Origin of the sequence: Modicisalibacter ilicicola DSM 19980, assembly GCF_900128925.1 — a bacterium.
In the GTDB taxonomy this organism is placed as follows: Bacteria; Pseudomonadota; Gammaproteobacteria; order Pseudomonadales; family Halomonadaceae; genus Modicisalibacter; species Modicisalibacter ilicicola.
On the sequence record NZ_FQUJ01000010.1, the window covers coordinates 1 to 56,434 of the forward strand.

The following is a 56,434-nucleotide window of genomic DNA, read 5'->3' on the forward strand; positions in this document are numbered from 1 at the left end:
GGCCATCCGTTACAACCCTGATATCAGCGACCAGTACGCGCGCTTGAAGGCGCGGGGCAAGCCGTCGCTGTCGGCGCTGGGGGCGGCCATGCGCAAGCTGGTGCATATCGCCTATGGCGTGTTGAAGTCGCAGAGCGAATATCGGCCACAAGGGGTATAAGCCTCCTTGCAGCCGGTATCGAGAGACGGTATCTACAGGACGTGCTCATCATCGGAAGAGAAATAGAGTCAGACCTTCCAGTGCCAATGTAACCGACAGCACGAGGTAGGAGCCTGGTTTACCGGGCGATGGCGACAGGCACCGATCGCTCGATGAATCGAGCTCCTACAGGACGTACTCATCATCAGGAGATGCAGAAGATGCTGAACTGGGACGATTTCCACGACGACGACACCGTCACCGCCCCGGCCCCTGGCCAAGCCAAGCCGGCCGCTCCGACGCCCCAGGCGGCGCCGAAGGCCGATGCCGAGGTCAAGGAAAACGCCGGTAGCTACGAGATTGCCGATACCGACCGCATCTCACGGGCCGAAAAGGCCCTGGACGAACTCGATATCGCCGCGGGCCTGGAAGAGCTGGAAATGGGTGCCGGCCGCGTCGAGGTCGACGACAAGCGCATGATCAATGCCCGGGCCGACGTCAACCAGCTCGTGCCCTTCAAGTACGACTGGGCCTGGCAGAAGTATCTCGACGGGAGTGCCAACCACTGGATGCCCCAGGAGATCAACATGAACGCCGACATCGCCCTGTGGAAGAGCGCTGACGGCCTGACCGAGGACGAGCGGCTGATCGTGATGCGCTCGCTGGGCTACTTCTCCACCGCGGATTCGCTGGTGGCCAACAACCTGGTACTGGCGGTCTACAAGCAGATCACCAACCCGGAATGCCGCCAGTACCTGCTGCGCCAGGCCTTTGAAGAAGCCATCCACACCCACGCCTACCAGTACTGCGTGGAGTCGCTGAGCATGGATGAAGGCGAGGTCTTCAACATGTATCGCGAAGTCGACTCCGTGGCACGCAAGTCCGCCTGGAGCTTGAAGCACACCCAGGCCTTGGGGCGTCCCAACTTCCAGACCGGCACCCCGGAGACCGACCAGGAGTTTTTGCGCAACCTGATCGGCTTCTACGTGGTCACCGAAGGCATCTTCTTCTACTGCGGCTTCAGCCAGATCCTCTCCATGGGCCGGCGCAACAAGATGACCGGTGTTGCCGAGCAATTCCAGTACATCCTGCGCGACGAGTCCATGCACCTGAACTTCGGCATCGACATGATCAACCAGATCAAGATCGAGAATCCGCACCTGTGGACGCCGCAGTTCCAGGACGAGGTCACCCAGATGATCCTCGAAGGCACCCAGCTCGAGATCGAATACGCCCGGGACACCATGCCCCGGGGTGTGCTGGGCATGAACGCCGCAATCATGGAGGAGTACCTGCACTTCATCTGCAATCGCCGCCTGGCCCAGATCGGCTTGAAGGAGCAGTTCCCCGGGGCGAGCAACCCCTTCCCGTGGATGAGCGAGATCATCGACCTGCGCAAGGAGAAGAACTTCTTCGAGACCCGGGTCACCGAGTATCAGGTGGGCGGTGCCTTGAGCTGGGATTGATCGACAGGCCGACAGTCGGCGCACCGGGTCAACCAGGATCGGGCAGGCCATGGGCCTGCCCGATTGCATTTGCATTCATGCAGCGGTGTGATGCGCTACCCCTTGGGGCCGAACAGCAGCCAGAGAATCAACCCGATCAACGGGAAGAAGATGAGCACGATTATCCAGATGACCTTGGCCAGGGTGCTGGCACCACTTTTGGCCACCTTGACGATGGCCCAGATGACGATGATCAACCAGATCAGGCTTAGCAGACCACCAAGGGCGTTCCCCAGGCTGCTGAACAAACTATCCATATCCTCTTCTCCTTGATGAATCGTTGCGTGTTTCCCTTCTCGAAGCGTACGGACCTGCGCCATCGTCACCTTATCACATCGGCCGTACCACTGAGCTTCGCGCCAGGCAACGGCAGGGCTTGGCGGTCTAGCTGTTGGCTTGCCCCCGCACGTTGTACTGCCAGGCCCGATCTTCGTCCATCATCTTCTTCGCCGCATAGATCAAGACGAACTGGATGACAATGACGGGCAGCCCCATCAGTCCCGACACGACTTCGAGTGGGGGCAGACCACCGATGCGCATGAGGATCAGCGCCACCGCGGTGATGATCGCCGCGATGATGATACGCAGCATCTTGGGCGGCTCGTACTTGCTCATGTCCTCCGTGCTGGTGTAGGCCGCGACGGTGTACGTCGTCGAATCCAGTGTCGTCGTCAGGAAGATCATCGCCACGACGATGAAAATGGCAATGGCAATGTCGCCAAAGGGCAAGGTGGAGAGTATTTCCGGTATCGCCGCCATGCGCTCCTGGTTTTCGACCAGCTGAAGAACGCCCAGATCGCCTTGAAGGTACTGGTAGACTCCCAGCCCCCCCAGCACGGCGGTTGCCACCCAGGCAATCAGCGTGGGGGCCAGCAGGTAAGTCAGGATCAGTTCCTTGATGGTACGGCCCTGGGAAATCTTGGCCGCAAACACGCTGTGCAGCAGCGCCCAGGTGGCACTATAGGCAAACCAGAAAACCGTATTGCTCTGCACGTGCGAGGCTCCTCCATCGTGCACGGCGTCCGTGCCCAGCGACATCCGAACATAATTCGACAGCAAAAAGGCCACGCTATCCGAGAAGTAACTCATGATGAACACGCCGGGCCCGGCGAGCACGACGAACAGGGCAAAGCCCCCGGCGATGTACATGTTCCAGGTACTGAGCCGCTTGATCCCCTTCTCGATACCCAGGTAGGCACTGACCGAGAAGAGCAGCACCCAGACGATCGTCACCACGATGGTCATGGTGAAACTCACCTCGGTCCCCATCAGTTCCGCCAGGTTATAGGTGATGATGGGCGCACCGAGACCCAGGGTGACCGCTGCCCCGGTCAGGATGCTGACGAGGAAGAGTATGTCGAGAAGCTTGCCCCCCAGGCCATCGACCACCCTGTCGCCGAAAAGTACCCGGGACGCCTCCGAAATCCTCATCAAGGGACGCTTGCGAACGTGCAGTATGTATCCCATCGCGGGAGCGATCATCACGAAGATCGCGAATACCTGAAACCCCCACAGGAACATGCTGTAGGCATTGCCCCACAGCAATGCCTCCGGCGAGCCTGGGGCCACGCCCCCCGGCGGGTCGTTGGCCACCGAGGTCCACTGCAGCATGGCGGTACGCATGATCGTCGAGCCGATGCCCATCGCGATCAGGATGGAGGAGTATTCGAACAGGGTGAAACGGGGCTTCTCCCGGGGGTCCCCCAATACGACCCGGCCGTATCTGGAAAACGAGAGATAAAGACCCGCCACCACCAGCGCCACGCCGTACCAGAGGTATCCCCAACTGAACACATCGACGATGGTGTCGAATATTGCATTCAACAGCGTCAGGGATTCCTGTTCATACAGGACGAACGGAACACTGATCGCAATCACGATCAGCAGCGACGGCACGAACACCTTGTAATCAATCAGGCTCTTCTTCATCCAGCTTCCCTGCCACGGCATGTACGAGGCGCTCATCTTACGCCCTGCATCCGCCAATACCTTAATCTATACAAAAGGCGGGCAGGTCGATTGTGACCCGCCCGCTCCGTGCCCGACGTGGAATCGCTAGCCCTTGGGGCCGAACAGCAGCCAGATGATCAGACCAACCAGGGGGAAGATGAGCAGTACCAGAATCCAGATCACCTTGGCGGCGGTGCTGGCCGCGCTCTTGGCGACCTTGACGATGGCCCAGATGAGGATGATCAGCCAGATCAGGCCCAACAGGCCGCCTACTTCGATACCCATAAGCACACTCCTTATGCAACTGAGGGGTTCAACCTATTCATAAGTAGCATAACGTGTTGAATCGGCACAACCTCGGCCAGTGACCGGCTGTCATCGACATGGAGTGTGAACCGGTCAACCCTGGCTTGCCGGGCTCAATACCATGGTGGCGCCACGAATCTCGATGTCGAAGCGCCTCAGAAAGCTCATCCCCAGCAGCGCGGTCTCTCCCCCGAGTCCCGGGTTGATCGAACCGCGCACGTCTTTCGCGCTGAGCCCACCCAGGGTGATCTCGTCGATGGTCGTCAGGTGCCCGCGAACGCGGCCGTTGGCGGTATTGAACTCGGCGCTGGCACCACGCTGCAGACCGAGGCGATCGGCGAGGTTGGTGGGCACCGCGACCAGGCTTGCCCCGGTATCCAGCAGGAACTCCACGGGTTGATCGTTGATGCGCCCGGTCGCGACGAAGTGCCCCGAGGCGTTGCGCTCCAGGGTGATGGGCTCGTTGCCCTCCCCGACCCACTGGACGAGATCGGCATTGGGGTTGCGTCGCTCGTCGAGCAGCCCCTGGAACCACCAGGCCCCCATGCCCAGCACGATCAGCCAGAATAGCAGCAGCATGCCGATCCCGGTGCGCCGCAGTGTCTTGTCGTCGTCTTTCACGCTGAATTCGACCACCTCTCGAGTGGAATGGTGTTGCTTACCGGCAATGTCCACCCCGCTAGATGGCATTACCCGATTGAGCATCGTTACCCTTGTCGAGCCGATGGATGGCCTCGTCGCCCTGGCGTGCCAGGGTCTGCAGCCGATCGATCTGCTCGTCGAGCCGCGGCAGCGCATCGCGGCGATAGCGCGAGACGTCGTCGATTGCCGCCAGCACGTCGCCGAAGGCCTGTTCGAGCTTCTCCATGTCGAGCATCGCCGTGGCGGAGCGGTTCTGGATCTCCACCCCCTGGCTGCGCAGGGACTGGGCGGTGCCGGCGATCATGTCCGAGGTGGTGGCATTGAGCGCCTCGACCCGGTCGAGCACCAGGCGCTGGTTGGCCAGGGCCAGGGCCACGGTGACGGCGACGGTCAGCGCCGAGACGGTGACGTTGATGGCGCGATCCACCCCGCGAATGAGTTCGCGGTTGTTGCGGATGACCACCTCCAGCGCCAGTACTCCCTGCTGGCTGACGGCCAACTGCTGCTGCAGGTCGACGATACGCTGGCGCAGCGGGAAGAGCAGTTCCTCCTCGATGAAGGCGCGCTGCGGGTCGTCATCGTTCAACGCCGCCACTCGGGCTTCCAGGCGCTCGTCGATCAGTCGGCCCAGGGCGATCTGCTGCTGCAACTGCCCGAGGATGTCGCGCAGCGCCGTCTGGTCGTCGCTCAGGGTCAGGTTGTCGCGACGCAGCATGTCGCGTCCGTCCTCCAGGTCGCGGATGATCGCATCCAGCGCCTCCTGGGCGCTTTCATACTTGCGAAAGTAGCGCTGCATGTTGTTGCCCACGCCGGGAATACGCCCCAGCAGCCGATCGAGCCCGCCCCGGGTCAGCTTGTGGCGGTTGGGATCGAGCGCTGTCATGCGCTCGCGCAGGCTGGTCAGCGCCTGGGCCACCGGGCCGCCGTCGTCGCCGTGGTGGGCAAGCTTGCGGATGGGCGTCTGCAGCATCTCGCTGCGATAGGCGGCCTGGCGCTGTATCTCGCCGCCCATCTCGTCCACGGCACGACGCTGGCGCTCCGCGCTCTCCTCGGCACTCAACAGCTCATCGACGAAGGCATCGGCTCGGGCGGCCAGGGTAGCGTCGTCGTCCTGCTCCTCCCGGGATTCGAACTCCCCCCGCAGATGCGTTGCGATCTCGTCCACCGGCGGCAAACGCAGCTGCCTTTCCGCGTTGCCTGTCGTGCGCTCACCACTCATAGGCTCTTAATCCTCCAGGATCTGGAAATACCATAGCGCATCAGCGCTGCCGCCCGTAACGTTCCGCCCGTTCGACGAAGTGGCTCAGGTCGCGCAACGCCTGATCCGCGTCGACCGACGCCTGGGGCCTCCCCGTCTCGATACGCGCCATGGCCACGGCGGCATCGTCCAGGGCGGTCAGCGCCGCCTCATTGCGGGCGCTGAGTTCGTCCAACTGCTGCTGGGTTTCGGTGAGCAGGGTGAGACGGCGTTCCAGGGTGGCACGTTCGGTCAGGGTCAGCCGGTTGCGCTCCCGGGACAGGCGGCGGCGCACGAAGTCACCATCCACGCCGGCAATGCCACTGGCCTGGGAGGCCATGCGGGTCAGGTTGTCCACGGCGGCGAAGCAGACCTCCGCGATCAGGCTGCGTGAGCGCTCGAAGGCCAGCTCGCTCCTGTCGAAGCGCTCGAGCAGGACATTCGTGACACGACGGTAGCGGCTGTAGAGACGATCGGCCTGGACGGCGAGCTGCGGCTGGCGTACCTCGATCAGGCGCTGCTTGGCGGTGCACAGCGCCCGGACGACATCGTCGGCATCCGCCGGAGGATGCTGGGGATCGAGGGTAACACTGCCCGCTTCGCTCGCCTCCCGGGCCTCCTGTTGCTGGCGTCGCGCGGCCTCGGCAGCAAGCTGTGCCTCGAGCCGGCGCTGCTTGCGCCGCCTCAGCCAACCGCGAATGCGCCGCTCGACCGGCAAGCCCACCGCCACCGCGCCCAGCCCGGCGAGCCAGCCCAGCAGGCTGGGGCCGAACCCGCCCCACAGGGAAGTCAGCCACAGCAGCATGGCGATGAACGGCACCGTGAGCCAGTAGCGAATCACCACCTGCAGGCGGTCCGGCATCGACGTAGCGAGAGCATGCCGCGGGCTGACCATGCCGACCAGGAACCACGGCAGACAGGTGATGAACAGCCCGTAGGCAAATCCTTGGAGGAATCCGAGCATGTATGAAAGGCCTGTCGACTCAGGAGAGACTAGATTACCGCGACAACTTGCGGTGCGTACGGTTTAGAGAGGAGATATGGGCTCAACGTTCGTTTTTCCACCAGTTCGGCAACAGGCGCTGTACCCGGGGCCGGGCGAAACGATCGTCGATGAGATGGATCACGCCGCGATCCTCTTGGGTGCGAATCACCCGCCCGGCGGCCTGAACCACCTTCTGCAGGCCGGGATAGAGATAGGCATAGTCGTAACCGTCGCCGAACAGCACGCCCAGACGCTGGCGGAACTGCTCGTTGACCGGATTCACCTGCGGCAGGCCCAGGGTGGCAATGAAGGCACCGATCAGGCGTTCCCCGGGCAGGTCGATGCCCTCGCCGAAGACGCCGCCCAGCACCGCGAAGCCGATACCCTGGCCACCTTCCCTGAAACCCGCGAGAAACCCCTGGCGCGACGGCTCGTCCATGCGCCGCGATTGTGCCCAGAGAGGAACCGCCGGGCAGCGCTCGCGGAACAGGGCGGCGACCTGCTCGAGATATTCGAAGCTGCTGAAGAACGCCAGGTAATTGCCCGGCCGCGCCGCGAACTGCTCGGCCATCAGCTCGACGATGGGGGCAAGGGACGCCGCGCGGTGATGAAAGCGTGTCGAGACCTTGTCGACGACCCGGACCGACAACTGCTCGGCACTGAAAGGCGACTCCACCTCGAGCCAGGGCGTGTCCGCCGGCAGGCCCAGCAGGTCGCCGTAGTAGCGGCTGGGGCTCAGGGTCGCCGAGAACAGCACCGTGGCCCGGGTCGCCTCGAAGCGCGGGGTCAAAAATCCCGCCGGCACGACGTTTCTCAGGCACAGCGTCGAGAGCGTGGCACCGCGCCGGCCGGCCTTGAAGGTCATGTCGAACAGCGAATGTTCATCGAACAGCTCGGCGACACGGCAAAAGTGCATCGCCTCGAAGTAGAAGGTCTGCAGCGCAGCGTCGAGGCCGGCCGGCTGCTCGGTGAGGTAGTCGGTGATCGCGGCGACGGCGTTGTGCAGGGCGCCCAGCAGCTTCGTCGGGAGCGAGTCGAGCACGCGATAGTCCGAAGACACCCCCGCCGCTTCGACGCTCTTGTCGAGAGCCCGCCATTGCCGAGCGAGGCGATCCAGCGGCTTCTTGAGCGGGCCCGGCGCCGTCCGGCGTACCGCCTTGAAGGCCGCCTGGTCCAGTTCGGCGCTGTACATGCGCCGCGCCCGCTCGACCAGGTTGTGGGCCTCGTCCACCAGTACGCCGACTCGCCACCGATTGGCGACGGTAAGGCCGAAGAGCATGGCGTTGAGATCGAAGTAGTAGTTGTAGTCCCCCACCACCACGTCGCTCCAGCGCGCCAGCTCCTGACCCAGGTAGTAGGGGCAGATGCCATGGGCCAGGGCCACGTCGCGCAGCGCTGCCTGATCGAGCATGGCGTGCGAAACGGCGGCCTGGCGGGCTTCGGGCAGGCGATCGTAGAAGCCGCTGGCCAGCGGGCAGGCCTCGCCGTGACACGCCTTGTCCGGGTGCTCGCAGGCCTTGTCCCGGGCCACCAGCTCGAGTACCCGCAGCGGCGCCGGCTCATCCGCCTCCTCGGGCACAAGCGTCGCCAAGGCTTCGAGCGCCAGCCGGCGCCCGGGGGTCTTGGCGGCCAGGAAGAACAGCTTGTCCAGGTGCTGCCGGGGCAACGCCTTGAGCATGGGAAACAGCGTGCCCAGGGTCTTGCCGATGCCGGTGGGCGCCTGAAGCATCAGGCAGCGGCCGGTGCCCACCGCCTTGTAGACCGCCTCGGCCAGGGGGCGCTGGCCGGTACGGAAGCCCGCATGCGGGAAACCCAGCGCATTCAGGGCGCTGTCCCGTGCCGCGCGATGGGCCATTTCCTGGTCGGCCCAGGCAATGAAGCGTTCGCACTGCTCATGAAAGAACTCCTCGAGGGTCTGCGCGGAGAACGTATCGCGCAGCAGGGTCTCGCGCTGGCTGACGATGTCGAAGTAGACCAGGGCCAGACATACCTCCGAAAGGCCTCGGCTGTGGCACAACAGGTGGCCGTATATCTTCACCTGGGCCCAGTGCAGCGCTCGATGGTTGGCCGGCATCCACGCCAGATCGCCGCGAAAGGTCTTCACCTCCTCGAGTTGATTGCGGGCGGGATCGTATCCATCGGCCCGGCCCCGCACCTCGAGATGCCGATACTCGCCGCCGAGCGGGATTTCACGCTCGTAGCCCTCGTCGCGCCGCGAGGCCACCAGCCCATGGCCGGCGATGCCCTGCTGGGCAGAGGGTGACGGCGTGAAGCGCAGGTCGAGATCGCCGGCCTTGGCGGTGAACTCGCAGAGGGTGCGAACGGCAATGCTGTAGTTCATGGGGCCGTGCCATCTTGCTGCCATTGCACATAACACACCGTGACCGGCATCCCATGCTCGGCGCAGAAGTCCAGCCAGCGCAGCTGATTGTCCTGCAGGCGATCCCCCGGCCCTTTCACCTCGATCATACGGTAGCGTGGCTGCGCCTGATCTCCGCCGGCATCTCGGTCGGGCCAGAACTGGATCAGGTCCGGCAGGCCGGCGCGGTTGGCCTTGATGTCCCGCAGCAGGCGTTCGAACCAGAGTCGCAGATGAGTCGCGGGGAAGCAGGCCAGGGCCCGCTCGAGCAGCGCTTCGTCGAGGATGCCCCAATGCACGAACGGCGACTGCAAGCCCTGCTTGGCGACGAAGTTCTTGCGAATCGTGGCCCGGTAGGCATTCGAATCGAGTTGCGCCAGGCAGGCGTCGAACCATGCCTGGCGGCGAGCCTGGAAATCCGGTCGCAGCAGGTCCGCCGGGCCGCCGTGGAACGGGTGAAAGAAGGCCCCGGGTAGCGGCGCGAAGATCGCCTCCCAGCAGAGCAGGCCGAACAGCGAATTGACCAGGGCGTTCTCGACGTAATGCACCGGCCCCGTGGCCTCGTCGAGATGCTCGCGCACCACGCTCTCCACGCGGCGCGTGTCTTCGGGTCTTGGCAACACAAGATCGATTCGCTCGACCGGCGCCGGGTCGCGACGTACCGGCCTGGCCAGCCCCAGCTTGCGCCGCAGGCGGGGCACGACACGGCCGAGATGCTGGATTTCGGCCTCGCTTTCCGGAGTCAGTTCCATCTCGCCCGCCAATTCCAGGGCGGTCTCGAAACGCTCGCTGCGCTCCAGCACGCGCAGGCGACGCAGGCGTGCGCCTGGGTGGCTGCAGTCCTCGTAAAGCCTCAACGCAATGTGCAGCAGCGCATGGCGCTCGCAGTGCTGCCCCAACTGATACAGCAGCTTGGCGCGCCGGGATTCGAGCCAGGGGTTGTCGACGAAGGCCGGTGGCACCTCGGCGAGCACGGCTTCCAGAGCGTCGCCGGCCTCGAAACGCTCCCGGCAGCGGTGCAGATGCAGGTAGGCATCCACGTCGCCGCGATCCTGGAAGGCACGGGAAGCCTGGCTGAAGGCGACACGCTCGTAGCGAAAGATCCCCAGATCGGCGAGCACGAACTCCGAGAAATCCTGGCGCAGGTTGCCGAAGAACATCAGCCGCAGGCGGTCGCACAGCGCCATGAGCGGCAGTGCATAGACGCGGTCATCGCTGGCCGGGCACCAGACAGCGAAACGTCGGGCACCGGGAAAGGAGGGCCGCAGCGCCTCCAGCAACGCGGGTTTCCGTGCCTTGGCATTGCCAAGGTGATCCTTGAAGGCGGCGACGAGTTCAGCCTTGGTCAGCAGGCCGAAGAGCGCGTCCAGGGTCAGTTCAGGTGCCGCGTCGATCAGGCCCTGGGTAATCAGCGGCTCTGCCGCCTCGCGGGTGGCGCCTATCTCGGGGTAGGCGAGCTTGCTGGCCCGGAACAGCGTCCCCTTGCGCATGATCATGCGCACCAGCAGGGCCTGGGAAGCCTGGGGCAAGCCGTGGAAAGCGGCGATGACCTCGAGTTCCCGAGCATCCAGCAGATCGCCATAGCGCTCGCCGACCCAGTCGAGCACGAAGCGAAAGTTGATCAGGTAATAGAACGGGTCATCCACCGAGGCGGCGAAGGAGTGAGAGTCCAGGGCACTGTTCATTCATCCATGATAGCAAGCTTGAACACGGCCCGGAACACGCCAGGACCCGGGTCGCCATTAGCGAACCTCTCTCGATTGATTCATATCAAGCGACATCCGCCTGCCAAGCCTTAGACTGATAACCAATCCACATCGGCGACTGCCTAACAGAGCATTGCGTCCAGCAGACACCGTTCGTGAACACGAACAAGGGAATCCCATCCTGGCTCATGGCCCCGTCGACAGCTACGCGGCCTTCAAGAGGAGCTTTCATGGATAGTGACGATGACTACTCCCATTTCTCCACCTCTGGCGATTACGTTCATCGGCTAGTCGATAGTCTCAGCGAGTTGCGCCAGCTGCATAGGCATCACTTGCTCGACAGCCTGCAGGAGCACCAGCAGGACATCTTGGCGCCCCTTGACCTATCAAGTCGGCAAGGGACGAAGCTCGACGAGCTATACCAGCGGCTTGCTGGGTGATACCGGGAAACTATGGCGACACCTGCAAGCGCTGTTCGAGCAGCCGTCAGACCAGCGACTCCAGGCCGGCACGCCGAAAGAAAACATATCGAAAGGCGGATCATCGAGAGGGAAGGTATCGAAAAGCCAATGAGTTCGGGCGTGGACAACGCCGGTCGCCTCGTCCCTCGGCTTGACAGTTTGAGTGTCACCGGCGACTGGACCCTGGTCCACTACGCGACGTTGCAAGATCAGGTCGAGGCTGCCAGGGCGCGAATCGGTAACGCCGAGGTCTCAAGCCTCGACCTGAGTGAAGTGGTCACTCTGGATACTGCCGGCGCCGCTCTGCTGGTCGAGCTGCTGGGCGCCGAGAACATGACCGAGTTGACAAAGGATGCGCCGGATCTGCCGCCGGCCCGTCGAGCGCTGTTGCATACCGTGGCTCAAGCCATGGCGAAGCCGCTAACGCCGCAATACCAGGCGACATCACCGCTTATCGATTTTCTGGCCCGTACCGGCGAGGGGCTCGAGAGGTTCTGGCGGCAACAGCGTTTATTGCTTGGTTTTATCGGTCTGATCCTGAGCTCGCTGATTGCCACGCTCTGGCGTCCCGGCCGCTGGCGGATAACCGCACTGGTGGCGCAAATCCAGCAGACCGGCCTCTACGCCATCGGGATCGTCGCCCTGCTGACCTTTCTTGTCGGTGCGGTGGTCGCGTTCCTTGGCGCCACGGTATTGCAGAATTTCGGCGCGACGATCTACACCGTAGACCTTATCGCCTTTTCGTTCCTGCGAGAGTTCGGGGTTCTGCTGGCCGCGATTCTGCTGGCCGGTCGCACCGCCAGCGCCTTCACCGCCCAGATCGGTTCGATGAAGGCCAACGAGGAGATCGACGCCCTGCGCGCCCTGGGGTTGAACACCGTCGAACTGCTGGTGCTTCCTCGGGTGCTGGCGCTCCTGATGACCTTGCCGATTCTGACCTTTATCGGCATGCTCAGCGGCATTATCGGCGGCGCGCTGGTATGTCTTCTGGTGCTGGATATTTCCGCATTGCAGTTTGTCATTATTCTACAGGGGGTGCCCCTCAAGCACTTTCTCGTGGGTCTGGCCAAGGCGCCGATCTTCGCCTTTTTCATCGCGGCCATCGGCTGCCTGGAAGGCTTCAAGGTGAGCGGCAGCGCCCAATCCGTGGGGGAACACACCACCTCAAGCGTGGTGCAGTCGATCTTCATGGTGATTCTGCTGGACGCCATCGCTGCCCTATTCTTCATGGAGATGGGCTGGTGAACCGCGACTGCCCCCTGATTCGCATCCGCGACCTGGCCAACCGTTTCGGCGATCATGTGGTTCACGAGCATCTCGACCTGGATCTGTATTCCGGCGAGATTCTCGGGGTGGTGGGCGGCTCCGGCAGCGGCAAGTCCGTCCTGCTGCGCAGTATCGTCGGGCTGCGCCGACCCGATGAGGGCAGCATCGAGGTGTTCGGCGAGGACCTGCAGTCTCTGTCGGAGCGCCGCCGCTCGAAGCTTGAGCGGCGCTTCGGCGTGCTGTTCCAGCGCGGCGCGCTGTTTTCCTCTCTTAACCTGCAGGAGAACGTGGCCTTTCCGATGATCGAGCATATCGGGCTCGCGCGTTCCGAGGCGGAGTTTCTGGCTCGGGTCAAGCTGGCGCTGGTCGGGCTGCCGGTGAACGCGGCCTTGCAGACGCCCGCGGAACTGTCAGGGGGCATGATCAAGCGCGCCGCCCTGGCCCGCGCCCTGGCGCTGGACCCGGAAGTGCTGTTTCTCGACGAGCCCACTGCGGGCCTGGACCCCATTGGCGCGGCGGACTTCGACCAACTGCTGCTGACCCTGAGAAACGCCCTGGGTCTGAGCGTGTTTCTGGTCACCCATGACCTGGATACCCTGTACCGCACCTGCGACCGGGTCGCGGTGCTGGCAAAGCGGCGGGTGCTGGTGGCGGGCCGCCTGGAGGCGGTAGAAAACGTCGATGATCCCTGGGTGCGCGACTACTTCCACGGTCCACGCGCCCGGGCCGCGCGACAATCGCCCCCTTCCTCGGAGAAAAGCTGACATGGAACCTCGCGCCCACCACGTGCTGATCGGCCTGTTCGCCCTCATTACCCTTGGCGGTTGCCTGCTGTTCGCCCTATGGTTGGGCAAGTCCAGCGTCGAGCGTGACTACAGCTACTATGAAGTTCGCTTCGAGCAGGCGGTCAGCGGCCTGGCCATCGGCAATACGGTGCAATACAACGGTATCAAGGTAGGGGATGTGGTGGATTTGTCTCTGGACCCTGAGGACCCTAGTCAAGTGCGGGCGCTGGTGCGGATCTATAGCGACATACCCATCAAGCGCGATACCCGGGCCAGCCTGAGGTTGGCCAATATCACCGGCAGCATGAGCATTCAGCTGCGTGGCGGCACACCACAAAGCCCGACGCTTGCCAGCGACCGCGACGACCCGGCGGTGATCACTGCCCAGCCCTCGCCGCTGCACTCGTTTCTGGCGGACGGGGAGACCCTGATCGAAAGCCTCGATCAACTGCTGGAGAGCGCCAACCGGCTACTTTCACCGAAGAATACCCAGCGTATCGAACGTATACTCGTGGATGTCGAGCAGCTCACCACCACCTTGGCGGAGCAGCGCGGCGAACTCGCTCAGGCGGCGACGAACGTCAACCAGGCCAGCCAGAAGGTCAACTCTCTATTGGAGAATCAGGGAAGCATGGCTTTCGACGATGCGCAACGCGCGATGGCAGCGCTGGTGCGCTTGAGCACTCGACTCGAATCGCTACTGGCGAATAACGAAGCCTCGCTCCATCAGGGGCTGGGCGATTTCGGGCCGGCGATGAACGAGTTGAACAGCGTGCTGAACAATGTGAATCGTATCACCCGACGCTTCGAGGAAAATCCCTCCGGCTATCTGTTCAAGGGTGACACCCTGCAGGAGTTTTCCCCATGAGCTCGAGTAACGTGGGCCTCGGTCCACGTGCCGCTTCCTGGAGGCTACTCGCTCTGACGATCCTATTGAGCTCGCTTGCTGCCTGTACGCTGCTGCCGGCGACGAAGCCCTTGCAAACCTTCGTCCTTCCCGCCGGATCCAGCACGCCCTCGGATGATGCACCGCTGAACGCCACGCTGCGCCTGGCAACTCCTCGCTCCAATGAGATTCTGAAGAATCGGCGCATCCTGGTCATGCCAGCACCGAATCAGCTGAACGTATATCAAGGCGCTCGCTGGAGCACGGACGCTCCGAGTCTGTTACGCGATCGCCTGACCGAAGCTTTTCGCCAGAACGGCCGCCTGTCCGGGGTGATTGGCGGCAGCAACCAGATCAAAAGCGACTTTGTATTGCTGAGCGAGCTGGATGCCTTTCATAGCGAATATGCGGCGGGTGCGCCTTGGGCGGTCATTCGCCTTGAGGCTCAACTGGTGGATAGCGCCAGCCGCAATCTATTGGCCAGCCAGTATTTTACGATCCGCGTCAAAAGCGAGGACGAGCGTCTTGAGTCCGTTGTCGAGGCGTTCGGCCGGGCGGCGGATGAACTCAGCCAACGGCTGGTCGGGTGGAGCCTCGCCTACCTCGGCGATCACATCGAAAGCTGATTTATATCAAGCAGCATCAACCCGTCATGCCTTAGACTTATGGCTAATACCTATCGATGCGGTGCCATCACCCCCTGAGTCGAGGAGCGACATGAACAAGCTCGCAAGCAGGAAGCTCATTGTCCGGCTGTTAATCGCCATTGCCCTGGTGGGATTGGCTGCGCTTCTCGCTTGGCAAATGCTCAAGCCTCAGGGCTTGCCAGAGGGTTTTTCCAGCGGCAATGGCCGCATCGAGGCCACGGAGATCGACGTGGCGACCAAGCTGCCCGGCCGGCTGATGGAAGTGCTGGTGGACGAGGGCGCCTTCGTCGAGCCGGGCCAGGTGATCGCCCGCATGAACACCGATGCCCTGGAAGCGGAACTGGCCCAGGCCAAGGCTCAGGTGCGCCAGGCGGAAAATGCCTTGATCACCGCACGCAGCGTGGTCGTCCAGCGGGAGAGCGAGCATGCCACTGCCAAGGCGGTGGTGCTCCAGCGCCAGGCGGAGCTCGATGCCGCGGACAAGCGCTATCGGCGGTCCGCCACCCTGGTGCAGCGCGATGCGATCTCTCGCCAACAGCTCGACGATGACCGGGCTGCCCGGCAGAGTGCCGAGGCCGCCCTGGCGGCGGCACGCTCCCAGGTGCTGTCTGCCGAGGCGGGCGTAGAATCTGCTCGCTCCCAGGCCGTCGAGGCCGAGTCCGCCATCGAGGCCGCCAAGGCGGCGGTAAGACGCGTCCAGGCGGATATCGACGACAGCGAGCTCAGGGCGGATCGCCTCGCTCGGGTGCAGTACCGCATCGCCCAGCCCGGCGAGGTATTGGGCTCCGGCGCCAAGATCCTCAACCTGGTGGACCTCACCGATGTCTACATGACCTTCTTCCTGCCCACTCGAGACGTTGGCCGCGTGGCCCTCGGCGAGCCGGCTCACATCGTGCTCGATGCCGCGCCGCAATACGTCATTCCCGCCCGGGTCAGCTACGTCGCAAGCGTCGCCCAGTTCACACCCAAGACCGTGGAAACCGAGAGCGAGCGGGAGAAGCTGATGTTCCGTGTCAGGGCGCGCCTCGATCCCGAACTCCTGATGCAGCACGTGGAACAGGTCAAGACCGGCCTGCCCGGGGTGGCCTACCTGAAGCTCGATGACGAGGCCACCTGGCCCGATGAACTCCAGATCAACGTGAAATCATGATGACGCCCGGGGAGAGCATCGCCAGCCTGAAGAACGTCACCCTGGAGTATGGCAACTCGCGCAAGGGCAAGACTCGGGCCCTGGACGACTTGAGCCTCGAGATTCCCCCGGGCCGGATGGTCGGACTGATCGGCCCGGACGGCGTCGGCAAGTCGAGTCTGATGGCGCTGGTGTCCGGCGCGCGGCGCATCCAGCAGGGCAGCGTTCGGGTGCTGGGCGGCGACATGGCGGACGCGGCGCATCGCCGACGCTTCTGTCCGCGCATCGCCTACATGCCCCAGGGCCTGGGCAAGAACCTCTATCCCACCCTGAGCGTGCGGGAGAACCTCGAGTTCTTCGGCCGACTATTCGGCCAGGACAAGGCAGAGCGCGACCGGCGCATCGAGGACCTGGCCCGCAGCACGGGCCTGAACGAATTCACCGAGCGCCCGGCAGGCAAGCTGTCCGGCGGCATGAAGCAGAAGCTCGGCCTTTGCTGCGCGCTGATCCACGACCCGGACCTGTTGATCCTCGATGAGCCGACCACCGGGGTCGATCCCCTGGCGCGCAACCAGTTCTGGGAGCTGATCGCGCGTATTCGCCGACAACGTCCCCGGATGAGCGTGCTGGTGGCCACCGCCTACATGGACGAGGCGCAGCGCTTCGACTGGCTGGTGGCCATGGACACGGGCAGGATTCTCGATACCGGCACGCCGAACGAACTGCTCGAACGCACGCAAAGCGATACCCTCGAGCAGGCCTTTATTGCCCTGCTGCCGAAGGCCAAGCGCGCGCAGCATCGCGAGGTCAGGATCCCCCCGCGTCAACCCAGCGACGAGATCGCCATCGAGGCCCACGGCCTGACCAAGCGCTTCGGGAACTTCACCGCGGTGGATCATGTGAGCTTTCGTATCGAACGCGGCGAGATCTTCGGCTTCCTTGGCTCCAATGGCTGCGGCAAGTCCACTACCATGAAGATGCTGACCGGCCTGCTCCCCTTCAGCGAAGGCGAGGCCAAGCTGTTCGGTCAGCCGGTGGATCCGAACGATCTGGCGATACGCCAGCGGGTTGGCTACATGTCCCAGGCCTTCTCACTGTATGGCGAGCTGACGGTGCGCCAGAACCTCGAGCTGCATGCGCGGCTGTATCGGATCCCCGAGGAGGAGCGCGAACCACGCATTGAGCAAATGTTCGAACGGTTTTCTCTCGAATCCGTGGCGGACAGTCTGCCGATGAGCCTGCCCCTGGGGGTGCGACAGCGCCTGTCCCTGGCGGTGGCGGTGATCCACAAGCCGGAGATCCTGATTCTCGACGAACCCACCTCCGGGGTCGATCCGGTGGCCCGGGACAGCTTCTGGGAACTGTTGATTCAGATGTCCCGGGAAGAGCAGGTTACCATCTTCATTTCCACCCACTTCATGAACGAGGCCCTGCGCTGCGACCGCATGTCGATGATGCACGCGGGCAAGGTGCTGGACAGCGACACCCCTCAGGCGCTGCAGCAAAAGCGCGGTGCCCCGTCGCTGGAGGCCGCCTTCATCGCCTATCTCGAGGACGTTAGCGACGACGATACCGACGCGCCGGCAGCGGCCGAGGTGCCGCCAGCGGTCGCGGCATCACCGGCCGATGCAGAGGCACCGATGCGCTTCAGCGCCCGACGCCTGTTCAGCTACGCTCGCCGCGAGGCCATGGAACTGCGCCGGGACCCGGTACGCGGCATTCTCGCCCTGCTCGGCAGCGTGCTGCTGATGTTCATCATGGGCTACGGCATCAGCATGGACGTGGAAGATCTCTCCTATGCGGTGCTCGACTACGACCAGACCTCCACCAGCCAGGCCTATTCGCTGAACCTGGCGGGATCGCGCTACTTCGTCGAGAAACCGCCGCTGGCCAGCATCGATGAGCTCGACGAGCGCATGCGCAGCGGGGAGATCAGCCTGGGGGTGGTCATCCCGCCGGGCTTCGGGCGCAATCTCAAGCGCGGCGCCACCCCGCAGGTGGCCTTCTGGGTCGATGGCTCGATGCCCACCCGGGCGGACACGGTCAAGGGCTATGTCCAGGGCATTCACATGGACTATCTGAAAACTCTCGCCCGCCAGGCGCCGATCGGCGTCGATCCCGCTTCCGCCGGGGTCGCCCTGCGCTACCGCTACAATCCGGACGTGCAGAGCCTGCCGGCCATGGTGCCGGCGGTGATTCCCATGCTGCTGATGATGATTCCGGCGATGCTCACCGCCCTGGGCGTGGTGCGCGAAAAGGAAATGGGCTCGATCATCAACTTCTATGTCACCCCGGTGACCCGCACGGAATTCCTGCTGGGCAAGCAGCTGCCCTACGTGGTGCTGGGCATGGTGAACTTCCTGGTCATGGTGGTCCTGGCGATCTTCGTCTTCGACGTGCCGGTCAAGGGCAGCTTCCCGACCCTGACCGTCGCCGCGCTGCTCTACGTAGTTTGCGCCACCGGTCTCGGGCTTCTGATGTCCTCGGTGCTCAACAGCCAGATCGCCGCCATCTTCGGTACCATGATCGCCACCCTGATCCCCGCCATACAGTTCTCCGGGATGATCCATCCGGTGTCTGCCATGGAAGGCGTTGGTGCCTTCATCGGCCACATCTATCCGACCGCTCACTTCCTGATCATCAGCCGCGGGGTATTCGCCAAGGCGCTGGGCATGGCGGATCTTTACCCTTATCTCATCCCCTTGCTGCTGGCCATCCCCATCCTGCTGCTGATCAGCATCGCCGGGCTGAGACAGCAGGAGAAATGACATGCGCGCCCTGACCAACATTCTTCAGCTCGGCATCAAGGAGCTGCGCAGCCTGGCCCGGGACCCCGCCCTGGTGATACTGATCGTCTACGCATTCAGCCTGAGCATCTACTCCAGCGCCACGGCGATACCCGAGGCGCCCTATCGCGCCACCATCGGCGTGGTCAACGAGGACCCGTCGCCGCTTTCCTATCGCATCCTCGACGCCTTCCAGCTGCCCTACTTCCTGCCGCCCCAGGCCATCACCCATGCGCAGATGGACAGCGGCATGGACGAAGGTCGCTACACCTTCACCCTGAATATTCCGCCGGAATTCCAGCAGGATCTGCTGGCGGGCCGCCATCCCGCCATCCAGCTCAACGTCGACGCCACCCAGGTCAGCCAGGCCTTCACCGGCGCCGGGCACATCCAGCAGATCGTCAGCAGCGAGGTCACCACCTTCCTGCAGCGCTATCACGGCCAGGACGCGCTGCCGGTGGAGGCCGTGGTACGCATGAACTACAACCCCAACCTGGATCGCTCCTGGTTCGGCGCCGTGAATTCCGTGATCGACCAGATCACCATGTTGTCAATCATCCTCACCGGCGCGGCACTCATCAGAGAACGCGAGCACGGCACCATCGAACACTTGCTGGTGATGCCGATCACGCCGGTGGAGATCATGCTGGCCAAGGTCTGGTCCATGGGACTGGTGGTGCTGCTGGCCTCGTCCTTCGCCCTGCGTTTCGTGGTGCAGACCTGGCTGGCGATTCCCATCGGCGGTTCCCTGGGACTGTTCATGCTGGGTGCCGCCCTGCATCTCTTCGCCACCACCTCCATGGGCATCTTCTTCGGCACCGTGGCCCGCACGATGCCCCAGCTGGGACTTCTGATCATCCTGGCGTTGATGCCCTTGCAGATTCTTTCCGGCGGACAATCCCCTCGGGAAAGCATGCCGGAGGTCATCCAGGACATCATGCTGGCCGCTCCCACCACTCACTTCATCGAACTCGCCCAAGCGATCCTCTTTCGCGGCGCGGGATTCGCCATCGTCTGGCCGCAACTGCTGGCCCTCACGGCCATCGGCGGCGTGTTCTTCGTCATCGCCCTGTCTCGGCTGCGCAAGTCACTGAACTGATTCATGCCCCCGATCCATCGGTGAGCCAAAACATTTCGGTACAATGGATAATCGGCTCCAGGTGATGGCGGACTCCGTGTCCCAAGCGTAGTAATGATGGCCCGATGGCCGATGCTCCGGGGATGGTGAAATAGGCTGCCGACATCCCTCATCTTCATTGCTACGCTGATGATGTGATTCATTCAAACCATCGTGGCAAGGACGATCCCATGACCAGCACACCCTCACGCCAGGACCAGGCGCCCGGCGAAGAAACGATCCGAACACTTTCCTTTCGCCTGGGCGCCTGGGGGGCAGCGGTGCCGCTGGTCTTCTTCGTGATCTGGGCGATCACCACCAGCGTTCTCGGCCTCTCCTCGGAAATCGGCCTGGTCATGGGCGCGCTGTTCGGGGTGACCCTGGGGCTGTTCTTCTGCAAGAGCCAGTGGTCGGAATACGCCAGGGGGGTCTTCGATGGCCTGACCCAGCCGGTGGGCGTCGTGGCCATCGTGGCATGGTTCTATGCCGGCATGTTCGCCCAGGTACTGCAGGTCGGCGGCCTGGTGGAGGGCCTGGTGTGGCTGGGCGGCATCTCCGACATGACCGGGGGCTGGTTCGTCGCCCTGACCTTCCTGCTGGCCGCCATCTTCTCCACCGCCGTGGGCACCGGCTATGGCACCACCGTGGCCTTCTGCACCCTGATGTATCCGGCCGGCGTGGCGGTGGGCGCCGATCCGGTAATGCTCTTCGCGGCGATTCTCTCCGGCGCGATCTTCGGCGACAACCTGGCCCCGGTCTCGGACACCACCATCGTCTCCGCCACCACCCAGGACGCGGATGTCCCGGGGGTAGTGCGCAGCCGCTTCAAGTATTCGATCATGGCCGCCATTCCGGCAACGATCCTGTTCGCGCTGTTCGGCGGCGGCGGCGATACCAGCGGCGCCGACCCCGCCGCGCTGAACGCCATGATGGAGTCCACCGAACCCCTGGGGCTGGTCATGCTGGCGCCCTTCGCCCTGGTGCTGATCCTGGCGCTGTCCGGTCAGCACCTGATCACCTCGCTCACCTGGGGCATCCTCGCATCGATCCCGGTCATCGTCATTGTCGGTACCGGAACCTTCTCCGAGATCATCGCCTTCGAGGCGGATTCGGACACCATCGTCACCGGCGCCCTGGTCCAGGGCGTTCAGGGATACGTCAACATGGCGATCCTGATCCTGCTCATCGTCGCCGCCGCCCACTTGATGCGGCTCGGGGGCACCATGGAGACCATCACCGAGAAACTGATGTCCTGGATCAAGAATTCCGTGAAGCGCGCCGAGCTGTCGATCTGGAGCATCGTGGCCCTGCTCAACAGCGCCATCACCATCAACACGGCGGCGGAGATCGCCGCCGCGCCTTTTGTGCGAGAATTGGGCAGACGTTATCATATCCACCGCTACCGCCGAGCCAACATGCTCGACGCGGTCACCTCGGCGCTGGGCTATATCTTCCCCTGGGGGGCACCGGTGCTGCTCGGCTGGTCGACGATCCAGACCATGCAGGGCACCTATGAGTGGCTGCCCAGCGTCGCCCCAACCGCGGTCTTTCCCTTCGTCTTCCAGGGCTGGTTCCTGGTCTTCATCATGCTGTTTGCCGCCGCGACCAGCTGGGGGCTGAAGTTCGAAGGCCCCAACGGCGAGGAAACGAAGGAAAGACCCGCAGCGCTGAGCTGAGTCGCTCGGCACCCATTCTTTCAAGCCCGTTCTTTCAAGGGAGACCCGATCCATGTCCGAGATATTTCAGACCCATCTGAATCGACAGCTCGATGAGCTGCGAGAGGAAGGGCTCTACAAGCAGGAACGCGAACTGCTCTCGCCCCAGCGGGCCAAGGTCAAGGTGGCAAGCGGCGAGGTCCTCAATTTCTGCGCCAACAATTATCTGGGATTGGCGGATGACCCGGACCTGATCGCCGCCGCCAAGCGCGGCCTCGACGAAGAAGGCTTCGGCATGGCTTCGGTGCGCTTCATCTGTGGCACCCATGCCGAACACCGCCATCTGGAAAAGCGTCTCGCCGAGTTTCTGGGCATGGACGACGCCATCCTCTACTCCTCCTGTTTCGATGCCAACGGCGGGCTGTTCGAGACGCTGTTCGGGCCGGAGGACGCGATCATCTCGGATGCCTTGAACCACGCCTCGATCATCGACGGCGTGCGTCTCAGCAAGGCCAGGCGCTATCGTTACGCCAACAACGACATGGCGGAGCTGGAAGCACGCCTGCGGGAAGCCGAGGAAGCCGGTGCCCGCTTCAAGCTGATCGCCACCGATGGCGTGTTTTCCATGGACGGCGTGATCGCCGACCTCGAGGGTATCTGCGAGCTTGCCGAGCGTTTCGATGCCCTGGTGATGGTGGACGACTCCCACGCCACCGGCTTTCTCGGCAACGGCGGGCGCGGCACCCACGAATACCACCGGGTCATGGAGCGCGTGGATATCATCACCACCACCTTCGGCAAGGCGCTGGGCGGCGCCTCCGGCGGGGTCACCGCGGCGCGGGGAGCCATCGTCGAATGGCTGCGCCAGCGCTCCCGCCCCTACCTGTTCTCCAACTCCCTGGCGCCCCCCATCGTCGCCGCGACCCTCACGGCCCTGGACAAGGTCGAGCAAGGCGCGGCCATGCGCCAGCGGCTGTGGGACAATGTGACGCGCTTCCGCCGCGGGATGCAGGAAGCCGGCTTCACCCTGGCCGGGGCCGATCACCCGATCATCCCGGTGATGATCGGCGACGCCCGCCTGGCCGGTGAGTTTGCCGACCGGCTGCTCGAGGAAGGCATCTACGTCATCGGCTTCTCCTACCCGGTGGTGCCCAAGGGTCAGGCGCGCATCCGCACCCAGATGTCCGCGGCCCACTCGCCGGAACAGATCAATCGCGCCATCGACGCCTTCACCCGCATCGGCCGCGAACTCGAGGTGATCTCATGAAGGCCCTGTCCAAGCTCAAGTCGGAACCCGGCATCTGGATGGTCGATGCGCCGGTACCCGAGATCGGCCACAACGATGTGCTGATCAAGATTCATCGCACCGCCATCTGCGGCACCGACATGCACATCTACCAATGGGACGAGTGGTCCCGCAACACCGTCCCGGTGCCCATGATCACCGGCCATGAATACTCCGGCGAGATCGTCGCCATCGGCGAGGAGGTGCGCGGCTTCGACATCGGTGACCGGGTCTCCGGCGAGGGCCACGTGACCTGCGGGCACTGCCGCAACTGTCGCGCCGGTCGCCGGCACCTGTGCCGCAACAGTGTCGGCGTGGGGGTCAACCGCCCCGGCGCCTTCGCCGAGTACATGACGCTGCCGGCCTACAACCTGTTCAAGCTGCCGGACGAGATCACCGATGAACTGGCGGCGATCTTCGATCCCTTCGGCAACGCGGTGCATACGGCCCTGGCCTTCGACGTGGTCGGCGAGGACGTGCTGATCACCGGCGCCGGCCCCATCGGCATCATGGCCGCCGCGGTGGTCCGGCACATCGGCGCCCGCCATGTGGTGATCACCGACATCAACGACTACCGCCTGGAACTGGCGGCGAAGATGGGCGCGACCCGCACCGTCAACGTCTCCCGGGAGAAGCTCCAGGACGTGATGGCGGACCTACACATGCACGAAGGCTTCGACGTGGTGCTGGAGATGTCCGGCGTGCCGACGGCAGTCGACGAGATGCTCGACGTCATCAATCACGGCGGCAAGATTGCCATGCTCGGCATCCCGCCCAAGGAGATGGCCATCGACTGGACCAAGGTGATCTTCAAGGGCCTGACCATTAAGGGCATCTACGGCCGCGAGATGTTCGAGACCTGGTACAAGATGGCGAGCCTGATTCAGTCCGGCCTCGATCTGAGTCCGATCATCACTCACCGCTTTCCCATCGACGAGTTCGAGAAGGGCTTCGAGGTGATGGGATCGGGAAGATCCGGCAAGGTGGTGCTGGACTGGACGTGAAATAAATGGCGCTTCACAGATTGCCGTGACGCCGCTAATTTTCCGAACAAGGGTAGCGTAGGAGCGCAGATTTTCTGCGCGAAAGGCACCGGCAGGCGCCCGAGTCGCTCAGGCGCCGCTCCGCGGCGTTCGCCCGATGAATCGGGCTCCTACCAAACCCGAGGTCTGGGCTTTTGTAGGAGCTCGCTTCAGCGAGCGATGTGCCTTGCCACCTATGCCGGACGAATCTGCGCTCCTACGACAACCTTTGCGGCGGATTCACGGCGTCACGCTAATTTGCAATGAACCAAACAAGACGCCCCTCGCCTGTCTCCAAGCGAGGGGCTTGTCTTTCTACGCTTCGCACCAGGCTTAACGTAAATCGGAGTTGAGCGTATAGGTCCCGGTCACCGTGGCCTTGTCCAGCACGTGATCCTGGATGGCCTTTTCCGCTTCTATCCCGGTAAATTCGCCGTTGAGCCCCAACGTTTCCACGTCAAGCGCATAGACCGTGAAGTGGTAACGGTGAATGCGCTCGTCGTTCCAGGGCGGGCACGGACCGTCGTAGCCGCCGTAGGTGCCTTCCATGTCCGGGTCGCCGGCGAGGAAGTCGGTGAAGGAGTTGATGCCACGCAGCCCCAGGGCACTGGGACCCGGTTCCTTGCCGTGGGCGGTGACGCCATCGGAATCGGCGCCCTCCTCGATGGCGTTCACATCCGCGGGAATATCGACCAGCACCCAGTGATGGAAGTTCCGCCGCTTGATATCCGCCGCCAGCATCTTGCCGGGCTGATTGGCGTCGCTGGCATCCTCGGGCACGTCCGGGTCCACCACGACCACCGCGAAGCTGCGAGTTCCCTCGGGCACCTCGTCCCATGCCAGCGCCGGGTTACGATTTGGCCCCAAGGTCATCGGCTCGCCGTCGCCGGGAACGCCGAAGGCGAAGGTCTCGGGAATGGGCTGCTGGTCCTTGATGCCTTCTACGGTAAGCTTCATTGCCACCTCCTGTGTCGATGAATCATCTCGTTCAGCCAGGTTCAGGGTATCCAAACATTCCCGATCCCGATAGGGGCCGAATACGCCACCCCGACGCACCCGGGATTCTATACTTTCGCATGATCGTGCCCGTCCCTGCTTTGAACCCATCCTTCCATATTGCTATATATCTATAAGCAAATTACATATATTCCCCTTTGCGGCGATTGCCCCCTGGCCATCCGGGACCGCAACTCGGACAGGGCATCACACATGGAGGTGGCATGAATTTCACGATAGGCACCCTGCTGGCCTTCAGCTTTGCAGCGTCACTGATTGCGATCGCCGCCCTGATCTGGGCGATATCGACCCATCAGTTTCGCATCACCGAGAGTGATGCCAGAACCGTTTTCGGGGATGAGGAAGGCGGCAAGCTGGACGACCCGACCTCCCCGCATAGCGACAGCCACCCCTCGGCCGTGGACCCGGCCCTGTCTCCCGAGTGGCGCCGTCTGCTGATCGTCATGTTCGTCACGGCCACGGCCTGGCTAGTATTCGGCTCGATATTCGGCCTGATCGCCTCGCTGAAACTCCATCTCCCGGACTGGCTGACCGGCAGCGCCGCGTTGACCTTCGGACGCATGCGGACCATGCACCTGAACTCGGTCATCTACGGGTTTCTCTCCCTGGGCGGCGTGGGCGCGGCACTCTGGCTCGTACCCACCCTGTTCAAGACTCACCTGCACAAACCTCGGCTCGCCATGCTCGGGGCGGTGATCTGGAACCTGGCGGTCTTCGCCGGTGTAATCGTCATCGGCGCGGGCTGGAACGACGGCCTGGAATGGCTCGAAATCCCCTGGCAGATCGACATCTTCCTGGCCATCGGCGGCGCCTGTTTCGCCATTCCGTTGCTCTATACCGCCGCCGCCCGGCGGGTCAATCACATCTATGTGACCGGCTGGTACTACCTGGGGGGGCTGGTATGGTTCCCGGTGCTGTTCCTCCTGGCCAATCTCCCCGGGGTACACAGCGGCGCGCAACAGGCCACCACCAACTGGTGGTTCGCCCACAACGTGCTGGGGCTCTGGCTGACTCCGCTGGGGCTCGGCGCCGCCTACTATTTCATCCCCAAGATCATCGGCAAGCCGATCTACTCCTATCGCCTGTCGCTACTGGGATTCTGGGCCCTGGCGCTATTCTACAGCCAGGTGGGGATGCACCACCTGATCGGTGGCCCGGTACCTACCTGGGTGGTATCGCTGTCCGTGGTGCAGTCGGTGATGATGGTGGTGCCGGTGGTCGCGGTCGCCATCAACCAGCATACGCTGAGCCTGGGCAACCTCTGGGCCTGGCGCGAAAGCCTGCCGCTGCGCTTCGTGGCACTGGGGGCGATCCTGTATACCCTGGCCTCGCTGCAAGGGTCGCTGGAAGCGGTACGGGCGTTCAATACCGTCACCCACTTCACTCATTACACCGTGGCCCATGCCCACCTGGGGGCCTACGGTTTCGTGGCGCTGGTGCTGTTCGGTGGCATCTATTACATGCTGCCGCGGGTCACCGGTCGTGCCTGGCCGATGCCCTGGGCCATCAGTCTGCATTTCTGGCTGGTCGTGGCCGGCTTCGCCGTCTATTTCATTTCGCTGACCATCGGAGGCTGGCTGCAGGGGCTGGCCATGCTCGACGCCACCCGGGATTGGCTGGCAAGCATGGAAGTGACCCTCCCCTACCTGGCTGGCCGTTCCCTGGGTGGCGCCCTGATGACCCTTGGCCATCTGGTGTTCGCCGCCAACCTGGCCGTGCTGTTCTTTGGCCGCACGCGCCGATTCGAGGATGACTCGGACGACGTTGCCACCCCGGCGACTGCTACCAGTACAGGAGCCTGACGGAATGAATCGCGTATTGCCTCTGATCGTCGTCGCCCTGGCCATCCTGGCCTTCGCCACTCTCCTGCTGGTGGCGGGGCCCGCGGCACAGATCCGCAGCATCGACCCACCGGAAGGGCTCGCCCCCTATACCGCCGCCGAGCTGCGCGGGCGCAACGAATACATCAGCCTGGGCTGCGTCTATTGCCACTCTCAGCAGCCGCGTTCACCGGAACAGGCTCCCGACGTGCTGCGCGGCTGGGGGCGCCCTTCTACCGCGGCGGACTATGTCTATGACGAGCCGCACCTGCTCGGCACCATGCGGACCGGGCCGGATCTTCTCAACGCTGGGGCACGGCTGCCGTCTCGAGCCTGGCAACTGACCCATCTCTATCAACCCCGGGCCATCGTGCCCCAGAGCATCATGCCGGCCTTTCCCTTTCTGTTCGAGGCCAAGGAGCAGGCCGCCCAGGGCGACGTGGTCGTGAAGGTGCCGGCGCGTCACCGTCCCGAAGGCAAGGTCATCGTCGCCAGGCAGGAAGCGCTCGATCTGGTGGACTATCTGCTCAGCCTCGATCGCACCTATCCGGCCGAACGCACCGATCTCAGGGATAACGGCTTCATGGCCCAGGAGGAGGATTCGTGACGCAAAAGCGCAAAGCAGAACGGCGGATCAAGTCCGTGGCAGGCACCAGCAACAAGAACTTCGACCCGCACGAATCCTACAACCCCATCCCCTGGCAGGTCATCGCCATAGCGCTGGCACTGGCGGCGTGGGGGATCATCACCCTGGCCACCACCCGCGAAATGGCCGAGTCGGAACCGGAAGTCACCCAGGGCACCGGTGCCGATGAGCGGCTGTCGAAGGCGGTGGACGCCGAGATGTCCGACGGACGCCAGCTCTTCGTCACCAACTGTTCCACCTGTCACCAGAACAACGGCTCGGGTATCGAGGCTGCCGTTCCGCCCCTGGCCGGCTCCCGCTACGTGCTGGCCGAACCGGAAGTACCGGCCAGCATCGTGCTCTTCGGCATCCAGGGCGAGATCGAGGTGGCGGGTGACACCTATCGCGGTCGCATGCCGACCTTTGGAAACGAGCTGAATGACGAGCAGATCGCCTCCATCCTCAGTTACGTTCGCAATAGCTGGGGCAACCAGGCTTCGGCCATCGAGGCGGGCCTCGTCGCCGAGCAGCGTCGGCGCTTTGCAGAGCGCACCACGCCTTGGGCGGGCGGCGCGGCGCTCGCCGAGACCTTCGGCATTCCGGCCACGTCCCGGCCCACCGCCAGCGTGGCCACCAGCGAGGAGAGCCACTGATGCGATCATTCATGACGCGCGGCCGATTCGCCCTCCTGACGACCGTGATCATGGCCGGTGCCGGGCTGGTGCTCTCCCCGGGCCAGGCTCAGGAGAAGGCGTCTGGGGCACGCTCCGATGCCAAGTCCCTCGAAAAGCCGCTGGCGGCGGTCTATTACGGCCAGGCAGCGGCCCAGGCCGACACGCAGAGTGTAGAAGGCCTGATCGGCCAGGGCAGCGGCGATACCTGGGCTTGCGCCTCCTGCCATGGCGACCGGGGCCAGGGAGCCGAGAACGTACCGCGTCTGGCCGGTCTGCCGGCGGGTTATATCACCAAGCAGTTGCATGACTATGCCAACCGGCGGCGTCTCAACGACAACATGCAGTATGTCGTCGAGGGGCTGACGGACGATCAGATGGCGGCACTCGGCAGGTATTACGCCGAAATGGAATCTCCGAGCAGTGCCAGGCCTGGCCTGAGCGGCGATCTCGACCGTGGTCGGGAGCTCGCCTTGCAGGGCGACTGGAGCCTCGACGTCCCGGCCTGTTACAGCTGTCACGGCTCTTCCGGCTGGGGGGTCGGCCAGGCCTTTCCCGCCCTGGCGGGACAGCATCCCAGCTACACCTACAATCAGCTCGCCAGCTGGAAGAGCGGTCGCCGGGCCAACTCGCCGATCAACCTGATGCACAACGTCGCCATGGCGCTTTCCGAGCACGACATGCGTTCCGTGGCGGATTACCTGGCCTCGCTGCCCGCCGCCCCGGGCGGAAGACAGGCAGGGCTCGATACCCCCGCCCCCGGTCAACTCCCCCCTGTCGAACGGGCGGCCAGCAGTCAACAAGGGAGCGCCGATCATGAATGATCACAACCCCTCCAGGGCGAATCGCTCGGCCAGGCGTCGTTTCGCCTACGCAGGCGTGGGCGCGGTCGTGCTGTTCGTTGCGGGTACGCTGGTCGCCAATTACAAGCTGCTGCCCTACCTCACCGGCTCCCCTGCCGAGACGAGCCAGGCCGAGAAGAACAAGCAGATCGCCCAGCAGGCCCGACAGAAGCTGGGCGAAGAGCGCCAGGCCTGGCAGAACGATCCCAAGGCCGATCCCCCCAGGCCCCCGACCGGGCCAGAAGGCTATTTCCAGCCACCGCAGGAGCATGAGATCCCCGATGATGAGTTCGGGCAGGCCATTCGCCGGGGGCGGGAAATCTTCTTCAATACCGGCACCAACGCCCGGGAGTTCGCCGGCAATGAACTGGCCTGCGCCAATTGCCACCTGGATGGCGGTCGCAAGGAAAACTCGGCACCGATGTGGGCGGCAATCAACAACTACCCCGCCTATCGCGGCAAGAACAAGATGATCAACACCATGGAGGACCGCATCAACGGTTGCTTCACCTACTCCATGAACGCCCAGAGCTCGCCCAGCGGCGGGCCACCGCCGCCGGGGCACCAGGTCTACAAGGACCTGCAGAGCTATTTCTACTGGCTAGGGGATGGGGCGCCGCTCAACGAGGACATGCCCGGACGCGGTTATCCGACCATGCAGAAGACCGATCAGGGCTACGACTGGCAACGGGGCGAGGAGGTATTCGTCAACAACTGCGCGGTGTGTCACGGCCTGGACGGCCAGGGGCAGAAGGATATCAACGGCCGCTACATCTTTCCTCCCCTGTGGGGGCCTCATTCCTACAACTGGGGTGCCGGCATGCACCGGGTCAATACGGCCGCGGGCTTCATCAAGGCCAACATGCCGCTCGGCAAGCCCTTCAGCCTGTCCGATCAGCAGGCCTGGGATGTCGCCGCCTACATCAACAGCTTCCCGCGGCCGGCGGACCCGCGCCAGACCGATGAAGGCATCAGCCTGGAAGAGTCTCGGGAAAAGTACCACCAGCACATGGGCTACTATAACCACTCGCTGCATGGGGTCACCCTGGGCGAAGGGGCCACCCCGGAGCGCTGGGAACGCTTCGTCGAGTCCTGGCGTGCTGCCGGCATGTCCGCCATGAACCAGCCGTGAGACCATGGGACGCCGTCGGCCGCCAGACAATGACGAACTCGATGCCCTGCAGGAGAGCGGCCACGCCCTGCTTTCCGTCGAAGGGTTATGGTGCCCGAGTTGTGCCGCCGCCACGGAGCAGGTCATCCAGCGCACGCCGGGCGTGCTCGATGCCGGGGTAAGTTTCGCCACGTCGGCAGCCCTAGTGCGCTGGGATCCGCAGCGTCTGCACCTGCACGAACTGGCCCAACGGGTTCGTCGCCTCGGTTACCGGCTCGGGCCGCCGCTGAGCGCCGAACAGACCCTGGACCGCATCGACCGGGAAATCGAGCGACTGGGGGTACGCCTGGCGGTGGCTGCCCTCTTCGGCATGTGGACCATGCTGCTCTCGGTGCTGCTCTACCTAGACAACGGCGGCATCGCCTCTTCACCGGCGGGCTGGTGGCTCGCGCTCGGTGCCGGTGTAGCGGCACTGCCGGTGGTGATCGTCGTCGGTGGACCGATCCTGCTGGCCGGCTGGCGCACCTTGCGCCTCGGCCTGCCCGGCATGGACACCCTGGCAAGCATCGGCGTCAGCGCCGCTCTGGGGCTGTCGTTCTGGCAGCTGACCCAGGGGAGCAGCGAGGTCTATTTCGATACCGCGGTCATGCTGATCGTCCTGCTCACCCTCGGACGCTTCATCGAGACCCGTACCCTGCGCCATGCCGCCCAGGCCATCGATGCCCTGCAAGACACCCTGCCCGAGACCGCCGAGCGCCTGGACGAGTGTGGCAACCTCATGAAGGTGCCGGCGGCAAAGGTGCAGGCGGGTGCGACGATCCGTGTCGCCGCCGGTCAACGTGTTCCACTGGACGGCTACGTTCTGCAGGGCGACAGTCGGCTCGACCGCAGCGTGCTCAGCGGCGAATCCCTGCCTTGTCCGGTAACCGCCGGCGAGCATGTGGAAGCCGGCTGCATCAACCTGACGAGCGCCCTGCTTCTGGTCGTCGACAAGGTGGTCGGGGAGCGCCGCATCGACCGGATCGGCGCGCGCATCGCCGAAGCGGCCGGCGCCAAGGGTGATACCCAACGGCTGGCGGATCGGGTGGCGCGTTGGGTCGTGCCGGTGGCCCTGGGGCTGGCACTGCTGACACTGCTCCTCGCCAATCTCTTCGGCGTACCGTTTGAGGATGCCCTGCTGAGGGCGATCTCGGTGCTGGTCATCGCCTGCCCCTGTGCCGTGGGCATCGCGGTGCCGGTGGCCTACGTGGCTTCCGCCAGTCAGGCGGCGCGTCAGGGCATCCTCTTTCGCCACCCGGCTGCCCTGGAAGCCATGGCACGGGTGAATACGATGCTGTTCGACAAGACCGGCACCCTCACCGAGGGTCGATTGGCCGTGGGCAAGGTGATCCTTCGACACCGGGACACGGCCCTGCCGACGACCGCAAGCGCCATACTCGCCCTGGCGGCAAGGGCCGAGCAGGGCGTGGATCATGTCATTGCCAGGGCCCTGCGAGCGGAAGTCACGACGCCACCGGACAGCCTCGAGGTCATGCCCCAGCGCTTCGAGCGTGGCGTACGCCTCGAGGATGCCGACTACGGCACGATACTGGTCGGCAATCGGCAATTCCTCGGGGAACAAGACGTCGAATGCCCTTTCGACGACGATGAAGCGGATGCCAACGAGGCCCTGGGCGTGCGTGTCGAGGTCGCCGCAGCGGGGCACTGGCTGGCCTCGATCCTGCTTCAGGATCGTCTGCGCGACGATGCCGCCGACGCGCTGAAACGCCTGCAACACGCCGGGGTCGAATGCGCCATCGTCAGCGGTGATGCCGAGGCCCCGGTACGCGCCGTGGCAAGCCAGCTCGGCATCCCGGCCTCGCACCTGTTCGCCGCCTGCACCCCGGAAGCCAAGGCCGCGATCGTGCGCAATACTCACGGCTTCGTCGCCTTCGCCGGTGACGGCATCAACGACGGCCCCGCCCTGGCCCAGGCGGATGTCGGCCTGGCCGTCAGCGAGTCCACCAGCACCGCCACCGCGGCAGCCAGCATCGCCATCGCCGAAGGCGGTGTGACGCGCATCGCCGATGCCCTGGGCATGGCAAGGCGGGCCTATCGGGTGATGCGCCAGAACCTCGCCTTCGCCCTGCTTTACAATACCATCGGCCTGAGCCTGGCCGCCTTCGGTGCGATACCGCCCGTGGCAGCGGCCATCGCCATGGCCGCCAGCTCGCTGACGGTGGTTGCCAACGCGTCGCGGCTGGCCTCCAAGGAGCGTTGAATAAAACATAACGTGGCGCCTTCGCCGGCAGTATGTAAAGCTGGGGCATAACTCGACCGCCTCGCGATTGCCATGAAGACCATGCCCCCTGTCCGTCACTCCCCGACCCCCGCCGAACTCGGTTTTCGCATGCCCGCGGAGTTCGCCCCTCACGATGCCTGCTGGATGCTCTGGCCGCAGCGCCCCGACAACTGGCGCTACGGCGCCAAGCCGGCCCAGGCCGCCTTCGTCGCGGTGGCCAGCGTCATCGCCGAGAGCGAGACGGTGTTCGTCGGGGTCAACGACGACCAGTACGAGAATGCCCGTCACCACCTGCCCGCCCACGTCCGTGTGGTAGAACTGTCGAGCAACGACGCCTGGATGCGCGATGTGGGGCCGACCTTCCTGACCCACCCGGACGGCCGGCTGGCGATGGTCGACTGGGAGTTCAACGCCTGGGGCGGCCTCGACGGCGGGCTCTATTTCCCCTGGGACAAGGATCGGCGCATCCGCATGAAGATCGCCGAGATATTGGGAATCGAGCGCTTCATCTCGCCGCTGGTGCTGGAGGGCGGGGCGATCCATGTGGATGGCGAGGGCACCCTGATCACTACCGAGGAGTGCCTGCTCAATTCCAACCGCAACCCCGAGTGGAGCAAGGCGGACATGGAGCGCCTGCTGAGCGATTTCCTCGGGGTGAGCAAGGTCCTCTGGCTGCCCCGCGGCTGTCACCGGGACGAGACCGACGGCCATATCGACAACCTGTGCTGCTTCATCGCCCCCGGCGAAGTCGCCCTGACCTGGACCGACGACGAGAGCGATCCGCAGCACGCCATCTCCCGGGAGGCGCGGGAGATTCTGGAGCAAGTGACGGACGCCCAAGGGCGACGCCTCAAGGTCCATCTGCTGCCCCAGCCGGGGCCGCTGCATATCGCCGAAACGGAAGCCAGCGGGGTCGACCGGCTGAGCGGGTCAAAGCCTCGTCGGCCCGGGGACCGCCTGGCCGGCTCCTACGTCAACTTCTACATCGGGAATTCGGTGGTGGTGATGCCGCGCCTCGATCCGACGCATGACGACGAGGCCCGGGCAATCCTCGAAAGCCTGTTCCCCGAGCGCCGGGTGATCGCCATCGACGCCCGCGAGATCCTGCTCGGCGGCGGCAACATCCACTGCATCACCCAGCAGCAGCCACGCGCCATCCGAGCTACCGGCAGAAGCTGACACCGCGCATCCCCAGATGGAAGTGATTGGCGTGGGCGGCGTTGTACCCCGGCCCCAGCACCGTGCCGAACAGCCCGCAGGCGTCTTCCTGGGCGCGCTTGAGGAAGGTGCCGGCCGCATCCTCGCCGCCCCAATCCTTCAATACCTCGATGCGCCGGCCGTCCGCGAGCCGAAACGCCGCCACGTCGATGGCCTCGGCGCTGGCGTGCTCGCTGCGACGGCCTTCCTTGCGGCCATAGATGTTGCGGCAGGCGAAGCTGCCGTAATGCTGAACGCGCGCGATGGGCTGGCCGAAGATCTCCTCTGCCAACGGCTGCAGTCGATGCTGCTCGTAAAGCGTCCAGCTCAAGGCCAGCGGGCAGGACGCCACGAAGCCGCGATTGAACGCCGCCGCGCCGCGCTGGACCCGCACCACATTGGACAAGGGACAGCCCTCGACCGGGGTATGATCGTCCAGCGGAACATACTCGAGGGCGCCCTGGGGCGCGGTCTCCAGTGCCGCCAGGCAGGCCTCGCGGTTGCCCGCAAGGCGCGACAGCTTCCATTGCGTGACAGGCGTCAGGGGATCGGCGACGTAGAGCGGCTGCCAGGGCGCCCACTCACGCGGAATCGTCCACCACTGCTTCTCGAAGCCGATGCCGACGACGATCGCGATCAGTGCGAATACCTCGCGTGCGTGGATCTTCATAGTGTCGCTAGCGCTGTCTCTTTCTTACCACGGCAATATCTGCCATGAAGCCTATGCTACGCTACCATTCGGCTCATGGGTCCGCCGACAGTAGCGGGGTACCCTACCACCTCGTCGAGATCGATTCGCTGGAGGCACTGGCAAGGGCGATTCCCGCCCCGGGTCCTTGGTCACGCTGGATCACCCCGAGCGGCCATGAATCGATCTATCTCTACGTGAGGGCCACGACGACCGAGCGCAACAATCACTTGCGCTGTCGCATGTTCACTCTGGGTGCCAGCCTCTACGAGGACCCGGCAACCGGCAGCGCGGCGGCGGCTCTGGCGGGTAAGTTGGCCATGGCAAGCGCGGGCTCCGGCCGCTGGCAATGGCATATCGTCCAGGGCGTGGAGATGGGCCGTCCGAGCAGGATAATCGCGGCGGTCGAGCGCGATACCCAAGGCAATACGGTGATTCATATCGCCGGCCAGGCCACCATCGTCGGCCAGGGCACCCTGCAGACTCGCTGATCGTCCACCATACTGAGGCTCCGAATACGCGATTCACAGGAGCCTTTATGGCACGTTTCATCGCTCTCGCCTTCATCGCCGGCTTTCTTGCCGTGATCTGCTTCCATCAGGCCGCGGCGGGATTGTTGCATGCCTTTGGCGTCATTCCTTCCGCGCCCTATAACGCCTCGGCGGTGCCGCCCTTCGGTGTAGCGGCCTGGTTCTCGGCGAGCTTCTGGGGCGGTATCTGGGGCATCGTCATGCTGTGGCTCTTTTCCCATTTCAACGTCGCTCAAGGCCAGTGGTGGAAGGCCCTGCTGTTCGGCGGCATCGTCCTGACCCTGGTGGCCATGCTGATCGTCTTCCCGCTCAAGGGGCGAGGCGTCAATCTTGCCATCTTCCCCATCGGCTTCACGGTCAATGCGGCCTGGGGAGTGGGCACCCTGGTGTTCGCCCGAGTCTTCCATCTGCGCCTCGGTTAGGCTTGCAAGCAATCGCGCCCGGTAAGCCGCCAGCGTTCGCCACGACCAGACCTCATGCCCCGGCCCGGCAAACCGGCAAGATGCACGAGTGCATCCTGCTGTTCGGAGGGTTGGGGGGCATGCCCGATTCAAAGGTAGCTGATCAACAGCGCGGTGCTGCCGACGAGCAACGCCGAGGCTACGGCAATGTCCAGCAGACGGTTGAGCCAGCGCTCGGATGACGCAGGCAACCGGCGGGTCGCCCCACGCCGCCGGGAAGTCGACGATCTCCGGAAGGGAAACATGGTGGTGTCCGACGCACGAACCTTGGTGGCTTTTGCCCAAGCCTAGCATTGCGGGCTCGGTGTTGCCCCACCCTGGATGCTCAATAATTGATGCGCCGGTTGACCACATCAGGGGCGCGTCGATAACGGTCCTCCTCGCCGAGCGAGTCGGCCTCGAAGGCGTCGGCCCCCACCGGGGTCTCGCCGTGCCGGCGATAGAGCGCCGTGAGCATGGCCTTGCGGTCGGCACGCAACTCGTTGACCAGCACGAAGATCATGCCGTAGATGATGAAGGTGAACGGCAGGGCCGACAGCACTGCCGCCGACTGCAGCCCCCGGAGCCCCCCGGCGATGATCAGCGTCAGGCAGATGGCGGCGATGAGCACCCCCCAGGCAACCCGCTTGTAGAGCGGCGGATTGATCGAGCCGCCATCGGTCATCTGCGCCACGATGTAGGTGGCCGAGTCCGCGGAGGTGACCAGGAAGATGAAGATCAGCAGCAGGGCGACGAGCGACAGCACCTCGGTGAAGGGCATCAGTTCGAACATGCGGAACAGCGCGACGGTGATGTTCTTTTCCGTGGCCGCGGCGAGCCCCACGTCGCCGGTCATCTCCATGTTGATTGCCGCACCGCCGAAGATGCCGATCCACAGGCAGGCCAGCAGCGGCGGCATGATCAGCACGCCGAACACGTACTCCTTGATGGTGCGCCCCCGGGAGACCCGGGCGACGAAGGTGCCGACGAAGGGCGACCAGGCGATCACCCAGGCCCAGTAGAAGATCGTCCATTCATTGGCCCAGGTCTCGTCACTGAAGGGCGAGGTGCGCAGGCTCATGCCGATGAAATGCTGCAGGTAGTCACCGATCCCCAGGGTGATGGTCTCGAGGATGGCCAGGGTGGGTCCGCTGAACAGCACGTAGAGCATCAGGGCGAAGCACAGCGTCAGGTTCAGGTTCGAGAGTCGCTTGATGCCCTTGTCCAGTCCCGACCAGGTCGAGAGCATGTAGCAGACGAACATGGCGCCCATGATGGCGAACTTCCAGAACGCATTCTCCTCGACACCGAACACGGCGCTCAGCCCGCCGTTGATCTGCAGCACCGCCAGGCCGATGGAGGTCGCCACCCCCATGACCGTCGCCACCACCGCGAAGATGTCCAGCGTCGGCGCCACGCGACGGGCCCCGGGATGCTTGGCCGTGACCGACGAGAGCACCGAGGAAACCAGACCGGCCTGCCCCTTGCGAAACTGGAAGTAGGCGATGATCAGACCGACGATCGAGAAGGCCGCCCACTGGTGAATGCCCCAGTTGAAGAAGCTGTACTGGATGGCGTAGCGTGCCGAGGCCGCGGTTTCGGGCTCGACATCGCCGAAGGGGGGCTTCAGGTAGTGGGTCATGGGCTCGGCCATGCCGTAGAAGACCAGTCCCACGCCGAACCCGGCTGCCAGCAGCATGCTGATCCAGGAGAAGAAGCTGTAGGTGGGCGTGCTCTCCTGCGGTCCCAGGCGGATCTTGCCATACTTGCTGAAGGCCAGCACGATCAAGAACACCACGAAGCCGAACACCGAGAAGAGATAGAACCACCCGAAATAGCGCCCCATGATGCTCAACGCAGTATCAGCCGCCTGGCCGAAGCGTTGCGGGAAGGCGGCGCCCAGCGCCACCAACGCCAGAATGATCGCTGCAGAGAAATTGAAGACACGCTGCCGTGCTGAACCGGCCATATCACGATCCTTGTGACAGATTTCCGTGAGGGAGTCGCGAAGACACCTTCTATCGAGTAGGTTTATTTCATAGCATCCTTATCTTCGAGGCTGCAAACCCTCAGGCCGATCACTTACATAGTCACCCCCATGCCTTTACCTTCGTTCACCTCGCTGGCGTCCTCCACCGCCTGGCTCAATCGGCTGGCCGAATCGAACCACGCCTACTGGCTGCTGTTCGTGGCCTCGATGCTCGAGACATTGCTGATTCCCATCCCCATCGAGGTCATCCTGATCCCCTGGATGCTCTCGCATCCCGATCGCAAGTGGATCATCGCCGGTGTGGCACTTGCCGGCAACCTGACCGCGGCCACCCTGGGCTTCTGGATCGGCAGCCTGGCGATGGAGCAGTGGGGGGATATGCTCATCTCGCTATTCGGCGGGCAGCAAGCCTACGACAGTTTCCAGACCCGCTTCGATGCCCAGGGCTTCATGGCCATTCTGGCCATCGGCATCATCCCGGTGCCTTTCCAGATCGCCATGCTGGTCGCCGGTGCCAGCGGCTATCCTTATCTGCTCTTCCTGGCGGCCGCCTGCCTGGCGCGGGGCGCGCGCTACTTCGGCCTGGCGCTATTGGTAAGGGTATTCGGCGATGCCGCCATGAGATTGTGGCAGCACCACTCGCGCAAGATCGGCTGGGGGTTGCTGGTGCTGGTGCTGATCTGGTTCGCCTGGCAACTGAAGGGCTATTTCACTTGAGCCTTGCAATTTCCCTTTCATGCCCCCAGTGAGGAAAAGCACTAAGGACGCTAACTAAACTGGCGTCCGTGTCTTTCTAGGGGGGCCGATGAGTCAACTCGCCAACATACCGCTTTCGGTACTCGACCTGGCACCGATTCGTCAGGGAGGGAGCGTCACCGAGACCTTCGCCGAGAGCGTCGATCTCGCCCGGCATGTCGAAGCGTTGGGATTCCATCGCTACTGGCTGGCCGAGCACCACAACATCGATGGCATCGCCAGTGCCGCCACCGCGGTGCTGATCGGTCATGTCGCCGGCGCCACGGCGCATATGCGCGTCGGCGCCGGCGGCATCATGCTACCCAATCACCCGCCCCTGGTGATTGCCGAACAGTTCGGCACCCTGGAAACTCTCTTCCCCGGCCGCATCGACCTGGGGCTGGGCCGCGCCCCGGGCTCCGACGGAGCCACCATGGCAGCCCTGCGCCGCGATCCACGTTCCGGGGTGAACGACTTCCCCGACCAGCTCGAGGAACTGCGGCGTTACCTGGGCGACGCCCAGCCCGATCAGCGGGTACGCGCCATGCCCGGACAGGGCACTCATGTGCCGATCTGGCTGCTCGGCTCGAGCGGTTACAGCGCCCAACTCGCCGCGCGCCTCGGCCTGCCCTTCGCCTTCGCCGCCCAGTTTGCGCCGGGCTACCTGTACGAGGCGCTGCGCCTGTATCGCGAGCAGTTCCGACCTTCCAGCGTGCTCGATGCGCCCTATGCCATGGTCGGCATGCCGCTGGTGGCGGCACGAAGCGACGAGCAGGCGGCCTTCCTGGCGAGTACTGCCCAGCAGAAGTTCCTCAACCTGATACGCGGTCGCAGCACCCGCTCCCTGCCGCCCCGAGAGCATCTCGACTGGTCGCCCCAGGAACGGTCCATGGTAGCCCAGAACCTGGGGGCAGCGGTGATCGGCGGCCCGCAGACGGTACGCGAGGGGTTGGAACGCTTCCTGGAAGAAACTCGGGCGGACGAGCTGATGATCGCCACCGACGTCTATCATCACGAGGACAGGAAACGCTCCTTCGAGATTCTGGCCGAGGCATGGCAGGCGTAGAACCGGTGCCTCGTCGGCTTGCAGTACTCGCGTGGCGTAGGCACGATACGAGATTCCCTAATATAAAATCCGCACGGTGCGACTCGCATGGCGTCACCTTCCCCAACCGGCGCCTGCCTGAACCTGGCCGGCACGCTGAGCGGCATGCGGCGCATGGCGCCCCTGGCGCTGTTCGTCGTCGCCTTCGGTCTGGCCTTCGGTGTCGCCGCAGTTCAGCGCGGTCTCACGGACATCGAAACGCTGCTGATGAGTGCGCTTGTCTTCGCCGGCGCCTCTCAGTTCGCCGCTCTCGAGTTATGGGGCCCCGAGATCCCCCTGGCGGCGCTGATCGCCTCGACCTTCGCCATCAATGCCCGTCACCTGCTGATGGGCGCCGCGCTCTATCCCTGGCTGCGCCACCTCCCGAACCGCCAGCGCTACGCCAGCGTGCTGGTATTGAGCGATTCCAACTGGGCGATGGCCGCCGCCGACTTTCGCCGTGGCGAACGCAATGTCGGCATGCTGGTAGGCGGCGGACTGGCGCTCTGGCTGGCCTGGCTGGTAGGCACGCTGATCGGCGTGATCTTCGGTAGCGGCATCACCGAGCCCGAGCGTTATGGTCTCGATGTGATCCTGGGCTGCTTCCTGCTCTCGATGCTGGTGGGCGGCACACGCCAACTGTCCTTGTCCATCCTGCTTCCGTGGAGCGTGGCTGCCCTGGCGGCCTTCGCCGCGCTGCGCTGGCTGCCACCGCATTCCCACGTGATCGTCGGCGCACTGGCCGGCGGCCTGGTCGGGGCATGGCTGCCGGCCAGCAGCACGCGCGACACGAAACCTGCCTCATGACTCTACCGACGACGCCCACCGGCACCCTGCTGGCGATCCTCATCATGGCGCTGATCACCTACCTGACCCGCAGCGGGGGCCTGCTGATCATGTCCCGGGTGCCCATTGGCCCCCGTGTGCAGCGCTTCATCAACGCCATGTCCGGCTCGGTGCTGATTGCGGTGATCGTGCCCATGGCGGTCGAGGGCGACTGGGGCGCACGATGGGCGCTGCTGGCAACACTGGGGGCCATGCTCATCACGCGCAAGCCTCTGGTGGCTATCGCCGCCGGCATTCTCAGTGCGGCGCTGTGGCGTGCCCTGGCCCCGTGATCATTCCTCCAGGCGCGCCGCGAGACGCTTCTCGAGTTCGTTCTGATCGTCTGCGAAGCGACGGATGCCTTCGGCGAGCTTGTCGTTGGCCATGGCATCCTGGTTGTGGCCCCAGCGGAACTCGGCTTCGCTCAGGGGCGGCAGGCGCTCGGCGCCCTCGCCGACATCGCTGATCTTGCGCTCGACCTCGCCTTGGCTGGCGGCCAGTTCCTCGAGCAGGGCCGGCGAGATGGTGAGGCGATTGCAGCCGGCCAGCGCCAGAATCTGCCCCGTGGTACGAAAGCTCGCGCCCATCACCACGGTATCGTAACGATACTCGCTGGCGATCCGGCAGACGTCGCGCACGAAGTGCACCCCGGGATCGTCTTCCGGCGCGTACTCCTGACCGGTTTCCTTCTTGTACCAGTCGGTGACCCGGCCGACGAAGGGCGAGATCAGATGCACACCGGCATCGAAACAGGCGCGGGCCTGGGCCTCGCTGAACAGCAGCGTCAGGTTGCACTGGATGCCTTCGCGCTCGAGGGTCTCGGCGGCACGGATGCCTTCCCAGGTCGAGGCCAGCTTGATCAGTACCCGGTCGCGACCGACGCCACGGCGCTCGTAGAGGTCGATCAACTGATGCGCCTTGGCGATGCTGGCATCGCGATCAAAGGAGAGCTTGGCCGCCACCTCGGTGGAGACCCGGCCGGGCACGATACCCGCGATCTCGCTGCCGATGGCGACCGACAGGCGATCCACCGCCCGGTCGATGCGTGCCTGGGTATCCCTCGTCTCGCCCTTGACCTCGGCCAGGGTCTCGTCGATCCGCGCCTGGTGGCCAGGCAGGTCGAAGGCCTTGAGGATCAACGACGGGTTGGTGGTGGCATCGTGCGGTTCATAGCGCCGGATGGCTTCCAGATCGCCGGTGTCGGCGACCACCATCGACAGGCGCTTCAGAGCGTCCAACTGGTTGGGCATGTCAGTCTCCTTGAAAACGTGTCTTGGCCTGTCGGAGCATGGTAACGCAAGTTCGTCCGGCGCTGGTCAATGTGTCGCGGCGGATTTGCAACGATTCGAAGGATGTGATGTCGATGGAGGTGATACCCTCGATGTCGAGGGGGGGATCTTTCGGCCACCGGAGTGACGAATGACTGAACAGCGCAATCGGTATCACCACAACGCCGCCTGGCAGGCAGCCCAGCGATGGCAGGCCCGGGCGCGCCATGCGCGTCCCTCTTCCCAACCCAATGGACTCAAGCTCATCCTGGCCTGGCTGATGATCGGGACCATGATGATCGTCGGCACCCTGCTGGGCCTGTTCTTCCTGCTGCTGGGCTGGCTGATGATGCCGTTGGTTCGCCACCGCATGAAGAAGCGCATGGAACAGATGCGTGCCGATCAGGCTCGGGACGTGGGGCCGGGCTTCGACCAGCCCAGGCACCCTTCCGACGGGCATCGGGTGCTGGAAGGCGACTACCAGGTCAGGAAATGACGGCGTCTTTCAGGTATCGGCGTCTCGGGGAGGTGCCGATGCCCGAGCAGACTCGACGCCATCGTCGCGCAAGGCTCTGACCTCCTCGCGTAGTGCGCGCAGTTCTCCATGCAGCTCGCCGATCTCTCGATACATGTGGCGCATCATCCGTCGGCTGGCCTCATGCTGGCGCTCGTCTTCGTCGCTCTGGTCGTCGATGAACAACGAACCCACATAGGCGGCAAAACTGCCGAACAACCCCACACCGGCGATCATCAATAGCACCGCGACGATGCGCCCGAGGGTGGTGATCGGATAGTAGTCGCCATAACCCACGGTGGTGACGGTGACGAAGGCCCACCACAGGGCCTCTTCCGCACTGTCGATGGGGCTCTCCGGGTTCGGGCTCTCCACTATCAGCATGGTCATCGAACCGAGAGCCACTAATAGCAGCGTGGTGGTGGCGGCCGACGCGAAGATGCCCTTGGCGCGATTGCGAAACATCAGCCGCCAGAACATGCGTATCGATTTCAGCGCCCGTATCAGGCGCAGGATCTGGATGACACGCACCACGCGCCCCGCCATGAACAGTCCGGCCGGAATGCTCGCGAGCAAATCGATCCAGCCCCAGCGCATGAATTGCCCCTTGTTGGGCGCCGCATGGAAACGAAGGCTGAAATCGAGGAAGAAGAACACGCAGACGACGATGTCGAGGTAATCGAGTAGCCGCGATAGCTCCGGGGAAAGCGCGAAGAACAGATCGGCGACCAAGGCGCCCAGCACATAGAAAGAGAGTACCAGGATGACGATCTGGAAAGGCGTGATCTGATCTTTCATGGGTACCTGGCTTTGCTGGAAGCACGAGAGCCAGACCTTACGTCATGGTCGGGGGCAAGGAAAGGCCATCCTCCTGGCAGGCCAATGGCAAAAAATCGGGACGTGCCATACTGTGAAAGTAGCGCAGTGCCGCATTTTACCCCATGACACGAACCGAGGTGGCGTATGTACCACGACAGCCCCCCCACCATCCGCTTGCCATCCCGTCATCATCTGGCATTCATTGCGCTGACGCTTTTGCTGGCCGGTCTACTGCCAGCCTCGGCGTCTGCCGACGAGGCGCCCGCTGGCCACCTCGCGGAGTATCCCACCACGGAACGGGTCGACTATGTGCTCGGCTGCATGGCCGCCAACGGCCAGGACTATCTCACCATGCAGAAGTGCTCCTGCAGCATCGACGTCATCGCCGGCCTCATGCCCTTCGATGAGTACGAGGCGGTCAAGACCGTATTGAGCATGCAGGATCAACGCGGGGAAACCGGCGTGCTGTTTCGTACCGAGCGCAGCATGCAGGACCGAGTGCGAGCCTTCCGAAGTGCGCAGACCGAAGCCGATCTGCGCTGTTTCTAAAAGGTGTCAATCACCACCGCCTGGCCCGCCCTTGCGCGCCATCATGCCCTTGGCCGGGTTGTAGGCGAGAATCGCCAGCGCCAGCAGTACCATGGTGGTCGCCAGCACGATCAGCGTCGCCTCGACGTTGAACCGCACGTACATCGCGAAGCGGATCATCTCCACCGCGTGGGTGAAGGGATTGAGCACCGCGATCCAATGGACCAGCTCGCTGCCCTCGCGCAGTCGCCACAGGGGATAGAGCGCCGAAGAGAGGAAGAACATCGGGAAGATCACGAAGTTCATGATGCCGGCGAAGTTCTCCAGCTGACGCACGAGGCTCGACAGCAGCATACCCAGCGCCCCGACCAGGAAGCCGGTGACGATCAGCGCCGGCAGCATCAGCACATAGCCCATCGCCGGTGCCTGCACCCCGTACAGGTAGGCGATCGCCAGGAACACATAGACCTGCAGGATGGAGACGAGTGTGCCGGCCAGCAGCTTGCAGAGCAGCAGGTACCAGCGCGGGAAGGGGCTGACCAGCAGCACGCGCATGCTACCCATCTCCCGGTCGTAGACCATCGACAGCGAACTCTGCATGCCGTTGAAGAGCTGGATCATGCCCACCAGACCCGGAACGATGTAGACCTCGTAGAGGATGTAGGTCTGGTAGGGCTCGGTCATGGCCACCCCCAGCGCCATGCGAAAGCCCGCGGCGAACACGAACAGCCACACCAGGGGCCTGACCAGGGCTGCCACGAAACGGCTGCGCTGATGCACGAAGCGCAGCAGCTCGCGCCCGACGATGCCGCGCAGGCAGTGACCATGGGCCGCCAGGCTCATGCCGGCGCGCCTGGGGTCAGTCGCTCGAAGGCCTCGCCGAGGGTCGCGCCGCCGGTCTGCGCCAGCAGATCGGCGACGCCTCCCTTGGCGCGTACCTGACCGCGGTGCAGCACGATCACCCGGTCCTCGGGCTGCACCTCGTCGATCAGGTGGGTGGCCCACAGCACCGCCACCCCCTCTTCCCGGCACAAGCGATGCACGTGCTCGACCAGGGCACGGCGGGAAGCGATGTCCAGGCCCACCGTGGGTTCGTCCAGCAACAGCAGGCGCGGCTCGTGCAGCAGTCCGCGTGCGATCTCCACCCGCCGACGCTGCCCCCCGGACAGATGGCGCACCCGCAGCCCGAGGTTATCCTGCATGTCGAGCCGAGCGAGCTGCCGCGCGGCACGCTGACTCGCAATGCCGGGCGTCATGCCGTGCAGGGCGCCATGATAGGCCAGGTTCTGTTTGACCGTGAGGTCCTGGTCCAGGGTGGGTTGCTGGAACACCACGCCCATCCTCGCGTGGGCCTGGACCGAATGGCGGCGCAGATCGAAGCCACCGACTCGAATCTCGCCCTGACGATGGTCGTAGAGCCGCGTGATCAAGGAGAAGAGCGTCGTCTTGCCGGCCCCATTGGGGCCCAGCAGCACCGCGAACTCCCCTGCCTTCAATGCCAGGGAAACATCGTCGAGCACCGGCTCGCCGCTATAGCTGAAACTCAGGTTGCGCACCTCCAGCGCCACCGGCTGCGGAGCCCCCCTACTGCCGCCGGCAAGATTCACGGCGCGACGACGACGCCCCAGGGGAAGCGTCCCACGGGGATCGAGCGAATCGCTTCGAAGTCGCCTTCGTCGCCCTCTATCTCGATCACCGTGACATCCCCACTGACGCCATTGGTGGTGAACAGCCGGTTCTCGTCCGCATCGAGTGCCAGGTGCCAGACCCGCTGGCCCACCAGGAGGTAATCGAGTACCTCGTAGCTCTGCTGATCGACCACCGCGACCCGGTTCGAGGGTCCCAGGGCGACGAAGGCAAAGCGACCATCCGACGTCAATTCCATGCCCACCGCCTGAACGGTCTCGCGGGGCACCCCCGGCACTTCGAATTCAAGGGTATGGATGACGTCGAAGGTGTCCTGCATGTCGATGATCGCCACCGTCCCGGCGATTTCCGCCGACACCCAGGCCTTGTCGCCCTCCCTGGTGAATTCCACATGCCGCGGACGCGCCCCCACCAGCCGGTGATAAACCGCCTCCATCGTCTCGAGGTCGATGATATGGGCCATGTTCGAGGTCTCGGAGGTGGCGATCAGCCACTTGCCATCCGGGCTGACGCCCAGCCCCTCGGGCTCGACCCCCACGGGAATCTGGGTGACCCGGGTGCGTTTTTGATAATCCAGCACCGACACGATGTTGTCGTCCTCGTTGGAGACATAGATATGCGGTCGATCGGGGTGGACGCGAATCACCTCGGGGTCCTCGCCGGCAGCCAGGCTGCGCACCACCTTCAAGGTGTCGAGATCGATCATGTCGATGGCCTCGTCGTCGCCCACCGCCACGAACAGCTGGCTGCCGTCATTGCTGAAGGCCATGGCCCGGGGCCGTCGCCCGACAGGGATGGTCTCGATGACTTCCAGCGTCTCGCCGTCGATCACCGACAGCGTGTTGTCCTTCTCGTTGGAGACGAAGATGCGTTCGGCCTGGGCCGCCGTCGGCAACAGCATCAGCATGCTCAATGCCAGGCTCGAGGCGGCTTGTTTGATTATCGTTCTGGTTGGAAACCACATGTGGACTCTCCCTGATCAACACCCAGCGTATCCAGCGGCGTGCGCGGATGCAGGTAACCCTCCTGGGGCGAGACGGAGACCACCATGCGCGGCCCGGTGACCAGGATGGGCTGGCGCAGCTGGTGATTCCAGGAACGGTAGCTCACCGGCAGCCCCAAATAGCCGGCCAATTCGAACGCCTCGCTGGTCATGTACTCGCGCAGTGCATCGCGATCCACGGCGCCGGTGCGCGACGCCGCCTCGCCCAGCGAGCGCACGGCCAGCCAGGCCGCGAAGTCCTGCGCCGTCATCCAGCGACCGGCCTGCTCCTCGAAGCGCCGCTGCAGCTGCACCGCGCCCCAGGATTCGTGGGCGCGATGCCAGGCCGTCGGCGTCAGCCCCTGGGTGCCGGCCACCGGACGCGGCAGCCGGGTCTGGTAGGGAAAGTATTCGCCGAAGTAGTCGTTCTCGTCGGCAATGACCAGCACATCATGCTCGGCGAAGGCCTGCAGGAATACCGGGATTTCGCGCTGAATGGCATGAAAACCGCCCTCCGCGCGCCGCGCCATGGGGTCATAGGGCCACATCGCCTCGTCGACGATACGATGACCGAAGCGCTCGGCGGCGGCACGTTGCGCCTCGACGCGCAGACGATCCTCGTCGGTGTTGCCATGGACCAGCGCCCAGCGCGTCCAGCGCTTGTAGCCGAGAAACTGGGCCAGCGCATCCGCCAGCATGCGTCGGCTGGGGGTGGTATGGAATAGGTTCCGACGACAGGCCGCACCACGCAGTGCGTCATCGCTCGCCGCCACATTGAACACCACGCGGTCCCCCAGCGCCGGATCGTCCATCAGCGCTTCCAGTGCCTCGCGATGCACGCCGCTGACGATCCACTCGGCCCCCTGCTCGACGAGCCGTTTCAGGCCCTCGGCGACCTCCCGCTCCGAGGCCACGACCGCCTCGACGAGCAGGAACTCCTGCCCCAGAAACTGCCCGGCGGTATTGTTGTCCCGGATCGCCAGGCGGGCGCCCTGCACGCCCTCGTCGTCCACCACCGGGTCGAGTACCGACAAGGGTTCGAGTGCCGCGGGTCGTTCGATGCCCAGATACCCCAGGGTGACGGTCGCGGCCTCCTGCGCCTTGGTCACGCTCGACAGACTCAAGAGCACCAGCAACAGCAACCTTGCAGCCCCCCATTTACATTTGCGCACTGATCGTCCTCACCATTCGGCTCAGCGTCTCCTCGAGCAGGTAGGGCTTCTCGCAGAGCGCCGGCAAGGCCTGCTGACGCATCTGAAAGACCTGCCGTTCCCAGTACAGCTCCTTCTGCAGGCGTTCGATGGCCGCGTCGCTGGCGTTCTCCGAGGCCCGCAGCGCCTCCAGCCTGTCGACCATGCCCGAGATTCGCTCCAGGCGCGCGACCTGGGCACGCGCCGCACTGCGTATGCGGTCGATGATGCGGCTGCGCTCACGGTCTAGGCGTTCGAATAGCCCGGCGAACAGCAGGGTCAGGCGATGGTCCGCGTTCGCCTGCGGCTCGCTGGCTACCCGTTCGACGAAGTCGCGTACCCGCTCGAGGGCAGCATCCCGGGGTGTCTGGCGGGCGGTCGCGAAACGCACCACGGCACCGACCTCCTCGTCCTCCCACCACTGGCGTTCGAGGGCGTCGAGCGAAGGACCGGCCCAGAGGGTGCCCCAGGCCAGCTCGGGGATCAGGCGCTGTTCGCAGGGCCAGTCCGCTGGTTCGGCGCCTGGGTACTGGGCATTGGTCTCCATGGGCACTGCCCAAGCCATCGCCAGGGCCATGCCCCAGGGCAGAAGCGCTTCATGTCGCGATCCGAAGGCCTGCAGGTCAATCACGCCTGGCCTCCCCCGAGGTCGCGGCCGGGCTCATGAGCCGACCGTGCTCATCCAGCAACGGTACGTGGTAGTCGACCAGGAGGGCATCGATGTCCGCCTGGCGTCGCCTGATGAAGTCATTGAGCCAGTCGCGCCACTGGGGCTCGCCATGGCGTACCCCCATGGTGATGGCATAGATCAGGCGTGCCTGGCTGGTGTCGTCCACCAGCGGCACGACGGCGAGCGGCGGATTCTGGCGGGCGGCGTAGTAGCCCGCCAGGGGTCCCCAGATCACCGCGCCATCGGTCACGCCCTTGGCGACGTCTTCCACGGCGTCCCTGGCCGGCGTCCTGACCCGGGTATCGGTCTGCAAGGCATAGCTCTGCAGATGCGCACCGGCGCGGCGTAATGGAACCGTCGGTGGCGTCTCGAAGATCACGCCGATCTGCTTGCCCTCGAGGGTCGCTGCCTCGAGATGGGTGGCCTCAAGATCCGAGCCCTTCGGCACCACCAGGCTATAGACGGAACGATAGTAGGGGAGGGTGTTCTGCACGAACTCGTAGCCTGCGGCGACCCCCATGACCAGATCGCAGAGTCGTGCGTCCAGGGTGTTGCGAATGAAGCCCATGACCTGAGGGGCATGGACGTAACGCAGTGGCACATCGAGTTCGGCGGCGATCATTTCCGCGATGCGATTCTCGAAGCCCTCGCCTTGCCGGTTGGTGAACGGCAGGTTGTTAGCATCGGCGCAGACCCGCAGATGCTCGCGGGATTCCCGTTCGGGCAGATCGGCAACGGCGATGGAGGCAATCAGCCCGAACGCACCGGCGACGATCGTCCTCCACCGACCTCGTGACCAGGTATCAATTCTTCGCACTCGCGTCTTCCTCGCGACGTTGCGCCGGCTCCTGCCCTTGCGCCTCGTCGATGACCCTGGGGCGTCCGCGGCCGATATCGCCGGCCGCCCGTCCTTTCATGTAGCTGTAGATGTTCTCGATATTGCGCAACACATAGTCGTCGTCGGCGAAGGAGGGCATGACCATGTCGGGCTGGATCTGCAAGCCTGCGGCCACCACGTTGGAGAACTCGGAGAAGGTGCGCTGTTGCACTCGCTTGATCAGGCTCGGGGCAAACGAGGAGCCCAGGCCATCCGGTCCATGACAGGCGAGGCAGGCACGGGTGTAGGCGATATAGCCGTCGTAGGTGCCCTGATCGACCTTGCCGTCGATCGCAATATAGTCACCCGGCCTGCCCTGCCCCTGGCCATTCTCCTGGGCGGCACCGGGCGGCGCGGCGAACATCACCATCACCGAGACCGCCACACCGATGATCATGGCGATCGCGGGAAACACCCGGCGTGACATGCGGGTCGGGGTCATGTGGCAAGACTCCTTGCGTGTCGGTCCTGGACGCACGAATCGCGGTCACGCGCCCCAGGCTCACAACCCCCTGAGCCCGGGGCGCCCGAATCACGACCTCAGGCGTCCGGCAAGGCGAACACGGTCAGCACGCCCCCGAGTTCGGTGTAGTCCTTGAGGGCGGCAAAGGCGCTGACCGCCCCCAGCCCCTCCTCGGGGTCTTCCAGGCCGGCGGCCAGGCCGATGCCCGCCCAACCACCGACTCCCGACAACACGCCCAGGTACTGCTTGCCCTGATGCTGGAAGGTATTGATGTTGCCGATGATTCCCGATGGGGTCTTGAAGCTCCACAGCTCTTCCCCCGTGTCGATATTCACCGCCTTCACATGGCCTTCCAGGGTGCCGTAGAACGCCAGCCCGCCCGCCGTCGCCAGGGCACCGCTCCACACCGCGAAGCGCTCGTCGGTCTTCCAGACGACTTCGCCCTCGACCGGGTCCCAGGCGATGAAGCTGCCCATGCGCCCTTCCTGATCGCCTTCCTGAACCGGCGCCGGCATCATGGTCAGGGTGGCGCCGACATAGGGCTGACCGGCCACGTATTCGGTCTCGTAAGGCTCGTAGTTCATGCAGATGCGATTGATGCCCGCATAGATCAGGCCTGTCTCGGGCGAGTAGGCGCTGGGCTGCATGTTCTTGGCCCCCATGGCGGTGGGACAGATGTCCGTGGTATTGACGTTGACCCCCTGGCGGAAGGTACTGAATTCCTCGTTGACCACCGGGCGCCCGGTTTCCATGTCGTAGTGGCTCGCCCAGTTGGTCTCCGGAGCGAACTTCTCGGCCACCAGCAGCTCGCCGGTCTCGCGATCGAGCAGGAAGCCGAAGCCGGTGCGATCGATGATCGCCAGGCCCTTGCGCTGCTCGCCATTGATCTCGACATCGATCAGCTGGTTCTCGTTGACGCCGTCATAGTCCCACTCGTCGAAGGGCACCTTCTGATAGACCCACTTGACCTGCCCGTTGTTGGGATCGCGGGCAAACACCGTGATCGCCCACTTGTTGTCGGCAGGCTCGCCATCGACGGTCCGCTGCTGCGGATTCCAGCTCCCCGGATTGCCGGACCCGTAGTAGATCAGGTCGAGTTCCGGATCGTAGGTGACCCAGCCCCAGGGGGCGCCACCGCCGCGCTTCCACTCACCCTCGGGCCAGGTGCTCACGCCCAGGTCCGCCTCGCCGATGGGCTTGCCCATCATCAGGGTCTTCTGCGGATCGATCAGCACATCCTTGTCGGGCCCGTTGGAGTAGCCACGCCAGGCCATCTCCCCGGTCTCGGCGTTGTAGGCGGTCATGTGGCCGCGTATCCCGAACTCGCCACCGCTGATGCCCATGATCACCTTGTCGTGCACCACCAGCGGCGACATGGTGTTGGTCTCGCCCTTGGTGTGGTCGCCGTTGCTGGCCTCCCACAGGAGCTCGCCGGATTCGGCGTCCAGGGCGACCAGGGTATTGTTGGCCAGTCCCAGGAACAGGCGCCCGTCGGCATAGGCGAGGCCTCGATTGACGGTGTCGCAGCACATCACCGGAATGACGCGTGGGTCCTGATCCGGTTCGTAGGTCCAGAGGATGCGGCCCTGCTCTTCCAGATCGAGGGCGAAGACCTTGTTGGGGAAGGGAGTGTGGATATAGAGGCGTCCGTCGCCGACATACAGGGGGCCACCTTCATGGCCGCGCAGCACGCCGGTCGAGAATTGCCACATGGCGCGCAAGTCGCCGATGTTGTCACGATTGATCTGGTCCAGCTGGCTGTAGCGATTGCCCTGGTAGTTGCCCAACTGGGTGGCCCAGTACTCTGGGTTGCTCTGTAGTTCAAGCTGATTGTCATTGGCTTGAAGCGTGGTCGCGGCCAGAAGCCCTATGGTCGCAATGGCATATTTCATCTCCCGTAGCATGGCGTTGTCTCCGATGTACTCTTCTCGCCACGGGGCATTCCTGCTCCCCCGGCAAGCTTGTCGTTGTTGTTGCTTTCCAGCAGCACATAAAGAGGTTTAGCACAGGTTAAGTTTTTGCACAGAAAGTAAACGCCTTGCCCAGGCGCAGGGTAATGCGAAAAATTCTTCACGTCGGGACGGCTCGCCGTGATGCTTTTGCAAGGTATTGTTTTGCCCGTTTTTTGTCCTGACTTATATAAGCAAATGTTGCTGACTTATGCCTTCCGGCACGCCATTTAGACTTAGGTCGTAGTGCAAGTGCCGGTCACAGTGCTTTACTAGACAAGTGGAAGCAACGCCCTGCAGGCCACCACGACCACCGGAGAACAACCATGTGGACCAAGCCGTCATATGTCGATCTGCGCCTTGGCTTCGAGGTCACCCTCTATATCGCCAATCGCTGATCATCGATCGCAGGTAAGGCGCTCCGCTCATCGGGGCGCCTTGCGTTGGTGGCGACATCATTCTCCGCCGGGAGTCGTTGCATGCAGGTGCTCGTATTGGGATCGGCGGCAGGGGGTGGCTTTCCACAATGGAACTGCAACTGTCGCAACTGTCAGGGGGTGCGTGACGGCAGCCTGACTGCCCAGGCTCGCACACAATCGTCGATTGCCATCAGCAGCGACGGCGAGCGCTGGCTAGTGTGCAACGCCTCCCCGGACATTCGCACCCAGATCGGCGCCAATCGCGAACTGCATCCCAGGCGCCAGCCCCGGGACACGGGAATCGCCGGGGTGCTGCTGATGGATGGTCAGATCGACCACACTTCCGGCCTGCTGTCTCTGCGCGAGGGGTGTCCGCTGGATGTCTGGTGCACCCCCAACGTGCATCAGGATCTGAGCACCGGCTTCCCGCTCTTTCCCATGCTGAACCACTGGCGGGGAGGCCTTCGCTGGCAGCCCATCCAGGTCGATGCCGCTCACGCCACGGCCTCCTTCACGGTCCCGGCCTGCCCGGGGCTGAGCTTCACCGCCGTGGCCCTGCACAGCAATGCCCCGCCCTATTCGTCGCGACGCGGTTCACCCACCCCGGGGGACAATATCGGTCTATATGTCGAGGATACCCGCAATGGTCGCTCGTTGTTCTATGCGCCCGGCCTGGGAAAGCTGGATGTTGATCTGCGTGGCTGGCTTGAACGCGCCGACTGCGTGCTGGTGGACGGCACCCTGTGGCACGACGACGAACTGTGCCGTGCCGGCGTCGGCCAGGCGACGGGCCAGGAGATGGGCCATCTGGCACTGGCTGGCGAAGGGGGACTATTGAACGAACTCGATACCCTGCCCCGCTCCACACGGCGTATCCTTATCCATATCAACAACACCAACCCGATCCTCGACGAGACCTCGAGGGAGCGGGCCGAACTCGACGCCCGAGGCATCGAGGTGGCTTTCGACGGATTGCGCTTCGAACCCTGAACCAAGGGCACACGGGCAGCGTCTCAACTAGGCTCTGTCCGAAAAGTGTCTGCGCTCGATCATGCGGCGTTGAAAATTGACTCAAGATGCTCATTTACACCGCGTAAACTCCGCTCTTTCGTCAATTTTTGCCTTGCCTGAGCTTCGCTCGCCGACTTTTCAGGCAAACCCTAACAACAAGGCCGGCCCGATAACGAGGCCAGCTGCTTTTCGGGAGGGTCCCCATGCCACCGCTCACACCACCCCTGGCGACATCGCTGGACGCTAGCGAAGGGTCCGGCGGGCCTCAGGATCGCGCCCTCGACCGCGACGCCTTTCATGCCGCGCTGATGGCCAAGGGTGACTATTACCATATTCATCACCCCTATCAGATCGACATGGCCGAGGGCCGCGCTACCCCCGAACAGCTCCGCGGCTGGGTCGCCAACCGCTTCTACTACCAGATCAGCATCCCGCTCAAGGACGCCGCCCTGCTGGCCAACTGCCCGGATGCGGCGGTGCGCCGGCGCTGGATCCAGCGCCTGCTGGATCACGACGGCCACGCCGGCGACAGCGGCGGCATCGAGGCCTGGCTGGCCCTGGGCGAGGCGGTGGGCCTGGCGCGGGTGGAGCTGTGGTCCCAGGAGCATGTCCTGCCCGGCGTGCGCTTCGCGGTGGATGCCTATGTCAATTTCGTGCGCCGTGCCGACTGGCGCGAGGGGGCGATCTCCTCACTTACCGAGCTCTTCGCGCCCCAGGCCCATCGCAGCCGCCTTGATACCTGGCCCCGGCACTACCCCTGGATCGACCCGGCCGGCTATGCCTACTTCCGCAAGCGCCTCGGCGAGGCACGCCGCGACGTCGATCATGGCCTGGAACTGGCCCTCGACCTGTGCACCACCTCGGCGGCCCAGCAACGTGCCCTGGATATCCTGCAGTTCAAGCTCGACGTGCTGTGGAGCATGCTCGATGCCATGAGCCTGGCCTACCAGCTCGATCGGCCGCCCTATCACAGCGTCACCGACCGGCGTGTCTATCACCGGGGGCTGGCATGAACGCCGCGACCGTCTACCGCCTGCGCCCCGGCTGGCGACTGCAGTGGGAAGAGGCCCAGCAACGCCATGTGCTGCTCTACCCGGAGGGCATGGTGCAGCTCAACGAAAGCGCCGGTGCCATCCTGACCCTGCTCGATGGCGAGCGCGACGTTGCCGCGCTGATCAAGGAACTGAACCGGCGCTATCCCCAGGCACCCGCCGAGGAGCTGGCCGAGGACGTGGAAGAGTTCCTGCAGGATGCCTCCAACCAGGGGTGGATTCGTCATGAGTGAGAAGATGAACATCCGACGCGACTCCGGCCAGGGCGCCCCGCTGTGGCTGCTCGCCGAACTCACCTACCGTTGCCCCCTGCAATGCGCCTACTGCTCGAACCCCTTGGACCTTGCCGCCCGCCAGGAGGAGCTGAGTACCGAGGAGTGGTTCGACGTGATGCACCAGGCGCGGGCCCTGGGCGCCGTGCAGCTGGGCTTTTCCGGCGGCGAACCGCTGGTGCGCCGGGACCTGGAGGCGCTGGTGGGCGAAGCCCGCCGACTGGGCTTCTATACCAACCTGATCACCTCGGGGCTGGGTCTCGACGAAGCGCGCATCGAGGCCCTGCGCGCCGCCGGCCTGGATCACATCCAGATCAGCCTGCAGGCGGCGGATGCGGAGGTCGCCGCGGCAGTGGCGGGCTCGCCCAAGGCGCATGCCCGAAAGCTCGCCATGGCCCGGGCGGTCAAGGCCGCCGGCTATCCGATGGTGCTCAACGTGGTGCTGCACCGGCACAACATCGATCAGCTCGACGCCATCATCGCCCTGTGCGCGGAGCTTGGCGCGGACGCGGTGGAGCTTGCCAACTGCCAGCTCTACGGCTGGGCGCACCTCAATCGCGCCGGGCTGCTGCCCAGTCGCGAACAGCTCGAGGCGGCCGAGGCCACCACCGAGCGCTGGCGCGAGCGGCTCGCTGCCAGGGGCCAGGACATGCGTTTGCTGTTCGTGGTGCCCGACTACTATGCCGAGCGCCCCAAGGCCTGCATGGGCGGCTGGGGCGCGATCTTCATGACCGTCGCCCCGGACGGCACGGTGCTGCCCTGTCACAGCGCGCGCATCCTGCCGATGCGCTTTCCCACGGTGCGCGAGCACTCCCTCGAGGCGATCTGGTACCAGAGTACCGCCTTCAACCGCTATCGCGGCGACGACTGGATGCCGGCGCCCTGTCGCGACTGCGACGAACGCCACCGGGATTTCGGCGGCTGCCGCTGCCAGGCTTACCTGTTGACCGGCGATGCCGGCGCCACCGATCCGGCCTGCGCTCTGTCGCCGGACCATCACCTGATCCTGGCCGCACGGGAGGAAGCCGCTGCCGACACGCGCTCGGTGCACGAGCTGACGCCGCGCAACATTCACCAGTCGAGGGTGTTCTGCCGCGAATGACACGGGGTGGCGTGCTTGGCGCCAGGAGGATGCCATGACCGACCAGGCCGAAGTGCCGGGCCTGCCGGCGGGCAATCGTCTCGCCGAGCGCCGGCTCGCCAATGGCGTGCGCACCCTGGCCATCGAGGTGCCCACGGCCCGCCAGGTACGGCTGGTCGCCGCCGTCGGGGTCGGTTATCTCGACGAGCCCGAGACCCTGCCCGGGCTGGCCCACCTGCTCGAACATGCCCTGTTCCTGGGCTCGCCAGGTCATCCTCAACCGGGCGACTTCGCCGCCTGGGTCGGCGAACAGGGCGGACGCTACAACGCCCATACCGGCGAACAGGCCACCGACGTGCACCTGACCCTCCCCCCCGACGCGGGGCAGGCGGGTCTTACGCGGCTGCTCGATCTGGTTCTGCGTCCTTGTCTGCGCGAGATGCTCATCGCCCGGGAGGTCGAGGTGATCGAGGCGGAGTTTCGGGCCCGGCTGAGCGATCCGGAACTGCATCGCCAGAGGGCACGGTCACGGCTCTATCGGCCCTCGCACCCTGCCTTTCGTTGCCATCACGGTCACCGGCAGAGCCTGGGCAACGACCTCCCGGCCCTGCTGGCCGCACTCAGGACCTTCCATGCCCAGCATTATCATGCCGAGCGCCTGAGCCTGGTCATGCTCGGTCCAGAGCCGGTCGATCGCCAACTCGCACTGCTGGCAGCGGCTGGCGAGATTCCCGGCGACACCGCGGGCCCGCCTGCGATCCTGCCCGCGCATCCCTGGCGCTGGGCGGAACCCGCTCGGGTGCAATGGTCCCTGCCCGAGGGGCAGCCGACCGCGACGCCGGTGCTGGAGATGATCTGGCCGCTGCCCGACCCATTGACACCCGAGCAGCGGTGGGTCGGCGAACAGCTAGCCCAAGCCCTCGCCGATGGCAAGCTGGCCGCGACCTTGCAGCCGCACCTCGCCCTCCTCGATCTGGAGGCCCATCTCTCGACGGAGAGCGGCGCTGCCCTGGGCCTGACGCTGACCTTGCGCGAGGAGCCGTCGTCTCGCCATGTCGAGACACTGCTCGCCACCTGCCAGAGCCACCTGCAACGCCTGGTGACCCGTTTTGCGACGGAACCCCCTGGCCCGTCGTCGTCAGCGCTTCACGACCTCGATGCCTGGCCCAGGCAACTGGCCTGCCGCCTGGCCACGGGGCAGCCCGCAAGACCCTCACCGCCGAATTCAGCCGCGGCTGCCGAGGCCACCGTCGAACTGGAAGGCTGGCTTGTGCCCGAACGTTGTCGCGTACTTGAAGCACTACCGACCCCGGCAAGGCTCCATGAGAGCATCGCCGAGACGGGCACCCGGTTTTGCCGCTGCCCTCCGGGGCCTTTTTCAGCGGCCTGGCCAGTGCGTCCGGCACCACCTCTCGCGCCTCATCGCTTGCAGCAGGATAGTGCTCCCGTCGCGCCCGGCACGATCCTCGACGACGAGGCACTTCTCGTGTGGTGGGGCGGCGGGCCACCCCCTGCCGATGCCTTCTGGGGCCTGGCCTGGCCGGCCCCCATGGCAGATCAGCCGGCACGACTGATCGAGTGGCGACGCAGGACGCTGGCCCTGCGCCAGACGGCCCAAGCCCTGGGCCTGCACCTGAGCCTGGGCGGCGATGGCCGAGGCGACTGGCTGCTGGCAACGGGGGACGCCGCACGCCTCGAATCCTGCCTCGCCCAGGGGCTGGCCGCGTGGCCGACCACACCCGATCTCGCGCCGTCTCTTCCTTCCCCGGGATTGCTCGCCCAGCGCCTGCTGGCCCTTCTGGACACCCTGGCCGCACCCCGCCGGGACGATGACTCGCGGATCATCGCCTGGGCCGGCGGTACCCTGGGCGCTGCCCAGACCCTGGCCGGGAGCCGACGGCTGAGCGAAGGGTTCGCTGGTTCGTCGACGCCGGACCTGCCAAGCCCGGAGGCGACTTCCCAGGCGCT

At 64.5% G+C, this 56,434-nt stretch carries 55 protein-coding genes (1 of these 55 cut by a window edge); 33 read left to right on the forward strand and 22 right to left on the reverse strand.

Annotation, left to right across the window (positions count from 1 at the left end):
- The first annotated feature begins 360 nt into the window (after positions 1 to 360).
- Complete coding sequence (locus BUA41_RS11715) at positions 361 to 1,605, forward strand: ribonucleotide-diphosphate reductase subunit beta (protein ID WP_072823339.1); 1,245 nt, start codon at positions 361 to 363, stop codon at positions 1,603 to 1,605.
- 95 nt (positions 1,606 to 1,700) lie between these two features.
- Here the strand turns inward: BUA41_RS11715 and BUA41_RS11720 are convergent, their stop codons facing one another.
- The 8 genes from BUA41_RS11720 to BUA41_RS11755 form a co-directional block, all read right to left on the reverse strand.
- A complete protein-coding gene (locus BUA41_RS11720; protein WP_217652816.1) occupies positions 1,701 to 1,880 on the reverse strand; it encodes a PLDc N-terminal domain-containing protein in 180 nt (59 codons plus the stop codon).
- Positions 1,881 to 2,028: 148 nt separating this feature from the next.
- Entirely contained in the window at positions 2,029 to 3,609 is a 1,581-nt protein-coding gene (locus tag BUA41_RS11725; RefSeq protein ID WP_217652812.1) for a BCCT family transporter, read from the reverse strand.
- 90 nt (positions 3,610 to 3,699) lie between these two features.
- Positions 3,700 to 3,879, reverse strand: coding sequence for a PLDc N-terminal domain-containing protein (locus BUA41_RS11730; RefSeq protein ID WP_072823048.1), 180 nt, complete (start codon positions 3,877 to 3,879; stop codon positions 3,700 to 3,702).
- A 114-nt stretch (positions 3,880 to 3,993) separates the two neighbouring features.
- A complete protein-coding gene (locus BUA41_RS11735; RefSeq protein WP_340641250.1) occupies positions 3,994 to 4,590 on the reverse strand; it encodes a retropepsin-like aspartic protease family protein in 597 nt (198 codons plus the stop codon).
- The gene (locus BUA41_RS11740) at positions 4,580 to 5,761 is read right to left on the reverse strand and encodes a toxic anion resistance protein (RefSeq protein WP_072823050.1); all 1,182 of its coding nucleotides are present in this window, start codon (positions 5,759 to 5,761) and stop codon (positions 4,580 to 4,582) included. The genes BUA41_RS11735 and BUA41_RS11740 overlap by 11 nt, the downstream gene beginning before the upstream one ends.
- 40 nt (positions 5,762 to 5,801) lie before the next feature.
- Complete coding sequence (locus BUA41_RS11745; protein WP_072823052.1) at positions 5,802 to 6,743, reverse strand: cobyrinic acid a,c-diamide synthase; 942 nt, start codon at positions 6,741 to 6,743, stop codon at positions 5,802 to 5,804.
- Positions 6,744 to 6,825: 82 nt separating this feature from the next.
- Positions 6,826 to 9,105, reverse strand: coding sequence for an ATP-dependent DNA helicase (locus tag BUA41_RS11750; RefSeq protein WP_072823054.1), 2,280 nt, complete (start codon positions 9,103 to 9,105; stop codon positions 6,826 to 6,828).
- On the reverse strand, positions 9,102 to 10,808 hold the full coding sequence (locus BUA41_RS11755; protein WP_072823056.1) for a VRR-NUC domain-containing protein: 1,707 nt from the start codon (positions 10,806 to 10,808) through the stop codon (positions 9,102 to 9,104). The genes BUA41_RS11750 and BUA41_RS11755 overlap by 4 nt, the downstream gene beginning before the upstream one ends.
- A 251-nt stretch (positions 10,809 to 11,059) precedes the next feature.
- On the opposite strand from BUA41_RS11755, the gene BUA41_RS11760 reads away from it, so the two are divergent.
- The 11 genes from BUA41_RS11760 to tdh all read left to right on the forward strand — a co-directional run bounded on the left by BUA41_RS11760 (position 11,060) and on the right by tdh (position 23,850).
- Positions 11,060 to 11,269, forward strand: a complete 210-nt coding sequence (locus BUA41_RS11760; protein WP_072823058.1) for a hypothetical protein — start codon at positions 11,060 to 11,062, stop codon at positions 11,267 to 11,269.
- 129 nt (positions 11,270 to 11,398) lie between these two features.
- Entirely contained in the window at positions 11,399 to 12,535 is a 1,137-nt protein-coding gene (locus BUA41_RS11765) for an ABC transporter permease (protein ID WP_072823060.1), read from the forward strand.
- A complete protein-coding gene (locus tag BUA41_RS11770; RefSeq protein WP_072823062.1) occupies positions 12,532 to 13,320 on the forward strand; it encodes an ABC transporter ATP-binding protein in 789 nt (262 codons plus the stop codon). The genes BUA41_RS11765 and BUA41_RS11770 overlap by 4 nt, the downstream gene beginning before the upstream one ends.
- A gap of 1 nt (position 13,321) precedes the next feature.
- On the forward strand, positions 13,322 to 14,209 hold the full coding sequence (locus BUA41_RS11775) for an MlaD family protein (protein WP_072823064.1): 888 nt from the start codon (positions 13,322 to 13,324) through the stop codon (positions 14,207 to 14,209).
- Positions 14,206 to 14,853, forward strand: a complete 648-nt coding sequence (locus tag BUA41_RS11780; RefSeq protein WP_072823066.1) for an ABC-type transport auxiliary lipoprotein family protein — start codon at positions 14,206 to 14,208, stop codon at positions 14,851 to 14,853. The genes BUA41_RS11775 and BUA41_RS11780 overlap by 4 nt, the downstream gene beginning before the upstream one ends.
- Positions 14,854 to 14,944: 91 nt before the next feature.
- Positions 14,945 to 16,024, forward strand: coding sequence for an HlyD family secretion protein (locus tag BUA41_RS11785; protein ID WP_072823068.1), 1,080 nt, complete (start codon positions 14,945 to 14,947; stop codon positions 16,022 to 16,024).
- On the forward strand, positions 16,021 to 18,771 hold the full coding sequence (gene rbbA / locus BUA41_RS11790) for a ribosome-associated ATPase/putative transporter RbbA (protein WP_444939607.1): 2,751 nt from the start codon (positions 16,021 to 16,023) through the stop codon (positions 18,769 to 18,771). Before BUA41_RS11785 ends, rbbA begins: the two co-directional genes overlap by 4 nt.
- Position 18,772: 1 nt before the next feature.
- On the forward strand, positions 18,773 to 19,888 hold the full coding sequence (locus tag BUA41_RS11795; protein ID WP_072823072.1) for an ABC transporter permease: 1,116 nt from the start codon (positions 18,773 to 18,775) through the stop codon (positions 19,886 to 19,888).
- A gap of 209 nt (positions 19,889 to 20,097) precedes the next feature.
- Positions 20,098 to 21,582, forward strand: a complete 1,485-nt coding sequence (locus BUA41_RS11800; protein WP_072823074.1) for a Na+/H+ antiporter NhaC family protein — start codon at positions 20,098 to 20,100, stop codon at positions 21,580 to 21,582.
- A 52-nt stretch (positions 21,583 to 21,634) separates the two neighbouring features.
- Positions 21,635 to 22,828, forward strand: coding sequence for a glycine C-acetyltransferase (locus BUA41_RS11805; protein WP_072823076.1), 1,194 nt, complete (start codon positions 21,635 to 21,637; stop codon positions 22,826 to 22,828).
- The gene (tdh, locus tag BUA41_RS11810; RefSeq protein WP_072823078.1) at positions 22,825 to 23,850 is read left to right on the forward strand and encodes an L-threonine 3-dehydrogenase; all 1,026 of its coding nucleotides are present in this window, start codon (positions 22,825 to 22,827) and stop codon (positions 23,848 to 23,850) included. Before BUA41_RS11805 ends, tdh begins: the two co-directional genes overlap by 4 nt.
- Before the next feature lie 351 nt (positions 23,851 to 24,201).
- Here tdh and BUA41_RS11815 read toward each other — a convergent pair whose 3' ends face one another.
- On the reverse strand, positions 24,202 to 24,825 hold the full coding sequence (locus tag BUA41_RS11815) for a YbhB/YbcL family Raf kinase inhibitor-like protein (protein WP_072823080.1): 624 nt from the start codon (positions 24,823 to 24,825) through the stop codon (positions 24,202 to 24,204).
- Between the two features lie 263 nt (positions 24,826 to 25,088).
- Here BUA41_RS11815 and BUA41_RS11820 point away from each other — a divergent pair, with 263 nt between their 5' ends.
- The 7 genes from BUA41_RS11820 to aguA all read left to right on the forward strand — a co-directional run bounded on the left by BUA41_RS11820 (position 25,089) and on the right by aguA (position 33,414).
- On the forward strand, positions 25,089 to 26,687 hold the full coding sequence (locus tag BUA41_RS11820; protein ID WP_072823082.1) for a cbb3-type cytochrome c oxidase subunit I: 1,599 nt from the start codon (positions 25,089 to 25,091) through the stop codon (positions 26,685 to 26,687).
- 4 nt (positions 26,688 to 26,691) lie between these two features.
- Positions 26,692 to 27,312 carry a cbb3-type cytochrome c oxidase subunit II gene (locus BUA41_RS11825; protein ID WP_072823084.1) on the forward strand — a complete coding sequence of 207 codons (621 nt, stop codon included), beginning with the start codon at positions 26,692 to 26,694 and terminating at the stop codon, positions 27,310 to 27,312.
- Positions 27,309 to 27,983 (forward strand): c-type cytochrome, encoded by a 675-nt coding sequence (locus BUA41_RS11830; RefSeq protein ID WP_072823086.1) that lies wholly within the window; start codon positions 27,309 to 27,311, stop codon positions 27,981 to 27,983. The genes BUA41_RS11825 and BUA41_RS11830 overlap by 4 nt, the downstream gene beginning before the upstream one ends.
- A complete protein-coding gene (locus BUA41_RS11835; protein ID WP_072823088.1) occupies positions 27,983 to 28,825 on the forward strand; it encodes a c-type cytochrome in 843 nt (280 codons plus the stop codon). Before BUA41_RS11830 ends, BUA41_RS11835 begins: the two co-directional genes overlap by 1 nt.
- Positions 28,818 to 29,975: a c-type cytochrome gene (locus BUA41_RS11840; RefSeq protein ID WP_072823090.1), complete on the forward strand. Its 1,158-nt coding sequence runs from the start codon at positions 28,818 to 28,820 to the stop codon at positions 29,973 to 29,975. The genes BUA41_RS11835 and BUA41_RS11840 overlap by 8 nt, the downstream gene beginning before the upstream one ends.
- 4 nt (positions 29,976 to 29,979) lie before the next feature.
- Positions 29,980 to 32,214 carry a heavy metal translocating P-type ATPase gene (locus BUA41_RS11845; protein WP_072823092.1) on the forward strand — a complete coding sequence of 745 codons (2,235 nt, stop codon included), beginning with the start codon at positions 29,980 to 29,982 and terminating at the stop codon, positions 32,212 to 32,214.
- Between the two features lie 72 nt (positions 32,215 to 32,286).
- Positions 32,287 to 33,414: an agmatine deiminase gene (gene aguA, locus BUA41_RS11850; protein WP_084671477.1), complete on the forward strand. Its 1,128-nt coding sequence runs from the start codon at positions 32,287 to 32,289 to the stop codon at positions 33,412 to 33,414.
- On the opposite strand, the gene BUA41_RS11855 is transcribed toward aguA, so the two are convergent.
- Positions 33,398 to 34,102: an extensin-like domain-containing protein gene (locus BUA41_RS11855; RefSeq protein ID WP_072823096.1), complete on the reverse strand. Its 705-nt coding sequence runs from the start codon at positions 34,100 to 34,102 to the stop codon at positions 33,398 to 33,400. The genes aguA and BUA41_RS11855 overlap by 17 nt on opposite strands.
- A 44-nt stretch (positions 34,103 to 34,146) precedes the next feature.
- On the opposite strand from BUA41_RS11855, the gene BUA41_RS11860 reads away from it, so the two are divergent.
- Together BUA41_RS11860 and BUA41_RS11865 are read left to right on the forward strand one after the other, a co-directional pair.
- Positions 34,147 to 34,611, forward strand: a complete 465-nt coding sequence (locus tag BUA41_RS11860) for a PhzF family phenazine biosynthesis protein (protein ID WP_084671480.1) — start codon at positions 34,147 to 34,149, stop codon at positions 34,609 to 34,611.
- A gap of 47 nt (positions 34,612 to 34,658) precedes the next feature.
- Positions 34,659 to 35,072 carry a hypothetical protein gene (locus tag BUA41_RS11865; RefSeq protein ID WP_072823100.1) on the forward strand — a complete coding sequence of 138 codons (414 nt, stop codon included), beginning with the start codon at positions 34,659 to 34,661 and terminating at the stop codon, positions 35,070 to 35,072.
- A 128-nt stretch (positions 35,073 to 35,200) separates the two neighbouring features.
- Here the strand turns inward: BUA41_RS11865 and BUA41_RS19280 are convergent, their stop codons facing one another.
- Positions 35,201 to 35,356 carry a hypothetical protein gene (locus tag BUA41_RS19280; protein ID WP_175546963.1) on the reverse strand — a complete coding sequence of 52 codons (156 nt, stop codon included), beginning with the start codon at positions 35,354 to 35,356 and terminating at the stop codon, positions 35,201 to 35,203.
- Positions 35,357 to 35,436: 80 nt separating this feature from the next.
- On the reverse strand, positions 35,437 to 37,059 hold the full coding sequence (locus BUA41_RS11870) for a BCCT family transporter (protein ID WP_072823101.1): 1,623 nt from the start codon (positions 37,057 to 37,059) through the stop codon (positions 35,437 to 35,439).
- Between the two features lie 129 nt (positions 37,060 to 37,188).
- Between BUA41_RS11870 and BUA41_RS11875 the strand changes: the two genes are divergently transcribed.
- The 4 genes from BUA41_RS11875 (at position 37,189) to BUA41_RS11890 (ending at position 40,017) form a co-directional block, all read left to right on the forward strand.
- A complete protein-coding gene (locus tag BUA41_RS11875) occupies positions 37,189 to 37,797 on the forward strand; it encodes a YqaA family protein (RefSeq protein WP_072823103.1) in 609 nt (202 codons plus the stop codon).
- An 88-nt stretch (positions 37,798 to 37,885) separates the two neighbouring features.
- Positions 37,886 to 38,881: an LLM class flavin-dependent oxidoreductase gene (locus tag BUA41_RS11880; RefSeq protein ID WP_072823105.1), complete on the forward strand. Its 996-nt coding sequence runs from the start codon at positions 37,886 to 37,888 to the stop codon at positions 38,879 to 38,881.
- A gap of 87 nt (positions 38,882 to 38,968) precedes the next feature.
- Entirely contained in the window at positions 38,969 to 39,706 is a 738-nt protein-coding gene (locus tag BUA41_RS11885; protein ID WP_072823106.1) for an AzlC family ABC transporter permease, read from the forward strand.
- Positions 39,703 to 40,017, forward strand: coding sequence for an AzlD family protein (locus tag BUA41_RS11890; protein ID WP_072823108.1), 315 nt, complete (start codon positions 39,703 to 39,705; stop codon positions 40,015 to 40,017). Before BUA41_RS11885 ends, BUA41_RS11890 begins: the two co-directional genes overlap by 4 nt.
- Here BUA41_RS11890 and tal read toward each other — a convergent pair whose 3' ends face one another.
- The gene (gene tal / locus BUA41_RS11895; protein WP_072823110.1) at positions 40,018 to 40,974 is read right to left on the reverse strand and encodes a transaldolase; all 957 of its coding nucleotides are present in this window, start codon (positions 40,972 to 40,974) and stop codon (positions 40,018 to 40,020) included.
- A gap of 169 nt (positions 40,975 to 41,143) precedes the next feature.
- Between tal and BUA41_RS11900 the strand changes: the two genes are divergently transcribed.
- The gene (locus tag BUA41_RS11900) at positions 41,144 to 41,488 is read left to right on the forward strand and encodes a hypothetical protein (RefSeq protein ID WP_072823112.1); all 345 of its coding nucleotides are present in this window, start codon (positions 41,144 to 41,146) and stop codon (positions 41,486 to 41,488) included.
- Between the two features lie 9 nt (positions 41,489 to 41,497).
- On the opposite strand, the gene BUA41_RS11905 is transcribed toward BUA41_RS11900, so the two are convergent.
- Positions 41,498 to 42,304 carry an ion transporter gene (locus tag BUA41_RS11905; RefSeq protein WP_072823115.1) on the reverse strand — a complete coding sequence of 269 codons (807 nt, stop codon included), beginning with the start codon at positions 42,302 to 42,304 and terminating at the stop codon, positions 41,498 to 41,500.
- Positions 42,305 to 42,469: 165 nt separating this feature from the next.
- On the opposite strand from BUA41_RS11905, the gene BUA41_RS11910 reads away from it, so the two are divergent.
- A complete protein-coding gene (locus BUA41_RS11910) occupies positions 42,470 to 42,874 on the forward strand; it encodes a hypothetical protein (protein WP_217652813.1) in 405 nt (134 codons plus the stop codon).
- Between the two features lie 6 nt (positions 42,875 to 42,880).
- On the opposite strand, the gene pedC is transcribed toward BUA41_RS11910, so the two are convergent.
- The 8 genes from pedC to BUA41_RS11950 all read right to left on the reverse strand — a co-directional run bounded on the left by pedC (position 42,881) and on the right by BUA41_RS11950 (position 50,586).
- Entirely contained in the window at positions 42,881 to 43,696 is an 816-nt protein-coding gene (gene pedC / locus BUA41_RS11915) for a lanthanide ABC transporter permease protein PedC (protein WP_072823117.1), read from the reverse strand.
- On the reverse strand, positions 43,693 to 44,409 hold the full coding sequence (pedB, locus tag BUA41_RS11920; RefSeq protein WP_217652814.1) for a lanthanide ABC transporter ATP-binding protein PedB/LutE: 717 nt from the start codon (positions 44,407 to 44,409) through the stop codon (positions 43,693 to 43,695). Before pedB ends, pedC begins: the two co-directional genes overlap by 4 nt.
- A 47-nt stretch (positions 44,410 to 44,456) precedes the next feature.
- On the reverse strand, positions 44,457 to 45,464 hold the full coding sequence (locus BUA41_RS11925) for a PQQ-dependent catabolism-associated beta-propeller protein (protein ID WP_072823121.1): 1,008 nt from the start codon (positions 45,462 to 45,464) through the stop codon (positions 44,457 to 44,459).
- Positions 45,440 to 46,654, reverse strand: a complete 1,215-nt coding sequence (pedA1, locus tag BUA41_RS11930; protein ID WP_139249116.1) for a lanthanide ABC transporter ABC transporter substrate-binding protein PedA1 — start codon at positions 46,652 to 46,654, stop codon at positions 45,440 to 45,442. The genes BUA41_RS11925 and pedA1 overlap by 25 nt, the downstream gene beginning before the upstream one ends.
- Positions 46,641 to 47,303 carry a hypothetical protein gene (locus tag BUA41_RS11935; RefSeq protein ID WP_072823125.1) on the reverse strand — a complete coding sequence of 221 codons (663 nt, stop codon included), beginning with the start codon at positions 47,301 to 47,303 and terminating at the stop codon, positions 46,641 to 46,643. The genes pedA1 and BUA41_RS11935 overlap by 14 nt, the downstream gene beginning before the upstream one ends.
- Positions 47,296 to 48,159 (reverse strand): quinoprotein dehydrogenase-associated putative ABC transporter substrate-binding protein, encoded by an 864-nt coding sequence (locus BUA41_RS11940; protein ID WP_072823127.1) that lies wholly within the window; start codon positions 48,157 to 48,159, stop codon positions 47,296 to 47,298. The genes BUA41_RS11935 and BUA41_RS11940 overlap by 8 nt, the downstream gene beginning before the upstream one ends.
- A complete protein-coding gene (locus BUA41_RS11945) occupies positions 48,146 to 48,661 on the reverse strand; it encodes a c-type cytochrome (RefSeq protein ID WP_072823129.1) in 516 nt (171 codons plus the stop codon). Before BUA41_RS11945 ends, BUA41_RS11940 begins: the two co-directional genes overlap by 14 nt.
- Before the next feature lie 98 nt (positions 48,662 to 48,759).
- On the reverse strand, positions 48,760 to 50,586 hold the full coding sequence (locus tag BUA41_RS11950; RefSeq protein ID WP_072823131.1) for a methanol/ethanol family PQQ-dependent dehydrogenase: 1,827 nt from the start codon (positions 50,584 to 50,586) through the stop codon (positions 48,760 to 48,762).
- Positions 50,587 to 50,957: 371 nt separating this feature from the next.
- Here BUA41_RS11950 and pqqA point away from each other — a divergent pair, with 371 nt between their 5' ends.
- The 6 genes from pqqA to BUA41_RS11980 form a co-directional block, all read left to right on the forward strand.
- Positions 50,958 to 51,029, forward strand: coding sequence for a pyrroloquinoline quinone precursor peptide PqqA (gene pqqA, locus BUA41_RS11955; RefSeq protein WP_072823345.1), 72 nt, complete (start codon positions 50,958 to 50,960; stop codon positions 51,027 to 51,029).
- Between the two features lie 81 nt (positions 51,030 to 51,110).
- Positions 51,111 to 52,040 (forward strand): pyrroloquinoline quinone biosynthesis protein PqqB, encoded by a 930-nt coding sequence (gene pqqB, locus BUA41_RS11960; RefSeq protein WP_072823133.1) that lies wholly within the window; start codon positions 51,111 to 51,113, stop codon positions 52,038 to 52,040.
- A gap of 224 nt (positions 52,041 to 52,264) precedes the next feature.
- Positions 52,265 to 53,074: a pyrroloquinoline-quinone synthase PqqC gene (gene pqqC, locus BUA41_RS11965; RefSeq protein WP_084671488.1), complete on the forward strand. Its 810-nt coding sequence runs from the start codon at positions 52,265 to 52,267 to the stop codon at positions 53,072 to 53,074.
- Complete coding sequence (gene pqqD / locus BUA41_RS11970; protein WP_072823135.1) at positions 53,071 to 53,346, forward strand: pyrroloquinoline quinone biosynthesis peptide chaperone PqqD; 276 nt, start codon at positions 53,071 to 53,073, stop codon at positions 53,344 to 53,346. Before pqqC ends, pqqD begins: the two co-directional genes overlap by 4 nt.
- On the forward strand, positions 53,339 to 54,487 hold the full coding sequence (gene pqqE / locus BUA41_RS11975; protein WP_072823138.1) for a pyrroloquinoline quinone biosynthesis protein PqqE: 1,149 nt from the start codon (positions 53,339 to 53,341) through the stop codon (positions 54,485 to 54,487). The genes pqqD and pqqE overlap by 8 nt, the downstream gene beginning before the upstream one ends.
- 34 nt (positions 54,488 to 54,521) lie before the next feature.
- Positions 54,522 to 56,434, forward strand: partial view of an insulinase family protein gene (locus BUA41_RS11980; RefSeq protein ID WP_072823140.1) — the 5' portion only. Its footprint extends 592 nt past the window's final position; 1,913 of the gene's 2,505 nt are visible here — the first part of the coding sequence; it begins with the start codon at positions 54,522 to 54,524; its stop codon lies off the right edge, out of view.

Coding starts and splice junctions, on each gene's coding strand:
- BUA41_RS11795 (WP_072823072.1), top strand. CDS start 18,773: ATGCGCGCCCTGACCAACATTCTTCAGCTCGGCATCAAGGAGCTGCGC.
- BUA41_RS11740 (WP_072823050.1), bottom strand. CDS start 5,761: ATGAGTGGTGAGCGCACGACAGGCAACGCGGAAAGGCAGCTGCGTTTG.
- BUA41_RS11905 (WP_072823115.1), bottom strand. CDS start 42,304: ATGAAAGATCAGATCACGCCTTTCCAGATCGTCATCCTGGTACTCTCT.
- BUA41_RS11870 (WP_072823101.1), bottom strand. CDS start 37,059: ATGGCCGGTTCAGCACGGCAGCGTGTCTTCAATTTCTCTGCAGCGATC.
- BUA41_RS11785 (WP_072823068.1), top strand. CDS start 14,945: ATGAACAAGCTCGCAAGCAGGAAGCTCATTGTCCGGCTGTTAATCGCC.
- BUA41_RS11925 (WP_072823121.1), bottom strand. CDS start 45,464: ATGTGGTTTCCAACCAGAACGATAATCAAACAAGCCGCCTCGAGCCTG.
- rbbA (WP_444939607.1), top strand. CDS start 16,021: ATGATGACGCCCGGGGAGAGCATCGCCAGCCTGAAGAACGTCACCCTG.
- BUA41_RS11890 (WP_072823108.1), top strand. CDS start 39,703: ATGACTCTACCGACGACGCCCACCGGCACCCTGCTGGCGATCCTCATC.
- pedC (WP_072823117.1), bottom strand. CDS start 43,696: ATGAGCCTGGCGGCCCATGGTCACTGCCTGCGCGGCATCGTCGGGCGC.
- BUA41_RS11860 (WP_084671480.1), top strand. CDS start 34,147: ATGAAGCCTATGCTACGCTACCATTCGGCTCATGGGTCCGCCGACAGT.
- BUA41_RS11875 (WP_072823103.1), top strand. CDS start 37,189: ATGCCTTTACCTTCGTTCACCTCGCTGGCGTCCTCCACCGCCTGGCTC.
- BUA41_RS11805 (WP_072823076.1), top strand. CDS start 21,635: ATGTCCGAGATATTTCAGACCCATCTGAATCGACAGCTCGATGAGCTG.
- pqqC (WP_084671488.1), top strand. CDS start 52,265: ATGCCACCGCTCACACCACCCCTGGCGACATCGCTGGACGCTAGCGAA.
- BUA41_RS11825 (WP_072823084.1), top strand. CDS start 26,692: ATGAATCGCGTATTGCCTCTGATCGTCGTCGCCCTGGCCATCCTGGCC.
- BUA41_RS11865 (WP_072823100.1), top strand. CDS start 34,659: ATGGCACGTTTCATCGCTCTCGCCTTCATCGCCGGCTTTCTTGCCGTG.
- BUA41_RS11820 (WP_072823082.1), top strand. CDS start 25,089: ATGAATTTCACGATAGGCACCCTGCTGGCCTTCAGCTTTGCAGCGTCA.
- BUA41_RS11760 (WP_072823058.1), top strand. CDS start 11,060: ATGGATAGTGACGATGACTACTCCCATTTCTCCACCTCTGGCGATTAC.
- BUA41_RS11780 (WP_072823066.1), top strand. CDS start 14,206: ATGAGCTCGAGTAACGTGGGCCTCGGTCCACGTGCCGCTTCCTGGAGG.
- BUA41_RS11885 (WP_072823106.1), top strand. CDS start 38,969: ATGGCGTCACCTTCCCCAACCGGCGCCTGCCTGAACCTGGCCGGCACG.
- BUA41_RS11715 (WP_072823339.1), top strand. CDS start 361: ATGCTGAACTGGGACGATTTCCACGACGACGACACCGTCACCGCCCCG.
- BUA41_RS11815 (WP_072823080.1), bottom strand. CDS start 24,825: ATGAAGCTTACCGTAGAAGGCATCAAGGACCAGCAGCCCATTCCCGAG.
- BUA41_RS11745 (WP_072823052.1), bottom strand. CDS start 6,743: ATGCTCGGATTCCTCCAAGGATTTGCCTACGGGCTGTTCATCACCTGT.
- aguA (WP_084671477.1), top strand. CDS start 32,287: ATGAAGACCATGCCCCCTGTCCGTCACTCCCCGACCCCCGCCGAACTC.
- BUA41_RS11950 (WP_072823131.1), bottom strand. CDS start 50,586: ATGCTACGGGAGATGAAATATGCCATTGCGACCATAGGGCTTCTGGCC.
- pqqD (WP_072823135.1), top strand. CDS start 53,071: ATGAACGCCGCGACCGTCTACCGCCTGCGCCCCGGCTGGCGACTGCAG.
- BUA41_RS11735 (WP_340641250.1), bottom strand. CDS start 4,590: ATGCCATCTAGCGGGGTGGACATTGCCGGTAAGCAACACCATTCCACT.
- BUA41_RS11855 (WP_072823096.1), bottom strand. CDS start 34,102: ATGAAGATCCACGCACGCGAGGTATTCGCACTGATCGCGATCGTCGTC.
- BUA41_RS19280 (WP_175546963.1), bottom strand. CDS start 35,356: ATGTTTCCCTTCCGGAGATCGTCGACTTCCCGGCGGCGTGGGGCGACC.
- BUA41_RS11835 (WP_072823088.1), top strand. CDS start 27,983: ATGCGATCATTCATGACGCGCGGCCGATTCGCCCTCCTGACGACCGTG.
- pqqB (WP_072823133.1), top strand. CDS start 51,111: ATGCAGGTGCTCGTATTGGGATCGGCGGCAGGGGGTGGCTTTCCACAA.
- BUA41_RS11775 (WP_072823064.1), top strand. CDS start 13,322: ATGGAACCTCGCGCCCACCACGTGCTGATCGGCCTGTTCGCCCTCATT.
- BUA41_RS11725 (WP_217652812.1), bottom strand. CDS start 3,609: ATGAGCGCCTCGTACATGCCGTGGCAGGGAAGCTGGATGAAGAAGAGC.
- BUA41_RS11845 (WP_072823092.1), top strand. CDS start 29,980: ATGGGACGCCGTCGGCCGCCAGACAATGACGAACTCGATGCCCTGCAG.
- tdh (WP_072823078.1), top strand. CDS start 22,825: ATGAAGGCCCTGTCCAAGCTCAAGTCGGAACCCGGCATCTGGATGGTC.
- pqqE (WP_072823138.1), top strand. CDS start 53,339: ATGAGTGAGAAGATGAACATCCGACGCGACTCCGGCCAGGGCGCCCCG.
- BUA41_RS11750 (WP_072823054.1), bottom strand. CDS start 9,105: ATGAACTACAGCATTGCCGTTCGCACCCTCTGCGAGTTCACCGCCAAG.
- BUA41_RS11945 (WP_072823129.1), bottom strand. CDS start 48,661: ATGACCCCGACCCGCATGTCACGCCGGGTGTTTCCCGCGATCGCCATG.
- BUA41_RS11800 (WP_072823074.1), top strand. CDS start 20,098: ATGACCAGCACACCCTCACGCCAGGACCAGGCGCCCGGCGAAGAAACG.
- BUA41_RS11840 (WP_072823090.1), top strand. CDS start 28,818: ATGAATGATCACAACCCCTCCAGGGCGAATCGCTCGGCCAGGCGTCGT.
- BUA41_RS11755 (WP_072823056.1), bottom strand. CDS start 10,808: ATGAACAGTGCCCTGGACTCTCACTCCTTCGCCGCCTCGGTGGATGAC.
- BUA41_RS11730 (WP_072823048.1), bottom strand. CDS start 3,879: ATGGGTATCGAAGTAGGCGGCCTGTTGGGCCTGATCTGGCTGATCATC.
- BUA41_RS11765 (WP_072823060.1), top strand. CDS start 11,399: ATGAGTTCGGGCGTGGACAACGCCGGTCGCCTCGTCCCTCGGCTTGAC.
- BUA41_RS11900 (WP_072823112.1), top strand. CDS start 41,144: ATGACTGAACAGCGCAATCGGTATCACCACAACGCCGCCTGGCAGGCA.
- BUA41_RS11910 (WP_217652813.1), top strand. CDS start 42,470: ATGTACCACGACAGCCCCCCCACCATCCGCTTGCCATCCCGTCATCAT.
- BUA41_RS11880 (WP_072823105.1), top strand. CDS start 37,886: ATGAGTCAACTCGCCAACATACCGCTTTCGGTACTCGACCTGGCACCG.
- tal (WP_072823110.1), bottom strand. CDS start 40,974: ATGCCCAACCAGTTGGACGCTCTGAAGCGCCTGTCGATGGTGGTCGCC.